The 56,983-nt window shown below is 64.1% G+C and carries 54 protein-coding genes, 1 tRNA gene and 1 pseudogene (1 of these 56 cut by a window edge); 40 read left to right on the top strand and 16 right to left on the bottom strand.

Features of this window, described 5'->3' with window-relative positions; all coding sequences use genetic code 11:
* The 3 genes from uvrY to ACNFBT_RS19960 all read right to left on the bottom strand — a co-directional run.
* Nucleotides 1–607, bottom strand: partial view of a UvrY/SirA/GacA family response regulator transcription factor gene (gene uvrY / locus ACNFBT_RS19970; protein WP_152222817.1) — the 5' portion only. The gene continues 38 nt to the left of window position 1, outside the view; only the first 607 of its 645 coding nucleotides appear in the window; the start codon lies at nt 605–607; its stop codon lies beyond the left edge, outside the window.
* Nucleotides 608–900: 293 nt separating this feature from the next.
* Nucleotides 901–1,200, bottom strand: a complete 300-nt coding sequence (locus ACNFBT_RS19965) for a hypothetical protein (protein WP_416752290.1) — start codon at nt 1,198–1,200, stop codon at nt 901–903.
* Between the two features lie 182 nt (nt 1,201–1,382).
* Nucleotides 1,383–1,982: a TetR/AcrR family transcriptional regulator gene (locus tag ACNFBT_RS19960; RefSeq protein ID WP_416752288.1), complete on the bottom strand. Its 600-nt coding sequence runs from the start codon at nt 1,980–1,982 to the stop codon at nt 1,383–1,385.
* A 229-nt stretch (nt 1,983–2,211) separates the two neighbouring features.
* Between ACNFBT_RS19960 and ACNFBT_RS19955 the strand changes: the two genes are divergently transcribed.
* Complete coding sequence (locus ACNFBT_RS19955) at nt 2,212–3,972, top strand: FAD-dependent oxidoreductase (RefSeq protein WP_416752286.1); 1,761 nt, start codon at nt 2,212–2,214, stop codon at nt 3,970–3,972.
* A gap of 61 nt (nt 3,973–4,033) precedes the next feature.
* Nucleotides 4,034–4,771: an SDR family NAD(P)-dependent oxidoreductase gene (locus tag ACNFBT_RS19950; RefSeq protein ID WP_416752284.1), complete on the top strand. Its 738-nt coding sequence runs from the start codon at nt 4,034–4,036 to the stop codon at nt 4,769–4,771.
* A 198-nt stretch (nt 4,772–4,969) separates the two neighbouring features.
* Here the strand turns inward: ACNFBT_RS19950 and ACNFBT_RS19945 are convergent, their stop codons facing one another.
* From ACNFBT_RS19945 to ACNFBT_RS19935, 3 genes are all read right to left on the bottom strand, one after another.
* The gene (locus ACNFBT_RS19945) at nt 4,970–5,767 is read right to left on the bottom strand and encodes an SDR family NAD(P)-dependent oxidoreductase (RefSeq protein ID WP_416752282.1); all 798 of its coding nucleotides are present in this window, start codon (nt 5,765–5,767) and stop codon (nt 4,970–4,972) included.
* Nucleotides 5,768–5,776: 9 nt separating this feature from the next.
* Nucleotides 5,777–6,304, bottom strand: a complete 528-nt coding sequence (locus tag ACNFBT_RS19940; protein ID WP_416752280.1) for a VOC family protein — start codon at nt 6,302–6,304, stop codon at nt 5,777–5,779.
* 300 nt (nt 6,305–6,604) lie between these two features.
* Nucleotides 6,605–7,270, bottom strand: coding sequence for a Bax inhibitor-1/YccA family protein (locus ACNFBT_RS19935; RefSeq protein WP_416752278.1), 666 nt, complete (start codon nt 7,268–7,270; stop codon nt 6,605–6,607).
* Nucleotides 7,271–7,406: 136 nt separating this feature from the next.
* Here ACNFBT_RS19935 and ACNFBT_RS19930 point away from each other — a divergent pair.
* The 7 genes from ACNFBT_RS19930 to ACNFBT_RS19900 all read left to right on the top strand — a co-directional run bounded on the left by ACNFBT_RS19930 (nt 7,407) and on the right by ACNFBT_RS19900 (nt 11,079).
* Nucleotides 7,407–7,494, top strand: a tRNA-Ser gene (locus ACNFBT_RS19930).
* Nucleotides 7,495–7,607: 113 nt separating this feature from the next.
* Entirely contained in the window at nt 7,608–8,000 is a 393-nt protein-coding gene (gene tusD / locus ACNFBT_RS19925) for a sulfurtransferase complex subunit TusD (protein WP_416752276.1), read from the top strand.
* On the top strand, nt 8,000–8,359 hold the full coding sequence (tusC, locus tag ACNFBT_RS19920; protein WP_416752274.1) for a sulfurtransferase complex subunit TusC: 360 nt from the start codon (nt 8,000–8,002) through the stop codon (nt 8,357–8,359). Before tusD ends, tusC begins: the two co-directional genes overlap by 1 nt.
* Nucleotides 8,356–8,661 carry a sulfurtransferase complex subunit TusB gene (gene tusB, locus ACNFBT_RS19915; protein WP_207883429.1) on the top strand — a complete coding sequence of 102 codons (306 nt, stop codon included), beginning with the start codon at nt 8,356–8,358 and terminating at the stop codon, nt 8,659–8,661. The genes tusC and tusB overlap by 4 nt, the downstream gene beginning before the upstream one ends.
* Nucleotides 8,658–8,993, top strand: coding sequence for a TusE/DsrC/DsvC family sulfur relay protein (locus ACNFBT_RS19910; RefSeq protein ID WP_275611451.1), 336 nt, complete (start codon nt 8,658–8,660; stop codon nt 8,991–8,993). The genes tusB and ACNFBT_RS19910 overlap by 4 nt, the downstream gene beginning before the upstream one ends.
* Nucleotides 8,990–9,988 (top strand): glycosyl transferase family protein, encoded by a 999-nt coding sequence (locus tag ACNFBT_RS19905; protein WP_416752272.1) that lies wholly within the window; start codon nt 8,990–8,992, stop codon nt 9,986–9,988. Before ACNFBT_RS19910 ends, ACNFBT_RS19905 begins: the two co-directional genes overlap by 4 nt.
* Before the next feature lie 89 nt (nt 9,989–10,077).
* Nucleotides 10,078–11,079: a glutathione S-transferase family protein gene (locus ACNFBT_RS19900; RefSeq protein ID WP_416752270.1), complete on the top strand. Its 1,002-nt coding sequence runs from the start codon at nt 10,078–10,080 to the stop codon at nt 11,077–11,079.
* A gap of 141 nt (nt 11,080–11,220) precedes the next feature.
* Here ACNFBT_RS19900 and cysG read toward each other — a convergent pair whose 3' ends face one another.
* The 5 genes from cysG to ftsK are packed head-to-tail and all read right to left on the bottom strand — an operon-like array spanning nt 11,221 to nt 18,402.
* Nucleotides 11,221–12,606, bottom strand: coding sequence for a siroheme synthase CysG (cysG, locus tag ACNFBT_RS19895; RefSeq protein ID WP_416752269.1), 1,386 nt, complete (start codon nt 12,604–12,606; stop codon nt 11,221–11,223).
* A gap of 1 nt (nt 12,607) precedes the next feature.
* Nucleotides 12,608–13,888: a serine--tRNA ligase gene (gene serS / locus ACNFBT_RS19890; RefSeq protein ID WP_416752267.1), complete on the bottom strand. Its 1,281-nt coding sequence runs from the start codon at nt 13,886–13,888 to the stop codon at nt 12,608–12,610.
* Nucleotides 13,889–13,934: 46 nt separating this feature from the next.
* Nucleotides 13,935–15,260, bottom strand: coding sequence for a replication-associated recombination protein A (locus ACNFBT_RS19885; RefSeq protein ID WP_416752265.1), 1,326 nt, complete (start codon nt 15,258–15,260; stop codon nt 13,935–13,937).
* A gap of 36 nt (nt 15,261–15,296) precedes the next feature.
* Complete coding sequence (gene lolA / locus ACNFBT_RS19880; RefSeq protein WP_416752263.1) at nt 15,297–15,920, bottom strand: outer membrane lipoprotein chaperone LolA; 624 nt, start codon at nt 15,918–15,920, stop codon at nt 15,297–15,299.
* 19 nt (nt 15,921–15,939) lie between these two features.
* Nucleotides 15,940–18,402 carry a DNA translocase FtsK gene (gene ftsK / locus ACNFBT_RS19875; protein WP_416752261.1) on the bottom strand — a complete coding sequence of 821 codons (2,463 nt, stop codon included), beginning with the start codon at nt 18,400–18,402 and terminating at the stop codon, nt 15,940–15,942.
* 170 nt (nt 18,403–18,572) lie between these two features.
* Between ftsK and trxB the strand changes: the two genes are divergently transcribed.
* From trxB to infA, 4 genes are all read left to right on the top strand, one after another.
* Nucleotides 18,573–19,523, top strand: a complete 951-nt coding sequence (gene trxB / locus ACNFBT_RS19870; RefSeq protein WP_416752259.1) for a thioredoxin-disulfide reductase — start codon at nt 18,573–18,575, stop codon at nt 19,521–19,523.
* Nucleotides 19,524–19,561: 38 nt separating this feature from the next.
* Complete coding sequence (aat, locus tag ACNFBT_RS19865; RefSeq protein WP_416752257.1) at nt 19,562–20,266, top strand: leucyl/phenylalanyl-tRNA--protein transferase; 705 nt, start codon at nt 19,562–19,564, stop codon at nt 20,264–20,266.
* Nucleotides 20,267–20,297: 31 nt separating this feature from the next.
* Nucleotides 20,298–21,005 (top strand): arginyltransferase, encoded by a 708-nt coding sequence (locus ACNFBT_RS19860; protein WP_416752255.1) that lies wholly within the window; start codon nt 20,298–20,300, stop codon nt 21,003–21,005.
* Between the two features lie 105 nt (nt 21,006–21,110).
* Nucleotides 21,111–21,329, top strand: coding sequence for a translation initiation factor IF-1 (gene infA, locus ACNFBT_RS19855; protein ID WP_002553999.1), 219 nt, complete (start codon nt 21,111–21,113; stop codon nt 21,327–21,329).
* An 83-nt stretch (nt 21,330–21,412) separates the two neighbouring features.
* Here infA and clpA read toward each other — a convergent pair whose 3' ends face one another.
* Nucleotides 21,413–23,686 carry an ATP-dependent Clp protease ATP-binding subunit ClpA gene (gene clpA / locus ACNFBT_RS19850; RefSeq protein ID WP_416752253.1) on the bottom strand — a complete coding sequence of 758 codons (2,274 nt, stop codon included), beginning with the start codon at nt 23,684–23,686 and terminating at the stop codon, nt 21,413–21,415.
* Between the two features lie 28 nt (nt 23,687–23,714).
* Complete coding sequence (clpS, locus tag ACNFBT_RS19845) at nt 23,715–24,077, bottom strand: ATP-dependent Clp protease adapter ClpS (RefSeq protein ID WP_416752251.1); 363 nt, start codon at nt 24,075–24,077, stop codon at nt 23,715–23,717.
* Nucleotides 24,078–24,305: 228 nt separating this feature from the next.
* Between clpS and cspD the strand changes: the two genes are divergently transcribed.
* Entirely contained in the window at nt 24,306–24,581 is a 276-nt protein-coding gene (gene cspD, locus ACNFBT_RS19840) for a cold shock domain-containing protein CspD (RefSeq protein ID WP_416752249.1), read from the top strand.
* 68 nt (nt 24,582–24,649) lie between these two features.
* Here cspD and icd read toward each other — a convergent pair whose 3' ends face one another.
* Entirely contained in the window at nt 24,650–25,903 is a 1,254-nt protein-coding gene (gene icd / locus ACNFBT_RS19835; RefSeq protein WP_152224071.1) for an NADP-dependent isocitrate dehydrogenase, read from the bottom strand.
* A 356-nt stretch (nt 25,904–26,259) separates the two neighbouring features.
* On the opposite strand from icd, the gene ACNFBT_RS19830 reads away from it, so the two are divergent.
* The 25 genes from ACNFBT_RS19830 to nuoN all read left to right on the top strand — a co-directional run bounded on the left by ACNFBT_RS19830 (nt 26,260) and on the right by nuoN (nt 53,499).
* A complete protein-coding gene (locus tag ACNFBT_RS19830; protein ID WP_416752247.1) occupies nt 26,260–28,482 on the top strand; it encodes an NADP-dependent isocitrate dehydrogenase in 2,223 nt (740 codons plus the stop codon).
* A gap of 103 nt (nt 28,483–28,585) precedes the next feature.
* On the top strand, nt 28,586–29,029 hold the full coding sequence (locus tag ACNFBT_RS19825; RefSeq protein ID WP_416752245.1) for an NUDIX hydrolase: 444 nt from the start codon (nt 28,586–28,588) through the stop codon (nt 29,027–29,029).
* 72 nt (nt 29,030–29,101) lie between these two features.
* Nucleotides 29,102–30,229: a tRNA 2-thiouridine(34) synthase MnmA gene (mnmA, locus tag ACNFBT_RS19820; protein WP_416752243.1), complete on the top strand. Its 1,128-nt coding sequence runs from the start codon at nt 29,102–29,104 to the stop codon at nt 30,227–30,229.
* Nucleotides 30,226–30,846 (top strand): high frequency lysogenization protein HflD, encoded by a 621-nt coding sequence (gene hflD, locus ACNFBT_RS19815; RefSeq protein ID WP_416752241.1) that lies wholly within the window; start codon nt 30,226–30,228, stop codon nt 30,844–30,846. The genes mnmA and hflD overlap by 4 nt, the downstream gene beginning before the upstream one ends.
* A gap of 95 nt (nt 30,847–30,941) precedes the next feature.
* Nucleotides 30,942–32,312: an adenylosuccinate lyase gene (gene purB / locus ACNFBT_RS19810; protein WP_416752239.1), complete on the top strand. Its 1,371-nt coding sequence runs from the start codon at nt 30,942–30,944 to the stop codon at nt 32,310–32,312.
* A 60-nt stretch (nt 32,313–32,372) separates the two neighbouring features.
* Nucleotides 32,373–33,548, top strand: a complete 1,176-nt coding sequence (locus ACNFBT_RS19805) for a JmjC domain-containing protein (RefSeq protein WP_416752237.1) — start codon at nt 32,373–32,375, stop codon at nt 33,546–33,548.
* The gene (locus ACNFBT_RS19800; RefSeq protein ID WP_416752234.1) at nt 33,541–33,969 is read left to right on the top strand and encodes a GNAT family N-acetyltransferase; all 429 of its coding nucleotides are present in this window, start codon (nt 33,541–33,543) and stop codon (nt 33,967–33,969) included. The genes ACNFBT_RS19805 and ACNFBT_RS19800 overlap by 8 nt, the downstream gene beginning before the upstream one ends.
* A gap of 9 nt (nt 33,970–33,978) precedes the next feature.
* Nucleotides 33,979–34,605, top strand: coding sequence for a histone acetyltransferase HPA2 (locus ACNFBT_RS19795; RefSeq protein ID WP_416752232.1), 627 nt, complete (start codon nt 33,979–33,981; stop codon nt 34,603–34,605).
* Nucleotides 34,602–35,417 (top strand): secretin N-terminal domain-containing protein, encoded by an 816-nt coding sequence (locus tag ACNFBT_RS19790; protein ID WP_416752230.1) that lies wholly within the window; start codon nt 34,602–34,604, stop codon nt 35,415–35,417. Before ACNFBT_RS19795 ends, ACNFBT_RS19790 begins: the two co-directional genes overlap by 4 nt.
* A gap of 510 nt (nt 35,418–35,927) precedes the next feature.
* A complete protein-coding gene (locus tag ACNFBT_RS19785) occupies nt 35,928–37,523 on the top strand; it encodes an isocitrate lyase (protein ID WP_207883123.1) in 1,596 nt (531 codons plus the stop codon).
* Nucleotides 37,524–37,593: 70 nt separating this feature from the next.
* Nucleotides 37,594–38,187, top strand: a complete 594-nt coding sequence (locus ACNFBT_RS19780; RefSeq protein ID WP_416752228.1) for a DUF4442 domain-containing protein — start codon at nt 37,594–37,596, stop codon at nt 38,185–38,187.
* A 45-nt stretch (nt 38,188–38,232) separates the two neighbouring features.
* Nucleotides 38,233–38,532 carry a hypothetical protein gene (locus ACNFBT_RS19775; RefSeq protein ID WP_416752226.1) on the top strand — a complete coding sequence of 100 codons (300 nt, stop codon included), beginning with the start codon at nt 38,233–38,235 and terminating at the stop codon, nt 38,530–38,532.
* A gap of 98 nt (nt 38,533–38,630) precedes the next feature.
* Nucleotides 38,631–39,044, top strand: a complete 414-nt coding sequence (gene ndhC / locus ACNFBT_RS19770) for an NADH-quinone oxidoreductase subunit A (RefSeq protein ID WP_015477476.1) — start codon at nt 38,631–38,633, stop codon at nt 39,042–39,044.
* 10 nt (nt 39,045–39,054) lie between these two features.
* Entirely contained in the window at nt 39,055–39,732 is a 678-nt protein-coding gene (locus tag ACNFBT_RS19765; protein ID WP_017517109.1) for a NuoB/complex I 20 kDa subunit family protein, read from the top strand.
* Between the two features lie 59 nt (nt 39,733–39,791).
* A complete protein-coding gene (nuoC, locus tag ACNFBT_RS19760) occupies nt 39,792–41,573 on the top strand; it encodes an NADH-quinone oxidoreductase subunit C/D (protein ID WP_416752223.1) in 1,782 nt (593 codons plus the stop codon).
* Nucleotides 41,570–42,070 carry an NADH-quinone oxidoreductase subunit NuoE gene (nuoE, locus tag ACNFBT_RS19755; protein WP_169887231.1) on the top strand — a complete coding sequence of 167 codons (501 nt, stop codon included), beginning with the start codon at nt 41,570–41,572 and terminating at the stop codon, nt 42,068–42,070. The genes nuoC and nuoE overlap by 4 nt, the downstream gene beginning before the upstream one ends.
* Complete coding sequence (nuoF, locus tag ACNFBT_RS19750; RefSeq protein ID WP_416752221.1) at nt 42,067–43,416, top strand: NADH-quinone oxidoreductase subunit NuoF; 1,350 nt, start codon at nt 42,067–42,069, stop codon at nt 43,414–43,416. The genes nuoE and nuoF overlap by 4 nt, the downstream gene beginning before the upstream one ends.
* 128 nt (nt 43,417–43,544) lie before the next feature.
* Nucleotides 43,545–46,259, top strand: coding sequence for an NADH-quinone oxidoreductase subunit NuoG (gene nuoG, locus ACNFBT_RS19745; RefSeq protein ID WP_416752219.1), 2,715 nt, complete (start codon nt 43,545–43,547; stop codon nt 46,257–46,259).
* Complete coding sequence (gene nuoH, locus ACNFBT_RS19740) at nt 46,256–47,245, top strand: NADH-quinone oxidoreductase subunit NuoH (protein WP_371228512.1); 990 nt, start codon at nt 46,256–46,258, stop codon at nt 47,243–47,245. The genes nuoG and nuoH overlap by 4 nt, the downstream gene beginning before the upstream one ends.
* Before the next feature lie 11 nt (nt 47,246–47,256).
* Nucleotides 47,257–47,805, top strand: coding sequence for an NADH-quinone oxidoreductase subunit NuoI (nuoI, locus tag ACNFBT_RS19735; protein ID WP_015477483.1), 549 nt, complete (start codon nt 47,257–47,259; stop codon nt 47,803–47,805).
* An 11-nt stretch (nt 47,806–47,816) separates the two neighbouring features.
* Complete coding sequence (gene nuoJ / locus ACNFBT_RS19730; protein ID WP_416752216.1) at nt 47,817–48,317, top strand: NADH-quinone oxidoreductase subunit J; 501 nt, start codon at nt 47,817–47,819, stop codon at nt 48,315–48,317.
* Nucleotides 48,318–48,321: 4 nt separating this feature from the next.
* Entirely contained in the window at nt 48,322–48,630 is a 309-nt protein-coding gene (nuoK, locus tag ACNFBT_RS19725) for an NADH-quinone oxidoreductase subunit NuoK (RefSeq protein ID WP_416752214.1), read from the top strand.
* The gene (gene nuoL / locus ACNFBT_RS19720; protein WP_416752212.1) at nt 48,627–50,474 is read left to right on the top strand and encodes an NADH-quinone oxidoreductase subunit L; all 1,848 of its coding nucleotides are present in this window, start codon (nt 48,627–48,629) and stop codon (nt 50,472–50,474) included. Before nuoK ends, nuoL begins: the two co-directional genes overlap by 4 nt.
* 27 nt (nt 50,475–50,501) lie before the next feature.
* Nucleotides 50,502–52,031, top strand: a complete 1,530-nt coding sequence (gene nuoM, locus ACNFBT_RS19715) for an NADH-quinone oxidoreductase subunit M (RefSeq protein WP_416752210.1) — start codon at nt 50,502–50,504, stop codon at nt 52,029–52,031.
* Nucleotides 52,032–52,038: 7 nt separating this feature from the next.
* Nucleotides 52,039–53,499, top strand: a complete 1,461-nt coding sequence (gene nuoN, locus ACNFBT_RS19710) for an NADH-quinone oxidoreductase subunit NuoN (protein ID WP_416752208.1) — start codon at nt 52,039–52,041, stop codon at nt 53,497–53,499.
* A 221-nt stretch (nt 53,500–53,720) separates the two neighbouring features.
* On the opposite strand, the pseudogene ACNFBT_RS19705 reads toward nuoN, so the two are convergent.
* A pseudogene (locus tag ACNFBT_RS19705) lies at nt 53,721–53,902 on the bottom strand (AI-2E family transporter); the annotation flags it as partial.
* Nucleotides 53,903–53,945: 43 nt separating this feature from the next.
* A complete protein-coding gene (locus ACNFBT_RS19700; RefSeq protein ID WP_416752206.1) occupies nt 53,946–55,265 on the bottom strand; it encodes a Na+/H+ antiporter family protein in 1,320 nt (439 codons plus the stop codon).
* Between the two features lie 302 nt (nt 55,266–55,567).
* Between ACNFBT_RS19700 and ACNFBT_RS19695 the strand changes: the two genes are divergently transcribed.
* Nucleotides 55,568–56,983, top strand: a 1,416-nt coding sequence (locus ACNFBT_RS19695) for a HAMP domain-containing protein (protein ID WP_416752204.1), incomplete at its 3' end; no start/stop codon positions are given.

Raw genomic sequence — 56,983 nt, 5'->3', positions numbered from 1 at the left:
GCAACGCCAATTCCACGTCGCTGGTGATCGAGAGCTTCTCGAAGATGCGGTAACGGTAGGTGTTGACGGTTTTGGGCGACAGGCAGAGCTTGTCCGAGATGCTCTGCACCTTGTGGCAGTTGGCGATCATCAGGGCGATCTGGATTTCCCGCTCGGACAGGGTGTCGAAGGGGGACGCATTCTTCTCGGGCTCGAAGGACTTCAGCGCCAGACTCTGGGCGATCTGCGGGCTGATGTAGCGCTGGCCGGCAAATACCTGGCGGATCGCCTGGACCATTTCTTCAAGCGCCGCGCCCTTGGTGAGGTAGCCGGCAGCGCCGGCCTGCATCAACCGGGTCGGGAAGGGATCTTCCTCGCACACGGTCACCACCACCACGCGCACATCGGGCTGGCTGCGCAGCAGCTTGCGAGTCGCCTCCAGTCCGCCGATGCCGGGCATCTTCACGTCCATCAGGACGACATCGGGCTTGAGCTCCCTGGCCAGTTGCAGTCCGCGCTCGCCAGAGTCGGCCTGACCGACGACCTGCAGGCCGTCGATATCGGCCAGCATGCGGGTAATTCCGGTGCGCACCAGATCGTGGTCATCGACCACCAGCACCTTGATCACGCAGCACCCCTTTGCACAGAAATGGAATTGTGAAGATCCAGCGAGAGCTTCGTGGAATTCGCGAACCTTAACAGAAAGCACCGTCTCGACCTAGCTTGGTGCAGGCTCGTCAAAATGCAAACGCCAGAGAATCGCCCCGACGCCCAGCAAATGCTGACAGACCTGCGTCGGAACGTCTAGGACGGGCCTTTCAAGAAACCAGACACCTGAGGAAAGAGATGTCCCAACCCAGGGTCTGAACCATCCCTCCGGGCCGGCCGCGTCCAGCATCAATGCCCGAGACTCCTCCCGCCCTAGAGCGCCACCGCCCTCAACATTCGAATCATCCAGAGCAGCGCCAGCAGCGCCGGATAGTAGAGCAGCATGCCGGCAAGGCAGATCAGGGCCAGCGAGAGCCGGGGCCAGGAAGCCGCGTAGGAGTCCTGAATCCAGAAGTCCGTCGTGAGGTAGAGCGGAAAGATGACGGGAAACACCACCAGACCCAGCGTCCAGTAGGGGCCCGAGGCCGACGTGATGTAGTGAGTAAGGACCCAGCTACTGGCATACCAGAAGCCGATCCACGCCGCGGCGAATATCAGTGCCCTGACAAACAAGGGGCGTCCTCCTCGTCCATGTGATGAGTCCGTGCAGTATGGCAGCGAATGAGCGGCGCAACGGAACCCCGCTCTATCGCCCCCGCCACAGCACCGCGAAGCGTTGCAGGAAACAGCGCCCGGAGAGAAAGCAGCCAGTCTCCCATCTCGCGGGGGGACTGCCTGCCGAGCGGGCGCCGACCCTACGAGCGCCGCCGAACCGGCTGGAGAATCGCCATCTGCGCGCGGATCGCAGCCTCATCGGCAGGCACCAGGCAGTACGCGAGCCCGACCCGGCTGATCAACGCGATGACATCGTCCAGTGCGACCACTGCCGGGCCATGGCGCTCGGCATAGCGCCGATACGGCTCCTCCAGCACGCCATGCCACATCGGCGCGATGTTTTCGAGGATGTAGCCGAAGACATCCGAGGTCGAACTCTTCGCCAGATAACTGTGGTGGAAGCCCCCGTTGTGCCGATCCAGGTAGCGCACGGAGAAGCACACGCACTCTTCGAGATAACGCTCGAAGTCATCCTCGAACTCCTGCACTCCGCGCTGCATTTCCTCGAAGAACGCGCCGTTCTCCGCACTGATGACCGCCTGAATCAGCTCCTTCTTGTTGCTGAAATATCGGTACAGGGTGCGTCGCGAGATATTCGCCCGCTGGGCGACATCATCGATCGAAAAGCTCTCGGCGCCCTCCTCGATCATCACTTCCAGCGCCGCCCGCAGGATCAGCGAGCGGCCATCACTGGCATTTCCCATCCGGCTGGCGTCACCCCAGCGTAGCTGTCGACTCATGTGCACCTTCGTTCGCTCGGGGGCCCACCTTCTTGGTCGGGCCCGGGTACATCCGCGACCCATTCTCTCATGCAATGGCACAAAAAAATAATTTGCGCCGCAGATGTCACAACTTGTAATTTGTGTGACATTGCTCGACAAACCCAAGCCATTGACCCCGAGGTGACGCACTCGGGCATTTCCACGCAGCGCAAGCCGCCGGACACCTTTTCCAAGGAGAGATGCAGCCATGACCAGCCGTCAGCACGACGCGAAGTGGGACCATGAGTACGACGTGGTGGTGGTCGGATCCGGCGCTGGCGCGCTGACGGCGGCTTTGCGCGCCTACGACAACGGCCTGTCGGTGCTGGTGATCGAGAAGAGCGACGTCTACGGTGGCACGACCGCCGTCTCCGGTGGCGGTGTATGGATTCCCTGCAACAGCCAGATCGCCTCGCTTGGCGGCAGTGACTCCTACGAAGAGGCGATCACCTACCTTCGCGACGTGGTCGGCGAGGAATTCGATCAGGACCGCATCGACGCCTACCTCGCCAACGGTCCCGAGATGATCGAGTACCTGGCCCGACACGCACGGACGCACTTCCAGGCGATCCCGCGCTACCCCGACTACTACCCGGACCGCAAGGGCGGCAAGCCGGGCTATCGCACCATGGAGCCCGCCCCCTTCGATGCGGCGCGCCTGGGCGAATCCTTCGAACAACTGCGCCCGGCGTCGCCGGCCACCCTCATCGGCGGGCGCATCGCCATGACCCAGGTGGAGGCGCACACCATCCTCGCCAAGGAACCCGGCTGGCTGCTGCTCACCGCCCGTCTGGCATTGCGCTACCTGGGCGATATCCGCTGGCGCCGACACAGCCGTCGCGATCGCCGCCTGACCCTCGGCAACGCGCTGGTCGCAAGCCTGCGCGCAGCCCTGGCCCAGCGCGGTATCCCGCTATGGCTGGAAACGTCCATGCAGTCGCTGCGACAGGAGGACGGCCGGGTGGTGGGCGTCGACGTGCTTCGGCAGGGCCGCACCCACTGCCTGCACGCGCGCCGCGGCGTCGTGCTTGCCTGCGGCGGTTTCGAGTCGAACCAGTCCATGCGCGAACTGTACCTGCCCAAGCCCACCCGCGCCGAATGGACCGCCGCACCTCCGATCAATACCGGCGACGGTATTCGTGCCGGCATGGAAGCAGGAGGTGCCGTGGCGCTGATGGAGCACACTTGGGGAGCACCGACTGTAAGAGTGCCGGGCGAGGCGAGCCAACGTGCCCTCTTTGTCGAACGCGCCTTCCCCCGCTGCGTCATGGTCAACCGGCTGGGGCAGCGCTTCGTCAATGAGGCCGCGCCCTACACCGACATCATCTACGCCATGTACGCGGACCACCAACGCACCCAGGCCAACGCACCGGCCTGGCTGGTGTTCGACGCCGAGTACCGCAAGCGCTACCCGTGCGGCGTGCTGCTGCCGGGCAGCGTGCAGCCAGACGCCAAGATTCCCGATGGCTGGCTGGACAAGGTGATCTACCGCGCCGAGACACTCTCCGCGCTCGCGCAAAAGATCGGCGTGGACGCCGCCGGACTGGCCGCCACCGTCGAGCAGATGAACCAGTTCGCCGCCGATGGGATCGACCCCCAGTTCGGCAAGGGCGGCAACCTGTTCGACCGCTACTACGGCGACTCCAACTGCAAGCCGAATCCCTGCCTCGGCCCCCTCGATCGAGCGCCCTTCTACGCCCTGCGCATCGATCCGGGCGAACTTGGCACCAAGGGTGGCTTGCGTACCGACGCCTTCGCCAGGGTGCTGCGCGCCGACGGATCGGTGGTGGCCGGCTGCTATGCGGTGGGCAACACCTCGGCCGCGCTCATGGGCAAGACCTATCCAGGCCCCGGCTCGACCATCGGCCCGGCAATGACCTTCGCCTACATCGCCGCCAACCAACTGGCGGACGCCGTGCCGGCGCAGGAGGCCGGCTCGACCCAGAGCGCCACCGGCCATCCGGCATGAGGCGCCAGCGCCCACACAGAAGATTTTGGCCATGCGCCATTGCAACCGAACGAGGATATCGATGAGCAGTTCAGACCTTGCCGGAAAAGTCGGCGTTGTAACGGGTGGCCGCCAGGGGATAGGCCGGGCCTGCGTAGACGCCCTTGTCGAAGCGGGCGCCACCGTAGTGGTGCTGGATCGAGGGACCGGAGAACCGGTGCCGGGAGCCGCGTTGACCCTGGCGGTCGACGTGACCGATGCGGGCGCCATCGAGGCCGCATTCGAGCGCATCGATTCGGCTTTCGGCCGCCTGGATTTCGCCGTCAACAACGCCGGCATCGATATCGAAACGGAGCCCACGGCGCAATGGCGCGCCGAGCCGCTTGACCTGACCATCGACGTCAACCTGAAGGGCGTTTACCACTGCATGAGGCAGGAACTGTCCCTCATGCGCCGCCAGGGCGGCGGCTCGATCGTGAATATCGGCTCGGTGGCCGCGATTGTCGGGACGCCCACCCGGGCAGCCTACGCGGCAAGCAAGCACGGCGTCGTCGGGCTCACGCGCAGCGCAGCGCTGGAGTTCGGCAAGGACAACGTCCGCACCAACATCGTCTGCCCGGGCGGCACCCGCACCCCGCTTCTGGAAAAGGTCATGACAGACAACCCCGTGCTGCGCGAGCACATCGCCGCGACCTGCCCGCTGGGCCGCCTGGCCGAGCCCTCGGAGATCGCCGAAGCGGTGCTCTGGCTGGCCTCGCCGAAATCGAGCTACGTCAATGGCGCCGTGCTCCCCGTCGATGGTGGATACACCGCCGGCTGACCTTCCCGCTCGCGGCCCCCAGGTGCTCCACCCCATGCCTGGGGGCCTTCCGCCCAAAACAGATGGACTGATGCGCCGCCCGGCTCCTGGGCGTGCCCTTCCCTGAAGTACCCCACCCACCGCCAATCGCCGACAAAGCGCTGCCCCCTGGAAACGCCAGCGGCCGGCAAGGCCGGCCGCTGGTTTCAGGCTGTCGCCTCAGTGAGATCCGGCAGTCCCAGTGGCAGCGGCATAGACCTCGGCGAGCGACGGGTTGCGCCGCAACGTCTGGCCACCGCTGACATGAATGACCTGGCCGGTGACGAAGCTGGACTCGTCGCTCCCCAGCCACAAGGCAGCGTCGGCGACTTCCGCCGCAACACCGCTGCGCCCCAGCGGAATCTCGCGGTGATAAAGCGCGGCGATGCCAGGGTGCATCAATCCACCTCCCGACATCGGCGCATCCGCCACGCCCCCCGGAGCGATGGAGTTGGCGCGGATGCCCTGGTGTCCGAATTCATGGGCAATGCAGCGGATGACATGGTCGATGCCGGCCTTGGTCCCCATGTAGGCGGCATGGTTGTCGAACATGATGCTGGCGGTCACCGATGAAACCTGGATGATCGAGCCACCCTTCGGCATGTGCCGCAATAACGCCTGGAAGTACTGGAAAGGCCCAGTGAACTGGACCGCATTCATGGTATCCAGGTCCTCCTGGCTGTGCTCCAGGAATGGCTTCAGGAGCCCCCAGCCCGTCGCATTGACGCCGATATCGAGGCCGCCAAGACGCTCCACACTGTGGGCAACGAGATCCGCAACCGCGGTCTGCGACGTGATATCGCAAGCCAGCCAAGGCACACCCAGGGCATTGGCAACAGCGGCAAGCGCCTCGGGGCGGCGCCCGGCCACCAGCACGCGCGCACCCTGCTCGACATAACGCCGGGCGATGGCTTCGCCAATATTCCCAGGCGTGACGCCGAGCACCAGTGCCGCTTTATCCTTCAATCGATTCGACATGCCGAAACCTCACGCAGAGACGTCAATGACGTGGATGGAAGCGGAGCCGTCCCAGCCCCGGGCGGCCTCGATGCCCTGGGCGATCATCTCGCGCATGCCAAGGCCGTGGATGACCTCGTAGAACACTCCGGGCTCCGCCTCGCTCTCGAAATAGGCCACGCGGCTCGTGGGGTTGCTCGCCTCGAAAACGACCCGCAATCCCGTGGACGTCAGGCGCGCAATCGCCTGATCGATGTCATCGACCACCCAGGCGATATGGTGCATCCCCTGGAGGGCACGCCCCTGCCCGTCCCGATAGGGCGATTTCGCGGAGTTGGTCGCCTGGATCAACTCAATCTGCATCCCGCCCTGATAGCCGAGCCCGACATCCATGGTGACGGTCACGGATTCGCCGCGATATTTCCCCTCCAGGGACACGTTCCGAAAGACCGTCCATGGCCCCACACCGAAATGCTGTTGCCAGCGCCCGATGCTCTGTTCCAGGTCATCAACGAGATAGCCGATCTGGTCCATGGGACCGAGCCAAGCAGTGCTCATGACAATTCCTTGCGAATGATCTCAGTGGGAAAAGGATCGCCGGCAGTGCGGTGCCTGATATTCCAGCCCTTCCTGCACAGCGAACTCTATGGCACAAATATTGTTATTTGCGACGACGATATTGGCACATAAATTATATTTTGTGCCAATTCGATTAGAGAGATTCAGGGCCGCGCCTGGAAATGAAGGAGGCAGCCCGAAAGAGGCGGAAACCGCTGCTCGCCCGAGGGGCCGGAAAAAGCTGCGCCCAGAAATGAAAAAAGCCCGTCGAAACGGGCTTTTTCCGGGGTTGCGTGACGATCAGTCGTCGCTGCCCATGATGCCGAAGATCTGCAACAGGCTGATGAACAGGTTGTAGATCGAGACGTACAGACTGATGGTGGCCATGATGTAGTTGCGCTCGCCACCCTGGATGATCGCGCTGGTCTGGAACAGGATCATCGCCGAGGAGAACAGCACGAAGCCGGCGCTGATGGCCAGTTGCAGGCCGCTGATCTGGAAGAACAGCGAGACCAGTACGGCGCCCAGCAGCACGAAGAAGCCCGCGGTGATGAAGCCCGACAGGAAGCTCATGTCCTTACGGGTGGTCAGCACGTAGGCGGACAGGCCGAAGAACACCAGGGCGGTCATGAAGAAGGCCGACGAGATCACACTCGCGCCATTGGCCATGCCCAGGTACATGTTCAGGATCGGACCAAGGGTGTAGCCCATGAATCCGGTGAGGGCGAAGGTGCTGACCAGGCCCCAGGCGCTGTTGCGCAGCTTCACAGTGAGGAAGAACAGACCGTAGAAGCCCAGCAGCACCACGAAGAAGCTCGGGTACGGCAGACGCATCTGCTGCGAGGCGAAGGCCACCAGGCCGCTGAAGGCCAGCGTCAGCGCGAGCAGCCCATAGGTGTTGCGCAGGACACCGCTGACCTCTTTCTGCTCCACGGCTGTGGAGTCGAGATATTGCCGTTCTTGCATGTCGAGACACTCCTGTTTTAAGCGGGATACGGGTCCATGACCGTAGTGCCATTCATCATAACAGAGGCAAATAGGCCTCGAAGCACCAGAGTTTGACAGTGTGTTGCGATCCGGTACTATGGCGCCCCGCTCATGCGGAAGTGTGGCCGAGTGGTTTAAGGCAGCGGTCTTGAAAACCGCCGGGTGTAACAGCCCCCAGAGTTCGAATCTCTGCGCTTCCGCCATTATTCTCCACGTCAAAAGCCCCGCCCAGCGGGGCTTTTGCGTTTCCGGTGCACGGCAAAAATCGACACAGTGCCGTATCATCCTGCGAATATTCGTCGCGAAGGCCCGCTCCATGAAGTTCGTCATCGCCCTCTTCTCCCCGCCGCATTCGCCGGCAGCCCGCCGCGCCCTGCGCTTCGCTGAGGCAGTGCTGGCCGGCGGGCATGAAATCACCCGGTTGTTCTTCTATCAGGACGGCGTGTACAGCGCCTCGGCCAATGCCGTGGCCAGCCAGGACGAACTGGACGTCGCCGCCGCCTGGGCCCGCTTCCTCGCCGACAACCAGCTGGACGGCGTAGTCTGCATCGCCGCCGCGCTGCGCCGTGGCGTGCTGAACAGCGAAGAAGCCAACCGCTATTCCCGCCCCGCGGCCAACCTGCAGGCACCCTGGGACCTTTCCGGCCTCGGCCAGCTGCATGAAGCGACGCAACTGTCGGACCGCCTGGTCTGCTTCGGAGGCGATTGATGGCCAAGTCCCTGCTGATCATCAGCCGTCAGGCGCCCTGGGCCGGCCCCGCCGCCCGCGAGGCACTGGATATCGCCCTGGCCGGCGGCGCCTTCGACCTGCCGATCTCGATGCTCTTCCTCGACGATGGCGTCTTCCAGCTCGCTCCCGGCCAGCGCCCGGCCAACCTCGAACAGAAGGACCTGCAGGCCAACCTGCAGGCCCTGCCGCTGTTCGGCGTGGAAGCGCTCTACGTCAGCCAGCGCAGCCTCGGTGAACGCGGCCTGGATGCCGCCAGCCTGACGTTGCCCGTACAGGCGTTGGACGCCGCCGCGCTGCGCGACCTGCTGCAAACCCACGACCAGGTGATCACGATCTGATGGCTACCCTCCACCTGCTCTCGCACTCCCCCTTCGACGACGGCCGGCTCGCCAGCTGCCTGCACCTGCTCGGCCCGGACGACGGCCTGCTGCTGACCGGCGACGCCGTCTACGCCCTGCGCGACGGCACCGCCCCCTGCCAGGCGCTGGAGCTGATGCCCGCCGCCAATGGGCTCTTCGCCCTGCTGGAGGACCTGCAGGCGCGTGGCATGGACGATGTCCCCGCCCGCGTCATCGCGGTCGACTACCCCGGCTTCGTCGAGCTCTGCACCCGCTTCGACAAGGTGAACGCCTGGCTATGAGCACCCTACTGGTCAACGGACAAGCCCTGCCGCTGGACAAGGACGGCTACCTGGCGCACCTGGACGACTGGAGCGACGCGGCCGCCGAGGCCCTGGCGCACAACGAAGGTATTCACCTGACGCCCGAGCATTGGGAAATCCTCCTGCTGCTGCGCGAGTTCTACGGCGAGTTCCAGCTCTCCCCGGCGAACCGGCCTCTGATCAAGTACGTCGCTCAGCGCCTGGGCACGGAAAAGGGCAGCAGCCTGCACCTCAACCTCCTGTTCAAGGGCACCCCGGCCAAGCTTGCCGCCAAGCTCGCCGGCCTGCCGAAGCCGACCAACTGCCTATGACCCCCGCCCCGCTCGTCCTGCAGACACCTGAAGAACATCCGTTCGCCCAGTTCGTACGCATCCTCGGCAAGGGCAAGCGCGGCGCGCGCGGCCTGACCCGCGAGGAAGCCCGCGAAGCGCTGGGCATGATCCTCGACGACAAGGTCGAGGAGGCCCAGCTGGGCGCCTTCCTGATGCTGCTGCGGCACAAGGAGGAAAGCGCCGAGGAACTGGCCGGCTTCACCGAGGCGGTGCGCGAACGCCTGCAGGTGCCGAAGATTGCCGTGGACCTGGACTGGCCCAGCTACGCCGGCAAGAAGCGTCACCTGCCCTGGTACCTGCTGGCCGCAAAATGCCTGGCCGGCAGCGGCACCCGCATCCTGCTGCACGGCGGCGGCGCCCATACCGCCGGCCGGCTCTACACCGAACAAGTGCTGGAGCAGCTCGGCCTGCCGCTGTGCCGCGACTGGGACTCGGTCGGCAGCGCGCTGGACGACAAAGGCATCGCCTTCGCCCCGCTGGTGGACTGGATGCCGCGCCTGCAGCGGATGATCGACCTGCGCAACACCCTCGGCCTGCGCTCGCCGATGCACTCCGCCGTACGCCTGCTCAACCCGCTGGGCGCGACCTGCGTGCTGCAGAGCATCTTCCATCCCGGCTACCAGGCGGTACACCGCGAAGGCAGCCGCCTGCTCGGCGACTACGCCATCGTCATCAAGGGTGAAGGCGGCGAGATCGAAGTGAACCCGGACGCCACCTCGCACCTCTACGGCTGCCGCGATGGCGAAGCCTGGGACGAAGAGTGGCCCGCGCTGTCGCCACTGCGCCACGTCAAGCCGGACACGCTGGACCCTGCCCATCTGGTCGCCTTCTGGCGCGGCGAGAGCCAGGACGACTACGGCGACCTGGCGGTACGGGCAACGATGGCACTGGCCCTGCGCGCACTGGGATTGTCGCGAGACGAAGCTTTCGCGGAAGCCGATAAACGCTGGGGCGCACGTAATAGATCGATCTGATCGATATCTGAAATCCTGTTTTTGCGCTAATCAATCGAGTCTTTATCGATAGACTGGTCCCATCTCCCCTGCTTTCTGGAGCACACAAGATGGGACAGTTGATCGATGGCCGCTGGCATGACCAGTGGTACGACACCAGCACCGACGGCCGCTTCCAGCGTGAAAACGCGCAGCGCCGCAACTGGATCACCGCCGACGGCCGCCCCGGCCCAACCGGCGAAGGCGGCTTCCGCGCAGAAGCCGGCCGCTATCACCTCTATGTTTCCCTGGCCTGCCCCTGGGCCCACCGCACGCTGATCTATCGCCAGCTGAAGGGCCTGGAATCGCTGATCGACGTCTCGGTGGTCAGTTGGCTGATGCTGGAAAACGGCTGGACCTTCGACAAGGCGCTGGGTTCGACCGGCGACAAGCTCGACGGCCTGGACTTCCTCCACCAGCGCTACACCCGGGACGATCCGCACTACACCGGCCGCGTCACCGTACCGGTGCTGTGGGACAAGCACGAGCAGCGCATCGTCAGCAACGAGTCGGCGGAAATCATCCGCATGTTCAACACGGCATTCGACGACCTCACCGGCAACCGCCTGGACCTCTATCCGGAACCGCTGCGGGCGCAGGTCGATGAGTTGAACGAGCGCATCTACCCGGCGGTGAACAATGGCGTGTACCGCGCCGGCTTCGCCACCACCCAGGAGGCCTACGAAGAGGCTTTCGGGACCCTGTTCGACGAGCTGGACTGGCTGGACGAGCGGCTGGGCAAGCAGCGCTACCTGGCAGGCGAATACCTGACCGAAGCCGATGTGCGCCTATTCACTACGCTGATCCGCTTCGACGCGGTCTACCACGGCCACTTCAAGTGCAATCTGCGGCGCCTGGCGGACTATCCGAACCTGTCCGGCTGGCTGCGCGAGCTGTACCAGTGGCAAGGCGTCGCCGGCACGGTCGACTTCCAGCACATCAAGCACCACTACTACGCCAGCCATCGCACCATCAACCCGACCGGCGTCGTGCCGCTGGGGCCGCAGCAGGACTTCACCGCGCCGCATGGGCGGGACCATCTGCCGGGCAAAGGCATCGCGCAGAAAGGGTGAGGCTGGCGTAGGGCGTATAACCGTTCGCGGTTATACGCCAGAGCATTGCGGAGGGAGTCCGCTCCTACGGGAGCAGGTCAGTGCGGTAGCGGCCCGGCAACACAGCGCAATCAACGCCCAGTGTCGCGCCGCGCACGACCTTCATTGCTGCCCTTCGAACCAGGCGAGCTTCTCCCGCAACTGTACGACCTCGCCTACGATCACCAGCGTCGGCGCATGCACCTCATGCTCGGCCACCAATTCGGGGAGATTGGCCAACGTGCCGGTGAACACCCGCTGGTGCACGGTGGTGCCTTGCTGCACCAATGCGGCCGGAGTGTCGGGGGAACGGCCATGGCGCACCAGCTGCTCGCAGATCACCGGCAAGCCGACCAGGCCCATGTAGAACACCAGGGTCTGCCCCGGCGCCACCAGATCGCCCCAGGGCAGGTCGGTGGTGCCATCCTTCAGGTGCCCGGTGACGAAGCGCACCGACTGCGCATAGTCGCGATGGGTCAGCGGAATGCCGGCATAGGCCGCGCAGCCGCTGGCCGCGGTGATGCCGGGGACGACCTGGAACGGGATGCCATTGGCCGCCAGTTCGTCGATCTCTTCGCCGCCGCGGCCGAAGATGAACGGGTCACCGCCCTTCAGGCGCAGCACCCGCTTGCCCTGCTGGGCAAGCTCGACCAGTTGGCGATTGATCTCGTCCTGCGGCACGGCGTGGTCCGAACGGCGCTTGCCGACGTACAGGCGATCGGCGTCGCGGCGGCACAATTCGAGAATGGCCGGCGCGACGAGGCGGTCGTAGAGCACCACGTCCGCCTGCTGCATCAGGCGCAGGGCGCGGAAGGTCAGCAGATCGGGATCACCCGGACCCGCGCCCACCAGATAGACCTCGCCACGGGATTCAGGCTGCGGCGCTTCGAGCTTGTCCGCCAGCAGGCGCTCAGCCTCGTTCGGCTGACCGGCAAGCATGCGCTCGGCGACCGGCCCCTGGAACACGTCTTCCCAGAACTTGCGACGCTGCTGCAGATCCGGCAGGCGCTGCTTCACGCGCTCGCGGAAGCGGCTGGCGAGGCCCGCCAATTGGCCGTAGGTCGCGGGAATCCAGGTTTCCAGCTTGGCCCGCAGCAGACGCGCCAGCACCGGCGCGTCGCCACCGCTGGAGACCGCCACCACCAGCGGCGATCGATCGACGATGGCCGGGAAGATCACGCTGCACAGGGCCGGCGCGTCCACCACGTTGACCGGCACGCCACGCGCGTTGGCGTCCCGGGAAACCTGCGCATTGAGCGGCTCGTCGTCCGTGGCGGCGATGACCAGCACGCAATCCTGCAGGTCGCCCTGGGCGTAGGGGCGCAGGAGCAATTCACCCGCGCCCTCCTCGACCAGTTCGCGCAGCTCGGAATGCACTTCGGGCGCCACAACGCGCAGCACCGCGCCGGCGTCGCTCAGCAGACGCGCCTTGCGCAGTGCGACATCACCGCCGCCGACCAGCAGCGCGCGACGTCCGCGCAGGATGTGGAACAGCGGCAGGAAGTCCATCTCAGCCGATGACCTCGATGCCGGCCATGTACGGCTTGAGCACTTCCGGTACGCGGATCGAGCCGTCGGCCTGCTGGTAGTTCTCCAGCACGGCGACCAGGGTGCGGCCTACAGCCAGGCCCGAGCCGTTGAGGGTGTGGACCAGCTCCGGCTTGCCGGTTTCCGGGTTGCGGTAGCGTGCCTGCATGCGGCGGGCCTGGAAGTCGCCGCAGTTGGAGCAGGAGGAAATCTCGCGATACTTGTCCTGGCTCGGCACCCAGACTTCCAGGTCGTAGGTCTTGGCGGCGCCGAAGCCCATGTCGCCGGTGCACAGCGCCAGCGCGCGATACGGCAGCTCCAGGGCCTGCAGGACCTTCTCGGCGTTGCCGACCAGGCTTTCCAGGGCTTCCCAGGACTTCGAAGGCTCGACGATCTGCACCATCTCGACCTTGTCGAACTGGTGCTGGCGGATCATGCCGCGGGTGTCACGGCCCGATGCGCCGGCTTCGCTGCGGAAGCACGGGGTGTGGGCAACGAACTTCAGCGGCAGCTCCTTCGCATCGAGGATCTGGCCGGCAACGATGTTGGTCAGCGAGACTTCGGCGGTCGGGATCAGGTACAGGTCGGCTTCGTCTTCGCGCTGGATCTTGAACAGGTCTTCCTCGAACTTCGGCAGCTGGCCGGTGCCCTGCAGGGCCGGAGCCTGCACCAGGTACGGGGTGTAGGCCTCTTCGTAGCCATGCTCGCGGGTGTGCAGATCGATCATGAACTGCGCCAGGGCGCGGTGCAGACGAGCGATCGGACCGCGCATCAGGGCGAAGCGGGCGCCGGACAGGCGGGCTGCGGTCTCGAAGTCCAACCAGCCGTGTTTCTCACCCAGGGCAACGTGGTCCTTGATCTCGAAATCGAAGGTGCGCGGGGTGCCCCAGCGGCGGACTTCGACGTTATGGTCTTCGTCGGCACCCACCGGAACCGACTCGTGCGGCAGGTTCGGGATGTTCAGCAGCAGGTTGTCCAGCTCGGCCTGGATGGCGTCCAGCTCTCGCTTGCCGGATTCCAGCTCCTCGGCCATGCGGTTGACCTCGGCCTTCAGTGGCGCGACGTCCTCGCCATTCTTCATGGCCAGGCCGATCGCCTTGGAACGCGAGTTGCGCTCGGCCTGCAGGGTCTCAGTGCGGGTCTGCACGGACTTGCGCTGGCTCTCCAGCGCTTCGATGCGCGCCACGTCCAGGGTGAAGCCACGGGTGGCCAGGCGTTCCGCAACTTCCTGCGGCTGGGTACGAACCAGTTTGGAATCGAGCATGCTGTGTTCTCGTGTCTAGTGTCAGGTGGCGCTCGCGGGCGCCACTTCAGGATTTTCTACGCTTGCGCGGACTGCTCTGGTCAAGATTCGCCAGGTGGCGCAACTTCTCGCCGATCTTCAGCTCCAGCCCGCGCGGCACGGGTTGGTAATACTGGCGCGGTTCCATGGACTCGGGGAAGTAGTCCTCCCCGGCCGCGTAGGCGTCCGGCTCATCATGGGCGTAACGATACTCGTCGCCATAGCCCAGGTTCTTCATCAATTTGGTCGGTGCGTTGCGCAAGTGCAGCGGCACTTCCAGCGAGCCGCTCTCCGCCACATCACGGCGCGCCGTGTTATAGGCGTTGTAGACGGCATTGCTCTTCGGTGCACAGGCCAGGTAGACGATAGCCTGCGCAATGGCCAATTCACCTTCCGGACTGCCCAGGCGCTCCTGCACATCCCAGGCGTTGAGGCACAGGGTCAGCGCACGTGGATCGGCATTGCCGATGTCTTCGCTGGCCATGCGCACCACCCGGCGGGCGATGTACAGCGGATCGCAGCCGCCGTCGAGCATGCGCGAATACCAGTACAGCGCGCCATCGGGGCTGGAACCACGCACCGACTTGTGCAGTGCGCTGATCTGGTCGTAGAAGGCCTCGCCACCTTTGTCGAAACGGCGACGCGAGTCACCCAGCAGGTTCTGCAGCAGCTCGGCGCTGATCTCGCCGTTGTCTTCGGCGAGGTCCGAGGCGTTCTCCAGCAGGTTGAGCAGGCGCCGGCCATCGCCGTCGGCGGCGGCCATGAGGATCGCGAAGCTTTCGTCGGGCAGGCTCAGGTTCCGCTTGCCCAGCCCCTTCTCTTCGGTCAGCGCGCGTTGCACAAGCCGACGCAGGGCTTCTTCGTCCAGGCTTTTCAGCACGTAGACACGGGCCCGGGACAGCAGCGCGTTGTTCAGCTCGAAGGACGGGTTCTCGGTGGTCGCCCCGATAAAGATCAGGGTGCCGTCTTCCACATAGGGCAGGAATGCGTCCTGCTGGCTCTTGTTGAAGCGGTGCACCTCGTCGACGAAGAGGATGGTGCGGCGGCCGTACTGCGCGGCGTGCTGCTTGGCCACTTCCACCGACTGGCGGATTTCCTTCACACCCGAGAGCACCGCCGAGATGGTCTCGAAGTGTGCATCGGTGACCTGCGCCAGCAGCTTCGCCAGGGTGGTCTTGCCGACACCGGGCGGGCCCCAGAAGATCATCGAGTGCAGCGCACCCTGCTCCAGCGCCTCGCGCAGCGGCTTGCCGCGGGCGAGCAGGTGCTCCTGGCCGACGTACTCGTCCAGGCTGGTCGCGCGCAGGCGCGCGGCCAGGGGCTGGGAAACGGGGGCGGAGCGGAACAGGTCCACGGTATTACCTATCGATCAGTCCGGCGCGGGGCCGGTTTATTCCTGGATGACGTCGACGCCCTTGGGCACCTCGAAGACGAACTGCTTGGCGTCCATCGCCTCGTTCATCTTCACGTCGAAGAACAGGATGTTGGTGCGCTGGCCGACGCTGTCGATCAGCTGCATGTCGTTCACTACGCCGCTGCGGAAGGAGATCCGCAGGCTGTCGAACAGGGTGTCCTTGGCCTTGGGCTTGAGGATGAAGTCCACCACGTTGCCGCCATCCTTCGCGGTGATGTCGAAGCTCTGGCCGATCTTCGAGACATCGCCAGAGAGCAGCAGCGCCGGGGTCTGGGTCAGGCGCTGGTCGAGCTTCTGGATCGTCACCTGCTCCAGATCCGGGTCGTACAGCCAGATTTTCTCGCCATTGGAGATGAGCAGCTGCTCGTTGGGCGCATCGGTGTGCCAGCGGAACAGCCCCGGGCGCTTGAGGCCCAGGGTACCGGCGGTTTCCTGCAGGCGGGTGCCGCTGCCGTCCAGGGTCAGCTGGGAGAAGCGCGCGGTCATGGTCTGGGCTTTGCTGAGCATACCGCTCAGGCGCTGGGCGGCGGCATCGTCGGCGTGGGCCTGTACGCCGGCAAAAGCCAGCGCAGCAACGAACAACATGCGAATCAGACGCATGGATATCCTCGAAGTCGAATCAATCACGGATCGGGGCCGGCGCGATGACCTCGCGCGAGCCATTGGTATTCATCGGGGTGACCACGCCGGCCATTTCCATCGCCTCGATCATCCGCGCAGCGCGGTTGTAGCCGATCTTCAGCTTGCGCTGCACGGCGGAAATGGATGCGCGGCGACTTTCGGTGACGAAACGTACGGCTTCGTCATAGAGCGGATCGTCCTCGCTGCCCTCGCCGCCTTCGCCGCCACCGCCACCTTCGAACGAGCCGCCACCGCCTTCCTCGGCACCGGCGAGGATGTCCTCGATGTAGTTCGGCGCTCCGCGCAGCTTCCACGCCTCGACGACGCGGTGCACTTCGTCGTCGGAGACGAAGGCGCCATGGACGCGGATCGGCAGGCCGGTGCCCGGCGGCAGGTAGAGCATGTCGCCGTGGCCCAGCAACTGCTCGGCGCCACCCTGGTCGAGGATGGTGCGCGAGTCGATCTTGCTGGAAACCTGGAAGGCGATACGGGTCGGAATGTTCGCCTTGATCAGGCCGGTGATCACGTCCACCGACGGACGCTGGGTCGCCAGGATCAGGTGGATGCCCGCCGCACGCGCCTTCTGGGCGATACGAGCGATCAGCTCTTCCACCTTCTTGCCGACGATCATCATCATGTCGGCGAACTCGTCGACGACGACCACGATGGTCGGCAGGGTCTGCAGCAGCGGCGCTTCGTCTTCCATGCTCTCGCGGCGGTACAGTGGGTCGGTCAGCGGTGTGCCGGCCTCCTCCGCGTCCTTCACCTTGCGGTTGAAGCCGGCGAGGTTACGCACGCCCATGGCCGCCATCAGCTTATAGCGGCGCTCCATTTCGGCGACGCTCCAGCGCAGGGCGTTGGCGGCCTCCTTCATGTCGGTGACCACTGGGCAGAGCAGGTGCGGAATGCCTTCGTAGATCGACAGTTCCAGCATCTTCGGGTCGATCATGATCAGCCGCGCTTCTTCCGGCGTGGACTTGAACAGGATCGACAGGAGCATGGCGTTCACACCCACCGACTTACCGGAACCGGTGGTACCCGCCACCAGCAGGTGCGGCATCTTCGCCAGGTCGGTGATGATCGGGTTGCCGCCGATGTCGTGGCCCAGGGCCAGCGGCACGGTGGACTTGTGTTCGTCGTACTCTGGCGTCATCAGCACTTCGGAGAAGCGCACCATCTGCCGGTCTTCGTTGGGAATCTCGATACCCACGGTGGTCTTGCCGGGAATCACTTCGACCACGCGCACGCTGATCACGGCCAGCGAACGCGCCAGATCCTTGGCCAGGTTGGAGATGCGGCTGACCTTCACGCCGGCGGCCGGCTGGATCTCGAAACGGGTGATCACCGGCCCCGGATGCACGGACTCGACGATGACTTCGACGCCGAACTCCTTGAGTTTGATTTCCAGCAGGCGCGACATGGCCTCCAGGGATTCGGGCGAGTAGCTCTGCTTCTTCTCGGAGGCCGGGTCGAGGATCGACAGCGGCGGCAGCGTGCCTTCCACGGCGGTATCGACGAACAGCGGTGCCTGCTTTTCCTTCTGCACGCGCTTGCTCGGCTCGACCGGTTTGGCGGGCGGCGGCGGTACATCGATCTTCGGCGCCACGCGCTTCTCGCGCTCCTGCACGCTCTTGACCAGTGCTTCCTCGCGCTCGATCAGGCGCTCCTTGACCTTGGCCTGTTCGCGGCGGTCGGCGACGATGGGCGCGGCGACTTCGGCCACGCGCTCATCCACCTCGCGCAGCTGGGCAACCAGCTGCTTGTGCTCGCTGCGTGCGCTCCACCAGCGATTGGCGGCATTGTGGATCAGCTCGAAGAGATCGAGGGTGATCTTGCCGGTAACGTCCATGACCTTGAACCAGGACAGGTCGGCGAAGACCGTCATGCCGAACAGGAACAGGGCCAGGAACAACAGGGTGCTGCCCTGCACGTTCAGCGCATTGACGCCCAGTTGCCCCAGGCTCTCGCCCAGGGCTCCGCCAGCGCTGGCCGGCATGTGGCTGCCACTGGCATGGAAATGGATGTAGGCCAGCGCGGAACCGGCAAGAACCAGGAATACCAGGCCAATCAGGCGCCAGGAGAACAGCCAGCCGCTCCACTCCCAGGGCAGGTGGCGCTTGCGGAAGACCTGATAGGTCTTCACCGCCAGCAGCAGCGGGAACAGGTAGGCGAAGTAGCCCAGCACCATGAACAGGATGTCGGCGCTCAGCGCCCCCAGACGGCCGGCGGCGTTCTGCACCTGGTCGACGTGGCTGGAGTGACTCCAGCCCGGATCGGACGGATCATAGGTGAGCAGCGCCATCCACAGGTAAAGGCAGAGCGCGCCCAGCGCGATCAACGCCCCTTCCTTCAGGCGATAGTGCAGTTGCTGACGCCAGGCGGCGGCGTGGCTTGCTGTGGTGTCCTTCAAAACGCGTCTATTCCTGCGCTCTTCGCGCGTCCGAGAGTCGTTGAGCCTCAAAACGGGCCTATTGTACGGCTTTGGCCAGCCGATGCCAGCAAGCCCGGAAGCGTCCGACGGCGCTTTTGCCGGCTTTCCGAGGTTCGGTGTAGCATAGCCCATCACCGCTTTTCGGCTGCTCAATTGGAGCATGCATTCTCTTACGTGACAAAGGCTTATGGAGTCTTTTTATGAGTGAAGTCAAGCATTCGCGCCTGATCATCCTGGGCTCCGGCCCCGCCGGCTACACCGCAGCCGTGTACGCCGCTCGCGCCAACCTCAAGCCTGTTGTCATCACCGGCATCCAGCCCGGCGGCCAACTCACCACCACCACCGAGGTCGACAACTGGCCGGGCGACGTCGAAGGCCTGACCGGTCCCGCCCTGATGGAGCGCATGCAGAAGCACGCCCAGCGTTTCGATACCGAGATCGTCTACGACCACATCCACACCGCCGAGTTGCAGCAGAAGCCCTTCACCCTCAAGGGTGACAGCGGCACCTACACCTGCGACGCACTGATCATCGCCACCGGCGCCTCGGCCCAGTACCTGGGCATGTCCTCCGAGGAGGCCTTCATGGGCCGCGGCGTTTCCGCCTGCGCCACCTGCGATGGTTTCTTCTACCGTAACCAGGTGGTCTGCGTGGTCGGCGGCGGCAACACCGCCGTGGAAGAGGCACTCTACCTGTCCAACATTGCCAAGGAAGTCCACCTGATCCACCGCCGCGACAAGCTGCGCTCGGAGAAGATCCTGCAGGACAAGCTGTTCGAGAAAGCCCAGAACGGCAACGTGCGCCTGCACTGGAACACCACCCTGGACGAAGTCCTGGGCGACGACATGGGCGTGATCGGCGTGCGCCTGAAGGACACCGAAAGCGGCGCGACCCGCCAGCTGGACCTCTCCGGCGTGTTCATCGCCATCGGCCACAAGCCCAACACCGACCTGTTCACCGGCCAACTGGCCATGCATGACGGCTACCTGAAGATCAAGGGCGGCGCCGAAGGCAACGCCACCCAGACCAGCATCGAAGGCGTGTTCGCCGCCGGCGACGTGGCCGACCACGTCTACCGCCAGGCGATCACCTCCGCCGGCGCCGGCTGCATGGCCGCGCTGGACGCCGAGAAGTTCCTCGACGACAACTGATCGGCCAAAGGGGAGGCTCGCCCTCCCCTCCTCCGCCCATGCTGAACTGGCTATCGCGCGACAATTTCGACTTTCCCCCCCTGGACAAGGCCCTGCACGAGCCCAACGGCCTGCTCGCGGCCGGCGGCGACCTCGACCCGCGCCGCCTGATCCAGGCGTACCGTCACGGCTGCTTCCCCTGGTACCAGGACGGCCAGCCGATCCTCTGGTGGTCGCCCGATCCACGCACCGTGCTGTTCCCCGACGAACTGCACGTTTCCCGCAGCCTGGCCAAGTGCCTGCGCCAGCAGCGCTACCGGATCAGCATCGACCAGGCCTTCGAACAGGTCATCCACGGTTGCGCCGGACCGCGCGACTACGCCGACGGCACCTGGATCACCACGCCGATGCAGAAGGCCTACTGTGAACTGCACCGCATGGGCGTCGCACACTCGGTGGAAGCCTGGGACGGTAACGAGCTGGTCGGCGGCCTTTACGGACTCGCCATCGGTCGGCTGTTCTTCGGCGAATCCATGTTCAGCCGCGCGGACAATGCCTCCAAGGTGGCGTTCGTCACCCTGGTGCAACGCCTCAAGACCGCCGGCTTCGAGCTGATCGACTGCCAGATGCCGACCCAGCACCTGCACAGCTTTGGCGCACGGGCCATTTCCCGGCGCGAATTCGCTGCCTATCTGCGCCGCCATCTCGACCAAACGCCATTGCAGGACTGGACTTCGCAAGCGGACCAGCCCAGCCTGGCATAAACTTGCCAGAGGGTCCTCGCAGGGGTTGAAGATGACCGAGCTCGCCCGCCTGAAGTTTTACGCCACACAGCCGCACCCATGCAGCTATCTGCCCGAGGAACAGGCCACCACCCTGTTCCTCGACCCCAGCCAGCCCATGGACGCGCAGCTGTATGCCTCGCTTTCGGAGGTCGGCTTCCGGCGCAGCGGCGAACACCTGTACCGCCCCCACTGCCAGCACTGCACCGCCTGCATACCGGCGCGCATCCCCGCCGCCGGCTTCCAGCCCAGCCGTCAGCAGAAACGCATCCTCAAGCGCAACCTCGACCTCGAGGTCATCCGCAAGCGGCCGACCTTCACCGAGGAGTACTACGCGCTCTACATGCGCTACATCGAGCAGCGCCACGCCGACGGGGACATGTATCCGCCCAGCCGCGACCAGTTCGCCACCTTCCTGGTCCGCGACCTGCCGTTCAGCTGCTTCTTCGAGTTCCGCCTGCAGGGCCGCCTGCTGGCTGTCGCGGTCACCGACGTTCTGCCCAACGGGCTCTCGGCGGTCTACACCTTCTACGACCCTGACGAAGAGCGCCGCAGCCTGGGCCGCTATGCCATCCTCTGGCAGATCGCCGAGACCCACCGCCTGGGCCTGCACGCGGTCTATCTCGGCTACTGGATCAAGAACTGCCGGAAGATGAACTACAAGACCCAGTACCGGCCGATCGAGCTGTTCGTGAACCAGCGCTGGGTCGTGCTGAACTGACCCATTACACGCCAGTTGGCGTTGTGGCGCATTTTCAGGCACAATGTGTGCCTTTTTTAATGGCCTGAAACTTCAGGCAACCATAGATACCGAGGGCTCTACTGCATGTCGAAAGAAGACAGCTTCGAAATGGAAGGCACTGTCGTCGACACCCTGCCCAACACCATGTTCCGCGTGGAGTTGGAGAATGGGCACGTCGTTACCGCGCACATCTCCGGCAAGATGCGCAAGAACTACATCCGCATCCTGACCGGCGACAAGGTTCGCGTAGAACTGACGCCCTACGACCTGTCCAAGGGTCGTATCACCTACCGCGCCCGCTGACGGCCGGTAGCGCCGGAAGTCAAATCCGGCACACAGAAAAACGCCCGGCATTGCCGGGCGTTTTCGTTTCCGTCTGACGTTCGTCAGGCCGGTTCTACGGCGATCACCTCGAACTCGAAGGCCAGCTCGCCATCCTTCAGGTCCACATGGGCCACCCCACCGTGCTCGGCCAGCTCGCCGAACAGGATCTCCTCGGCCAGCGGCCGCTTGATCTTGTCCTGGATCAGCCGCGCCATCGGACGCGCGCCCATCTGCGGGTCGTAGCCCTTCTCCGCCAGCCAATTGCGCGCCGCGTCGCTGACCTCGATCTGCACATGCTTGTCCTCGAGCTGCGCCTGCAACTCGGTGAGGAACTTGTCGACGATGCTCTTGATGGTCTCGAGACTGAGACGGCCGAACTGGATGATGGTGTCCAGGCGGTTGCGGAACTCCGGGGTGAAGCTCTTCTTGATCACTTCCATGGCGTCGCTCGAGTGATCCTGCAGCGTGAAGCCAATGGAGGCCCGCGCCGCGGTTTCCGCGCCAGCGTTGGTGGTCATGATCAGGATGACGTTGCGGAAGTCCGCCTTGCGCCCGTTGTTATCGGTCAGGGTGCCGTGGTCCATCACCTGCAACAGCAGGTTGAAGACTTCCGGGTGCGCCTTCTCGATCTCATCCAGCAGCAGCACGCAGTGCGGCGTCTTGGTGATCGCTTCGGTGAGCAAGCCACCCTGATCGAAACCGACGTAGCCCGGAGGCGCGCCGATCAGACGGGACACGGTGTGCCGCTCCATGTACTCGGACATGTCGAAGCGCACCAGCTCCACGCCCAGCGCCTTGGCCAACTGACGCGCCACCTCGGTCTTGCCCACCCCGGTCGGGCCGGAGAACAGGAAGGAACCGACCGGCTTGTCCGGCGACTTCAGGCCCGCACGGGACAGCTTGATCGCCGTGGACAGCGACTCGATGGCCGCCGCCTGGCCGAACACGGTCAGCTTCAGGTCGCGCTCGAGGTTGCGCAGCAACTCTTTATCGGAGCTGGAGACATGCTTGGGCGGAATACGCGCGATCTTCGCGACGATGTCCTCGACCTGCGGCACTTCGATGCGCTTCACGCGCTTCTCTTCCGGCTGCAGGCGCTGATAGGCACCCGCCTCGTCGATCACGTCGATGGCCTTGTCCGGCATGTGCCGGTCATTGATGTAGCGCGCTGCCAACTCGGCAGCGGCACGCAGCGCCTCGTCGCTGTACTCGACGTGGTGGTGCTGTTCGAAACGCGGCTTCAAGCCCTTCAGGATGCCGTAGGTATCCTCGACGGACGGCTCGGTGACATCGACCTTCTGGAAGCGGCGGGCCAGTGCCCGGTCCTTCTCGAAGATGCCACGGAATTCCTGGAAGGTAGTGGAGCCGATGCAGCGGATCTCGCCGGAGGACAGCAGCGGCTTGAGCAGGTTGGACGCATCCATCACGCCACCCGATGCCGCACCGGCGCCAATGATGGTGTGGATCTCGTCGATGAACAGCACGGCATGCGGACGCTTGCGCAACTCGTTGAGCAGCGCCTTGAAGCGCTTCTCGAAATCACCGCGGTACTTGGTGCCCGCCAGCAGCGCACCCAGGTCCAGGGAATAGACGACGCTGTCGGACAACAGGTCCGGCACCTGGCCGTCGACGATGCGCTTGGCCAGCCCCTCGGCGATGGCGGTCTTGCCGACGCCAGCCTCGCCGACCAGCAGCGGATTGTTCTTGCGGCGGCGCGCGAGAATCTGCGCGACACGCTCGACTTCGGTTTCACGGCCGACCAGCGGATCGATGCGCCCCTGGCGCGCCAGATCGTTCAGGTTGCTGGCATAGGCATCCAACGGATGGCTGGAAGTGGAAGACTCGCCGCCCTCCTCGTCCTGCATGTCCTGCTCGTTTTCCTGATGCTCGGCATGGCCCGGCACCTTGGAAATGCCGTGGGCGATGTAGTTGACCACATCGATACGCGCGACGCTCTGCTGCTTGAGCAGGAACACCGCCTGACTTTCCTGTTCGCTGAAGATGGCCACCAGCACATTGGCGCCAGTCACCTCGCGCTTGCCGGAGCTCTGCACATGGAACACCGCGCGCTGCAATACGCGCTGGAAGCCCAGGGTCGGCTGGGTCTCGCGATCCTCATCATGCTGAGGGATCAGTGGCGTGGTGGAGTCGATGAACTCCTGCAGGTCCCGCCGCAGCTTGTCCAGATTGGCTCCACACGCTCTCAGGACCGTTGCGGCAGCCTCATTATCCAGAAGCGCCAACAGCAAGTGCTCAACGGTCATGAACTCATGCCGCTTCGCCCGCGCCTCCTTGAAGGCGAGATTGAGGGTGACTTCGAGCTCTCGATTCAACATGACTTCACCTCGCTCCCAAACATCCGCATCAACCTTCTTTCTCTATTTCGCACAACAGTGGATGTTGGCTCTCCCTCGCATATTGATTGACCTGCATGGCTTTGGTTTCAGCGACATCACGGGTAAAGGTCCCGCAGTTCGCCTTGCCTTGAGTATGCACGGTCAACATGACCTTGGTTGCCTGCTCTCGGTTCATGTTGAAGTACAACTCGAGCACCTCAACCACGAAATCCATCGGGGTGTAATCATCGTTGAACATGATGACCCGATACATGGACGGTGCCTTCAGCGCGGGCTTGGATTCCTCGACCGCGAGCCCCGTCCCTTCGTCTTCCAATGGATCCGGGCGGTCCTGATTGAATGTTAGTCGAATCTGGCTACTTGCATGCATGCTGGAATAAAAGCTTTGCGAGTGGGTGAATGAGGGGGCCAACCGGAGTTTGAAGCGTCTCTCAGGCCCAGACGACGCCGCCTTGACTAACGGCAAAAGGGTGTTACAACCAAAGGATACCCCCCGGAGGGTATCAGGAGTTCCGGACGCCAGCCCCTGATAAAGGCTGTAGCGGAATCGTAGTGGATGATACTCCAGCGATGGAGTCCTTTGCAGAGGGATATCAGCATGCTCAGCGGTAAGGTCAAGTGGTTCAACAACGCCAAGGGCTATGGATTCATCCTGGCTGAAGGCCGAGATGAGGACCTGTTCGCTCATTACTCGGCGATCCAGATGGATGGCTACAAGACACTCAAGGCCGGCCAACCCGTAAGCTTCGAGATCCTGCAAGGTCCGAAGGGGTTGCATGCGGTTAACATTCAACCCGTCAACGCCAACGCATCCACCTCCTCCGCCCAGACTGCCCCAAGCAGCGAGATGCAGAACATCACGGCAGAGGCCTGATCCTCCCGGATCGGCAGAATGAAAAAGGCCGGCATCTGCCGGCCTTTTTTATGGGCGCTTCACCCGGATTACATCTTGGCGATGATCGCGTCGCCGAACTCCGAGCAGGACAGCAGCTTGGCGCCGTCCATCAGACGCTCGAAATCATAGGTAACAGTTCTGGCCGCGATGGCGCCGTTCACACCCTTGATGATCAGGTCGGCCGCTTCCGGCCAGCCCATATGACGCAGCATCATCTCGGCGGAAAGGATCACCGAACCCGGGTTCACCTTGTCCAGCCCCGCATACTTGGGCGCGGTGCCGTGGGTCGCCTCGAACATGGCCACCGAGTCGGACAGGTTGGCCCCCGGCGCGATGCCGATGCCGCCCACCTCCGCCGCCAGGGCGTCGGACAGGTAGTCGCCATTCAGGTTCAAGGTCGCGATCACGTCGTACTCGGCCGGGCGCAGCAGGATCTGCTGCAGCATGGCATCGGCGATCACGTCCTTCACCACGATGTTCTTGCCGGTGTTGGGGTTCTTGAACTGCATCCACGGGCCGCCGTCGAGCAGCTGGGCGCCGAACTCATCACGGGCGAGCTCGTAGCCCCAATCCTTGAAGGCACCCTCGGTGAATTTCATGATGTTGCCTTTATGGACGATGGTCACGGAGCTGCGATCATTGTCCACGGCGTATTGCAGGGCCTTGCGCACCAGGCGCCTGGTGCCCTCCAGGGAAACCGGCTTGATGCCGATACCGCAGTTTTCGGTGAAGCGGATCTTCTTGACGCCCATTTCCTCGGTGAGGAACTTGATGACCTTCTGGGCCTCGGGAGTGCCGGCTTTCCATTCGACGCCGGCGTAGATGTCTTCGGAGTTCTCGCGGAAGATCACCATATCCACGTCGCCGGGTTTCTTCACCGGACTGGGCACGCCTTCGAACCAGCGTACCGGGCGCAGGCAGACGTAGAGGTCGAGCTGCTGACGCAGGGCCACGTTCAGCGAGCGGATGCCGCCACCGACCGGGGTGGTCAGCGGCCCCTTGATGGAGACGACGTAATCGCGGACGGCGTCCAGGGTTTCCTGGGGCAGCCAGGTGTCCTGGTCGTAGACCTGGGTGGCCTTCTCGCCGGCGTAGACTTCCATCCACGCGATCTTGCGGTCGCCCTTGTAGGCTTTCTCGACGGCTGCGTCGACGACCTTGATCATGACCGGGCTGATGTCGACGCCAATGCCATCACCCTCGATGAACGGGATGATCGGGTTCTTCGGTACATTCAAGGACATATCGGCGTTGACGGTGATTTTGTCACCGGCCGGCACCTGGATCTTTTGGTATCCCATGCTGAACTCCGCTTTGTGGTTGAAACCCTCTTGCAGCCACTGAGGGTAGCTCACAAGTCGGTCATCGAACTACATCATTCCTTAGTCTAAAAAAGGGACGCGCATCACCCTGCCTTTAGGGTGGTATACTGGCCGGCATGACTTAATGGTCATCGAGGTCCGAGCAGTCTGGGACCAGACTCTCTCCTCGTAACGGCGGGGTCCACACCAGGAACCCGTCGTACAACGCTCTACTGGCGCCCCAATATCCCCGCGGCAATTCTCGAAGGTCGATCAACCACTTCGTTGAACGCAAGCGTGTACCAACGCGATTCGAGACTCTGTGCGCGCCCAGCAAAGAAGAGAGTTAGAACGAGATGTCCATCCGCTCGAAGATTACTTACACCTTCACCGACGAAGCACCCGCCCTTGCCACCTACTCGCTGCTTCCCATCGTAAAAGCCTTCGCCGCCTCCGCCGGCATCGACGTAGAAACCCGCGACATCTCTCTTGCAGGCCGTATCCTGGCCTCCTTCGCCGACAAGCTCGGCGACAAGGCCATCGAAGACGACCTGGCCTACCTGGCCCAACTGGCCACCGCCCCCGAAGCCAACATCATCAAGCTGCCGAACATTTCCGCTTCGGTACCGCAGCTCAAGGGCGCCATCGCCGAGCTGCAGAAGCTGGGCTTCGCCGTTCCGGACTTCCCGGAAGACCCGCAGACCGCCGAAGAGAACGACACCCGCGCGCGTTACGCCAAGGTCCTGGGCAGCGCCGTGAACCCGGTCCTGCGCGAAGGCAACTCCGACCGCCGCGCCCCGGCCGCCGTAAAGGCCTACGCCCGCAAGCACCCGCACAGCATGGGCAAGTGGAGCATGGCTTCGCGCTCCCACGCCGACTACATGCGTGGCGGCGACTTCTTCTCCAGCGAGCAGTCGGTCACCATCCCGAAGGCCGGTGAAGTCCGTATCGAGTTCGTCGGCAAGGACGGCAAGGTCGAGACCAAGAAGACCCTGAAGATGCAGGAAGGCGAAGTCCTCGACAGCATGTTCATGAGCTGCAGCAAGCTGCGCGCCTTCTTCGAGAAGACCCTGCAGGACTGCAAGGAAACCGGCGTCATGTGGTCCCTGCACGTCAAGGCCACCATGATGAAGATCTCCCACCCGATCGTCTTCGGCCACGCCGTCACCGTCTACTACAAGGACGTGTTCGAGAAGTACGGCCAGCTGTTCGAAGAGCTGGGCGTGAATCCGAACAACGGCATCTCCAGCGTCTACGACAAGATCAAGTCGCTGCCAGCCTCGCAGCAGGAAGAAATCCTGCACGACATCCACGAGGTGTACAGCCACCGCCCGGAAATGGCGATGGTCGACTCGGTCAAGGGCATCACCAACCTGCACATCCCCAGCGACGTGATCGTCGACGCCTCCATGCCGGCCATGATCCGCAACTCGGGTCAGATGTGGGGCAAGGACGGCAAGCAGAAAGACACCAAAGCGGTAATGCCGGAAAGCACCTACGCCCGCATCTACCAGGAAATGATCAACTTCTGCAAAACCAACGGCGCGTTCGACCCGACCACCATGGGCAGCGTACCGAACGTCGGCCTGATGGCGCAGAAGGCCGAGGAATACGGCTCCCACGACAAGACCTTCGAAATGGAAGCCGACGGCACCATGCGCGTGGTCGATGCCGATGGCAAGGTCCTGATGCAGCACGAAGTGCAGTCCGGTGACATCTGGCGCGCCTGCCAGACCAAGGACGCCCCGATCCGCGACTGGGTCAAGCTGGCCGTTACCCGCGCCCGCCAGTCCAACACCCCGGCCATCTTCTGGCTGGACCCGGAGCGCGCCCACGACAACCAACTGCGCAAGAAGGTCGAACTGTACCTGAAGGACCACGACCTGACCGGTCTGGACATCAGCATCAAGGGCTACAACGAAGCCATCCGCACCAGCATGGAGCGCCAGCTGCGCGGCCTGGACACCATCTCGGTGACCGGCAACGTCCTGCGCGACTACCTGACCGACCTGTTCCCGATCATGGAACTGGGCACCTCGGCCAAGATGCTGTCCATCGTTCCGCTGATGGCGGGCGGCGGCATGTACGAAACCGGCGCCGGCGGCTCCGCTCCCAAGCACGTACAGCAGCTGGTGGAAGAGAACTACCTGCGCTGGGACTCCCTGGGCGAGTTCCTGGCTCTTGCCGTCTCCTTCGAAGAAGAAGGCATCAAGACCAGCAACGCCAAGGCCAAGGTACTGGGCAAGACCCTGGACATCGCCACCGGCAAGCTGCTCGACAACAACAAGTCGCCGTCGCGCAAGATCGGTGAGATCGACAACCGCGGCAGCCACTTCTACCTGGCCATGTACTGGGCCCAGGCCCTGGCCGAGCAGAACGACGACGCCGAGCTGAAGGCTCACTTCAGCGCACTGGCCAAGACCCTGACCGAGAAGGAAGCGGCCATCGTCGCCGAACTGAACGGCGTCCAGGGCAAGCCGGCCGACATCGGCGGTTACTACCGCTCCAACCCGGAGCTGACCTCCCAGGTCATGCGCCCGAGCGCGACCTTCAACGCCGCAATCGACGCACTGGCGTAAGGTACTTCGCGTAACACAGAACCCCCGGGCCTTCCCGGGGGTTCTGCTTTCTGCGCCCGGCAACGTTAAACTCGCGCCTTTTCCAACTCACGAGACCGCACCCATGCGCTGGCTAGCACACATCACCGTCGCCACCATCGTCGAAGATCAGGGCCGCTTCCTGCTGGTGGAAGAAATGTCCGCTGACAAAAAGCAGGTCTTCAACCAGCCCGCCGGCCATCTTGAGGCCAACGAGAGCCTTCTCGAAGCCGCCGTTCGCGAAACCCTGGAAGAGACCGGCTGGGACGTCGAGCTGACCGCCGTCACCGGCATCTACCTCTACACCGCGCCCAGCAACGGCGTGACCTACCAGCGCGTCTGCTTCGCCGCCCGCCCCCTGTGCCATCACCCCGAGCGCGCACTGGACGACGGCATCCTCGGCGCCCGCTGGATGAGCCGCGACGAACTGGCCGCCCAGCCCGAGCGCTGGCGCAGCCACCTGGTACTGCGCTGCATCGACGACTACCTGGAAGGCGAGCGCTTCCCGCTCAGCCTGATCCGCGCCTGAACCGCCAGCCGAGCCTCAGCCGCTCGGCTCTGGTAGAATCCTCGCCTTTACCTGCACCTGTGATGCGCCACCATGTCTGATTTCCCCAAAGCTCCCCAGAACACCCGCGTCATCGTCGGCATGTCCGGCGGCGTGGACTCCTCCGTCTCCGCCCTCCTCCTCAAGGAACAGGGCTACCAGGTGGAAGGTCTGTTCATGAAGAACTGGGAAGAAGACGACGGCACCGAGTACTGCACCGCCATGACCGACCTGGCCGACGCCCAGGCCGTCTGCGACCGCATCGGCATCAAGTTGCACACCGCCAACTTCGCGGCGGAATACTGGGACAACGTCTTCGAGCACTTCCTCGAGGAATACAAGGCCGGCCGCACGCCGAACCCGGACATCCTCTGCAACCGCGAGATCAAGTTCAAAGCCTTCCTCGACTATGCCGTCGCCCTGGGCGCCGACCTGATCGCCACCGGCCACTATGTGCGCCGCCGCGACATCGACGGTCGCAGCGAATTGCTCAAGGGCCTGGACCCGAACAAGGACCAGAGCTACTTCCTCCACGCCGTGGGCGGCGAGCAGATCGGCAAGACCCTGTTCCCGGTCGGCGAACTGGAGAAGCCCGAAGTGCGCGCCATCGCCGAGAAATATGGCCTGGCCACTGCGAAGAAAAAGGACTCCACCGGCATCTGCTTCATCGGCGAGCGCCGCTTCAGCGACTTCCTCAAGCAGTACCTTCCGGCCCAGCCGGGCGACATCGAGACCACCGACGGCACGGTCATCGGCAAGCATGTCGGCCTGATGTATCACACCATCGGCCAGCGCCAGGGCCTGGGCATCGGCGGCCTGAAGAACGCCGACGACAGCCCCTGGTACGTGCTGGAGAAGGACCTGGTGCGCAACGTCCTGGTCGTCGGTCAGGGCAACGACCACCCATGGCTGTTCTCCCGTGCCCTCCACGCCTCGCACATCTATTGGGTAAACCCCATCGACCTGGACCAGCCCAAGGCCCTGCGCGCCAAGGTGCGCTACCGCCAGGCCGACCAGAACTGCGTACTGGAACGCACCGAGAACGGCTACCGCGCCGTCTTCGACGAGCCGCAGCGCGCCGTCACCCCCGGCCAGTCCGTGGTCTTCTATGACGGCGAAGTCTGCCTCGGCGGCGGCGTCATCGAATCCGCAGAACCCGCGTTCGCTAAGGACCGTACATGAGCGATCTGCACGACCAGATCATCGCACTCTCCGGCGTCTTCGAAGCCGCCGCCCTGGTAGACCGCCTCGCCCGCACCGGGCAGATCCCCGAGGCACCGCTGAGCTGCATGCTCGGCAGCCTGCTGGTACGCGACCCGAAGACCACCCTGGATGTCTACGGCGGCGACACCGCCAACCTGCGCGAAGGCTTCCGCGCCCTGGTCAGCGCGCTCGAGCGCGACCCCAACAGCCTGCAACGCGAGCCGCTGCGCTACGCGCTCTCACTGATCGGCCTGGAGCGCCAGCTGAACAAGCGCGACGACATGCTCGACCTGATGGGCAGCCGCCTGGACCAGATCCAGCAGCAGGTGCAGCACTTCGGCCTGGTCCACGAGAACGTCATCGCCTCCTGCGCCGGCCTTTACCAGGACACCCTGAGCACCTTCCGCCAGCGCATCCAGGTGCACGGTGACATGCGCCACCTGCAGATCAACGCCAATGCCGCGCGCATCCGCGCCCTACTGCTGGCCGGCATCCGCTCCGCGCGCCTGTGGCGACAGCTCGGCGGCAACCGCTGGCAGATGCTGTTCGCCCGGAAGAAAATGCTGGGTGAACTGCGCCCCCTGATGCGCGGCTGAAACACCTCCTTCTGGTCGCCGCAAGGGCGACCAGAACGCCGCATTCGTGTATGATGTGCGCCCTTTTCGTTGACCTCCAGCCACGAGAACGCCCCATGCAGCTTTCCTCCCTTACCGCGGTTTCCCCCGTTGACGGCCGTTACGGCAGCAAAACCAGCGCCCTGCGTCCGATCTTCAGCGAATACGGCCTGATCCGTTTCCGCGTCCTGGTGGAGGTTCGCTGGCTGCAGCGTCTCGCCGCCCACGCCGGCATCCCTGAAGTGGCGCCCTTCTCCGCCGAAGCCAATGCCCTGCTGAATCAGCTGGCCGATGACTTCCAGCTGGAGCACGCGCAGCGCATCAAGGACATCGAGCGCACCACCAACCACGACGTCAAGGCCGTGGAATACCTGCTCAAGGAACAAGCCGCCAAGCTGCCGGAACTGGCCAAGGTCAGCGAGTTCATCCACTTCGCCTGCACCTCCGAGGACATCAACAACCTGTCCCACGCCCTGATGCTGCGCGAAGGCCGCGACACCGTGCTGCTGCCGCTGATGCGCCAGATCGCCGACGCCATCCGCGAGCTGGCGGTGAAGTTCGCCGACGTGCCGATGCTCTCGCGCACCCACGGCCAGCCGGCCTCCCCGACCACCCTGGGCAAGGAACTGGCCAACGTCGTCTACCGCCTGGAGCGCCAGATCAAGCAGGTCGCTTCGGTCGAGCTGCTCGGCAAGATCAACGGCGCCGTGGGCAACTACAACGCCCACCTGTCGGCCTATCCGCAAGTGGATTGGGAAGCCAACGCCCGCGAATTCATCGAAGGCGACCTCGGCCTGAACTGGAACCCCTACACCACCCAGATCGAGCCGCACGACTACATCGCCGAGCTGTTCGACGCCATCGCGCGCTTCAACACCATCCTCATCGACTTCGACCGCGACGTCTGGGGCTACATCTCCCTGGGCTACTTCAAGCAGAAGACCGTCGCCGGCGAGATCGGCTCCTCGACCATGCCGCACAAGGTCAACCCGATCGACTTCGAGAACTCCGAAGGCAACCTGGGTATCGCCAACGCTCTGTTCCAGCACCTGGCCAGCAAGCTGCCGATCTCCCGCTGGCAGCGCGACCTGACCGACTCCACCGTGCTGCGCAACCTGGGCGTCGGTTTTGCCCACAGCGTCATCGCCTACGAAGCCAGCCTCAAGGGCATCGGCAAGCTGGAGCTGAACGCCGCGCGCATCGCCGAAGACCTGGACGCCTGCTGGGAAGTCCTGGCCGAGCCGGTTCAAACCGTCATGCGCCGCTACGGCATCGAGAACCCCTACGAGAAGCTCAAGGAGCTGACTCGCGGTAAAGGCATCAGCGCCGAAGCCCTGCAGGTGTTCATCGACGGTCTCGACATGCCCGCCGAAGCCAAGGCCGAGCTGAAGAAACTGACTCCCGCGAACTACATCGGTAACGCCGCCACCCAGGCCAAGCGCATCTGAGATTCGCCCTGACTTTGCACGCCCGGCTGTGCCGGGCGTTTTTGTTTCAAGGACTTAACCATGAATCCTGCTATTCCTCTTCAGCTTTTGGGCGGCATCAGCGCCGAAGAATTCCTCCGCGATTACTGGCAGAAAAAGCCCCTGCTGGTGCGCCAGGCCATCCCCGACTTCAAGAGCCCGCTCGACCCTGATGAGCTGGCCGGCCTCGCCCTGGAAGAGATGATTGAATCGCGCATCGTTGTCGAGCATGGCGACAGCCCCTGGGAGCTGCGCCGCGGCCCGTTCAAGGAAGAGGCCTTCAAGGACCTGCCCGAGCGCGACTGGACCCTGCTGGTGCAGGCCGTCGACCAGTTCATCCCGGAAGTTGCCGAACTGCTGGAACACTTCAAGTTCCTGCCCAGCTGGCGCATTGATGACGTGATGATCAGCTATGCCGCGCCGGGCGGTGGTGTCGGTCCGCACTTCGACAACTACGACGTGTTCCTCCTGCAGGGCCACGGCCATCGCCGCTGGAAGATCGGCCAGACCTGCGACGCCAGCAGCCCCCTGCTGCCGCACCCGGACCTGCGCATCCTCGCCGAATTCGAAGAGAGCGCCGAATGGGTACTGGAACCCGGCGACATGCTCTACCTGCCGCCGCGCGTGGCCCACTACGGCATCGCCGAAGACGATTGCATGACCTACTCGGTCGGCTTCCGCGCCCCCAGCGCCGCCGAAGTGCTGACCCACTTCACCGACTTCCTCGCCCAGTTCCTCTCCGATGAGGAGCGCTACAGCGACGCCGGAATGGCGGCGGTGAAAGGCGACGAAGACCAGCACAAGATCCAGCGTGACGCCCTCGACCGCCTGAAGAACCTGCTGCAGGAGCACATGAGCGACGAACGCCTGCTGCTCACCTGGTTCGGCCAGTTCATGACCGAGCCGCGCTACCCAGAACTGGTCGCCGGCGAGGACATCGAGGAAGACGAACTCACCAGCGCGATCACCGATGGCGCCGTGCTGATCCGCAATCCCAGCGCACGCATGGCCTGGAGCGAAGTGGACGTCGGCCTGCTGCTGTTCGCCAGCGGCCAGACCGTGGTCCTGCCGGAAAAACTGCGCGAACTGCTCAAGCTGGTGTGCTCGGCGGAATCGCTGCACCAGGGCAATCTCGGCCAATGGCTGGCCGATGAGGATGGGCGTAAGCTCGTGGGAGAACTGATCAAACAGGGCAGTCTGGAGTTCGCCGATGAGTAGCAAGATCAGGGTTCGCGTGGCGGACTGGCAAAAGGATAATGCCGATCTGCGGCGCATTCGCGAGGCGGTATTCATCGCCGAGCAATCGGTTCCGCCGGAACTCGAATGGGACGCCGAGGATGTCGAAGCCGTGCATTTCCTGGCCTTCGAAGGCGACTACGCCATCGGCACCGCCCGCCTCCTGCCGGACGGGCACATCGGCCGGGTTTCCGTCCTCAAGGACTGGCGCGGCCTCAAGGTCGGCGACCTGCTCATGCGCGCCGCCATCGAGCAGGCCGAAAACCAGGGCCTGAAACGCCAGCTGCTGACCGCCCAGGTCTACGCCATTCCCTTCTACGAACGGCTAGGCTTCAAGGTAGCCAGCGGCGAATTCCTCGACGCCGGCCTCCCCCACGTGGACATGGTGCGCGAGAGCGACTGAGGCATTGAAATGGACAACGTCCCGGAACAAGACGACCTGCCGGTAGAACTGCCGGACATAGAGTTTCAGTCACCGGGACGTTTCACCGTCCACAACCCGCCCAGCGAAGCGCTACCGCCCGAGACACTGGAGCCCGCACCCTTCCGCCTCGGCGAGAGCGACCAACTGCACCGCTTCAACAAGCCTGAAGAGGCCCGCGCCCATGCCCTGGCACTGATGCAGCAGGCGCAGCGCACGCTCTACCTCTACACCCCCGACCTGGAGCCCTGGCTGTACCACCACAGCAGCATCCAGGAGGCCTGCACCCAGCTACTGCTGGGCAACCCGCGCAATCGCCTGATGATCCTGGTGCGCGACAGCACCCGCGCCGTGAAGGAAGGCCATCGCCTGCTGAATCTCAGCCGACGCCTGTCCAGCTACTGCCAGATCCGCCGGATCAACCCGGACTACCCGAGCGAGGAGCACGCCTTCCTGCTGGCCGACGACTGCGGCCTGCTGCTGCGACCGGAGCCGGGCGACTACGCAGGCTACGTGTACTACAACAACCCCGGCCGCACCCGCCAGTTGCTGGAACAGTTCGAACAGACCTGGAACACCAGCCTCCTCGACTCGAACCTGCGGAGCTTCCTGCTTTGATCCGACGCCCTCTTGCCCTGATCCTCGCCTGCGGCTTCAGCCTGGCCGCCATCGCCGCGCCCCGCACCGAGGTCATTCCGCTCAACTACCGTACTGCCGAAGACGTTCTGCCGGTGGCACAGTCGGTACTGGGTAACGAAGGCCGGGTCACCGCCTATGGCAACCAGCTGATCGTGAACGCCGAACTGGCGAAGATCCGCGAGCTGCAACAGGTGCTCAGCCAACTGGATACCCGCCCCCACCAACTGCTGATCAGCGTCGACACCAGCGACGGCAGCCAGAGCGACCAGAGCGGCTACTCGGTGAATGGCTCGGTCAGCGCCGGCAACGTGGAAATCCAGACTGGCCGCGGCGAAGTGAATGGCCGCGACCAGGTGCGCATCATCAACCGCTCCACCAACAGCCGCGGCGGCGGCACCCAGCAGGTGCGCGCCACCGAAGGCTCGCCCGCGCTCATCCAGGTCGGCCAGAGCCAACCGGTGACCAACGCCGGCATCGGCCCCTACGGCCAGGTTTACAGCCAGACCGAATACCGCGACGCCAACCAGGGCATGTACGTGACCGCCAGCCTCACCGGCAACCTTGTGCACATCACCCTGAGCACCCGCAACGACCGCTTCAACGGCAACTACCAGGGCTCGATGAACACCAGCTCGACCGAAACCAGCATCAGCGGCCCGCTCGGCCAGTGGATCGAGGTGGGCGGCGTCAGCGAAAGCAACCAGAGCACCCAGAACGGCTTCGCCCGCCACTACAGCACCCAGGGTCGCAACGACAGCAGCCTGCGGGTGAAGGTCGAAGTGCTCGACTAGTCCTTCCGGAGGTGACTTCACAGTCCTCCTTAGACCTTCGTGTAGTAGTCCAAAAAAAACACTACAAAACGTTTGACGAACGATCGTTTGAAAGTGCATGATGGCCTCGCTCCCGCTAACCAGAGGGCTTCAAAGCCCTCCGGATCGCGCCAGTGGCCCACCCGCCGCCCGATCCGTGTTGTTAAGCCCACAAGGCGGATCGACGAGGTTGCGACTGGCAAGAGGTTGTCCTGAGGGACGGGGAAGCAAGCCTTAGTAACAGCACGAAGTGACGGATTCAGCCGTCCACCATCGCCCAACGGCTGCCACGAGCCGGCAAGCGATTCTGGATGTCACCGCTGCAGTCACCCGTCTGTACGCCGCGCCACCCCCACTCCCCCAGCGTCACTCCTTCTTTTCCGTCGCCCCTTCGCCATCCCGCGGCGAGCAACCCGCAGTCATTACCGTTCAGGTGCGGTTTTATGTGGGTAGTCGGTGCTCAACCAAACACATTCTTTTGAAGGATTGGCCATGTCCGCATATCAGAACGAGATCAAAGCAGTCGCCGCGCTCAAAGAGAAGAACGGCAACAGCTGGAGCGCGATCAACCCCGAATACGCTGCCCGCATGCGCGTCCAGAACCGCTTCAAGACCGGTCTGGAAATCGCCAAGTACACCGCAGCCATCATGCGCAAGGACATGGCTGAGTACGATGCGGACGCTTCCGTCTACACCCAGTCCCTGGGCTGCTGGCACGGCTTCATCGGTCAGCAGAAGCTGATCTCCATCAAGAAGCACCTGAAGACCACCAACAAGCGCTACCTCTACCTGTCCGGCTGGATGGTTGCCGCCCTGCGCTCCGACTTCGGCCCGCTGCCGGACCAGTCGATGCACGAGAAGACCGCTGTTGCCGGCCTGATCGAAGAGCTCTACACCTTCCTGCGCCAGGCTGACGCCCGCGAACTGGACCTGCTGTTCACCGCCCTGGACTCCGCCCGCGCTGCCGGCGACAAGGCCAAGGAAGCCGAAGTACAGGCTCAGATCGACAACTTCGAAACCCACGTGGTACCGATCATCGCCGACATCGACGCCGGTTTCGGTAACGCCGAGGCGACCTACCTGCTGGCCAAGAAGATGATCGAAGCCGGTGCCTGCTGCATCCAGATCGAGAACCAGGTTTCCGACGAGAAGCAGTGCGGCCACCAGGACGGCAAAGTGACCGTTCCGCACGAAGACTTCCTCGCCAAGATCAACGCCGTTCGCTACGCGTTCCTCGAGCTGGGCATCGACGACGGCGTGATCGTCGCTCGTACCGACTCCCTGGGCGCCGGCCTGACCAAGCAGATCGCCGTTACCCGCGAGCCGGGCGACCTGGGCGACCAGTACAATGCCTTCCTGGATTGCGAAGAAATCTCCGCTTCCGACCTGCAGAACGGCGACGTGGTGATCAACCGTGGCGGCAAGCTGCTGCGTCCCAAGCGCCTGGCTTCCAACCTGTTCCAGTTCCGCAAGGGCACCGGCGAAGACCGTTGCGTCCTGGACTGCATCACCTCGCTGCAGAACGGCGCCGACCTGCTGTGGATCGAAACCGAGAAGCCGCACGTTGGCCAGATCAAGGGCATGGTTGACCGCATCCGTCAGGTCATCCCGAACGCCAAGCTGGTGTACAACAACAGCCCGTCGTTCAACTGGACCCTGAACTTCCGCCAGCAGGTGTTCGATGCATTCGTCGCCGAAGGCAAGGACGTTTCCGCCTACGACCGCGCCAAGCTGATGAGCGTCGAGTACGACGAGACCGAACTGGCTCAGATCGCTGACGAGAAGATCCGTACCTTCCAGCGTGACGGCTCCGCCCACGCCGGCATCTTCCACCACCTGATCACCCTGCCGACCTACCACACCGCCGCGCTGTCCACCGACAACCTGGCCAAGGGCTACTTCGCCGACCAGGGCATGCTGGCCTACGTGAAGGGCGTTCAGCGTCAGGAACTGCGTCAGGGCATCGCCTGCGTCAAGCACCAGAACATGGCTGGCTCGGACATCGGCGACAACCACAAAGAGTACTTCGCTGGCGAAGCCGCTCTGAAAGCCTCGGGTAAAGACAACACCATGAACCAGTTCCACTAAGAACTGGCTCACCGGCCCTTCGGGGCCGGCAGGCACCGCAGAACCCCGGCCTCGGCCGGGGTTCTGCTTTTTGCGCTTGGCCCAGTTGCCAGCAGCCCTCCTCCTGCCCGCCAAGGGCATATCCGCGACGACATGCCAGCCTCGGGCTTCCTTTCACAAGAACTGGAAAGCCCATGCCCACGCGCAATCGCCTTGCCCTCGCCGCCACCTCATCCAGCGCCTGCCGCGCCAGTTTCACGAACCACTACTGAGTCGCCTGTTCTGCTCCCAGGTGCGCTTCGCCGGCACTGCCAACGTACGCATCCAGAAGCTCTCCAGCGATGAAGTGCGGATGAGCCTTGCCAACCGGCGCCGCGTGCGCAACCACATTGGCGGCGTGCATGCGGCCGCCATGGCACTGCTTGCCGAATCCGCCAGCGGCTGCATGGTCGGCATGAACCTGCCCGATCACAAGCTGCCGCTGATCAAGCACCTCAAGGTCGACTACCTGCGCCGCACCAGCGGCGGGCTGCGCGCCATCGCCACGCTGACGGAAGCGCAGCGTCGCGCGATGGTAGAGGATGACAAGGGAGAAGCCCTGATTCAGGTGACCGTGCTCGACGACGCTGGCGGCGAGCCGATCCGCTGCGAAATGCACTGGGCGTGGGTCACAAAAAAGAAATGAATCACCCCAAAACGAGGGGCGACAGACAAAACCGCGAGGAGATAATTGAATGCTGCTGAAGTGGCGGAAGAAAAGACTCGCCGCTTATATGTAGTAAAGTTACGGATATACGACACTGCAAATGATAATATTTATCATTTATTAGATGGCGATTTATTGCGGTCATATACCTCCAAAGTACCATTCGACCAAAGCCCAAGTACCGGCACACTAGGCGCGCAGGACCGCACGAGCAAAGGGCTCACGGAAATGCAAAAGCCTTTTGCCCGTTTTAGAAGCGTCTGTTTGTGTTGGAAAAATTTACTTGCAGAAGGCTTTGGGCATAAAATTGGAAAGATGACCTGAACCCTTAGCTCACTATCCTTGAGTTGTCGGGTTCGCGCAGTCGGGCCATTGCAGCCCGGAACCCAAGACAATCGTTTTTTGTAGGAAGGAGTATCGGCATGCCCAATCCAGCTGAACTTGCAGCTCAACACTGGGGACTCGCCGCCTTCCTTTTAGGAGTGCTGGGCCTGCTCGGCTTCATGCTAGGGGTTTCCAGCCTGCTTGGCAGTAAGGCATTTGGTCGCAGCAAGAACGAACCCTTCGAATCCGGGATCGTTCCTACCGGCAGCGCACGCCTGCGTCTGTCGGCAAAATTCTATCTGGTCGCGATGCTCTTCGTGATCTTCGACGTCGAAGCCCTCTTCCTCTTCGCCTGGTCCGTGTCCGTCCGTGAAAGCGGTTGGGCCGGTCTGATCGAGGCAACCATTTTCATAGCAATTCTGTTGGCAGGTCTTGTCTACCTGTGGCGTATCGGCGCGCTCGATTGGGCACCGGCGGCACGTCGCGCACGGCAGGCGAAGCTAAAACAATGAGGCTTTGGCGATGCAATACAAACTTACCCGGATCGACCCGGATGCGCCCAATGATCAATACCCGATCGGACAGCGCGAAACGGTAGAAGACCCGCTCATTGAAGGGCAGGTCCACAAGAACATCTTCATGGGCAAGCTGGAAGATGTTCTCAACGGTGCGGTCAACTGGGGTCGCAAGAACTCCCTGTGGCCGTACAACTTCGGTCTGTCCTGCTGCTACGTGGAGATGACCACGGCGTTCACCGCGCCGCACGACATCGCCCGTTTCGGCGCCGAAGTGATCCGTGCATCGCCGCGCCAGGCTGACTTCATGGTCATCGCCGGCACCTGCTTCATCAAGATGGCTCCGGTCATCCAGCGCCTGTACGAGCAGATGCTGGAACCCAAGTGGGTGATCTCGATGGGGTCGTGCGCCAACTCCGGCGGCATGTACGACATCTACTCGGTCGTTCAGGGGGTCGACAAGTTCCTCCCCGTGGACGTGTACATCCCCGGCTGCCCGCCCCGTCCGGAGGCGTTCCTGCAAGGCCTGATGCTGCTGCAGGAATCCATCGGCCAGGAGCGTCGTCCGTTGTCCTGGGTCGTAGGCGATCAAGGCGTCTATCGCGCCGACATGCCTGCCCAGAAGGATCTCAAGCGCGAACAGCGCATTGCGGTCACCAACCTGCGCAGCCCCGACGAAGTGTGATCCGGCCCTCCACGAGAGGCCCGTTTTCACTCCACCGTTGACCGAGTGACTTAAAGACTATGAATGCAGACGCCGCTCTGTACATCCCGCCTTACAAGGCAGACGACCAAGACATCGTCGTCGAACTGAATTCCCGCTTTGGCGCCGAGACCTTCACCGTCCAGGCCACCCGCACCGGCATGCCGGTGCTCTGGGTTGCCCGTGAGCGCCTGATCGACGTCCTCACCTTCCTGCGCAATGTGCCCAAGCCGTACGTCATGCTCTATGACCTGCACGGTGTCGACGAGCGCCTGCGCACTCACCGTCGCGGCCTGCCGGGCGCCGACTTCAGCGTGTTCTACCACCTGATGTCGCTCGAGCGTAATAGTGACGTGATGATCAAGGTGGCCTTGTCCGAGGGCGACCTCAACCTGCCCACCGCCACCCGTATCTGGCCGAACGCCAACTGGTACGAGCGTGAGGTCTGGGACATGTACGGGATCACCTTCAATGGTCACCCGCACCTGACCCGCATGCTGATGCCGCCGACCTGGGAAGGTCACCCGCTGCGCAAGGACTACCCGGCGCGCGCCACCGAGTTCGATCCCTACGCGCTGTCCGCCGCCAAGCAGGACCTCGAGCAGGAAGCCCTGCGCTTCAAGCCCGAAGACTGGGGTATGAAGCGCCACGGCGAGAACGAGGACTTCATGTTCCTCAACCTCGGCCCGAACCACCCGTCCGCCCACGGTGCGTTCCGTATCATCCTGCAGCTGGATGGCGAAGAGATCCTCGATTGCGTTCCGGAGATCGGCTACCACCACCGTGGCGCCGAGAAGATGGCCGAGCGTCAGTCCTGGCACAGCTTCATCCCCTACACCGACCGCATCGACTACCTCGGCGGCGTGATGAACAACCTGCCGTACGTGCTCTCGGTCGAGAAGCTCGCCGGCATCAAGGTGCCGCAGCGCGTCGACGTCATCCGCATCATGATGTCGGAGTTCTTCCGCATCCTGAACCACCTCCTCTACCTGGGTACCTACATCCAGGACGTGGGCGCGATGACCCCGGTGTTCTTCACCTTCACCGACCGCCAGCGCGCCTACAAGGTCGTCGAAGCCATCACCGGCTTCCGCCTGCACCCGGCCTGGTACCGCATCGGAGGCGTCGCCCACGACCTGCCGCGCGGCTGGGACAAGCTGGTCCGCGAATTCCTCGACTGGATGCCCAAGCGCCTGGACGAGTATGAAACCGCCGCCCTGAAGAACAGCATCCTGCGTGGCCGTACCATCGGCGTTGCCCAGTACAACACCAAGGAAGCGCTGGAATGGGGCACCACCGGCGCCGGCCTGCGCGCCACCGGTTGCGACTTCGACCTGCGTAAGGCCCGCCCCTACTCCGGCTACGAGAACTTCGAGTTCGAAGTCCCGCTGGCCCACAACGGCGACGCCTACGACCGCTGCATGGTCAAGATGGGCGAAATGCGCCAGAGCCTGCGCATCATCGAGCAGTGCCTGAAGAACATGCCGGAAGGCCCGTACAAGGCCGACCACCCGCTGACCACGCCGCCGCCCAAAGAGCGCACGCTGCAGCACATCGAAACCCTGATCACCCACTTCCTGCAGGTTTCCTGGGGCCCGGTCATGCCGGCCAACGAAGCCTTCCAGATGGTGGAAGCGACCAAGGGCATCAACAGCTACTACCTGACGAGCGATGGCAGCACCATGAGCTACCGGACCCGTATCCGGACGCCCAGCTTCGCGCACCTGCAGCAGATTCCGTCGGTGATCAACGGCAGCATGATCGCTGACCTGATCGCCTATCTGGGCAGTATCGACTTCGTTATGGCCGACGTGGACCGCTGATCATGAGTACCCTTATCCAGACTGATCGTTTCGAACTCAGCGAAACCGAACGCTCGGCCATCGAGCACGAGATGCATCACTACGAGGACTCCCGCGCGGCGTCCATCGAAGCCCTGAAGATCGTCCAGAAGCAGCGCGGCTGGGTACCGGACGGCGCCATCCCCGCCATCGCCGACATCCTCGGCATTCCGGACAGCGACGTCGAAGGTGTGGCTACCTTCTATAGCCAGATCTTCCGCCAGCCGGTCGGCCGCCACATCATCCGCGTCTGCGACAGCATGGTCTGCTACATCGGCGGCCACGAGTCCGTGGTCGGCGAGATCCAGAAGCAGCTGGGCATCGGCCTCGGCCAGACCACCGCCGACGGCCGCTTCACCCTGCTGCCGGTGTGCTGCCTGGGCAACTGCGACAAGGCCCCGGCGATGATGATCGACGACGACACCTTCGGCGACCTGCGTCCCGACGGCGTCGCCAAACTGCTGGAGGCCTACGCATGAGTCGCCTCACCTCCTACGGCACGCCCAACCGCACCGCGCGCGCGGCCGAAACCCATCCGCTGACCTGGCGCCTGCGCGACGACGGCGCCCCGGTCTGGCTGGAGGAGTACCAGTCGAAGAACGGCTACGCCGCCGCGCGCAAGGCGCTGGCGCAGATGGCCGCCGACGACATCGTCCAGACCGTGAAGGACTCCGGCCTCAAGGGCCGCGGCGGTGCGGGCTTCCCCACCGGCGTGAAGTGGGGTCTGATGCCCAAGGACGAATCCCTCAACATCCGCTACCTGCTGTGCAACGCGGACGAGATGGAGCCCAACACCTGGAAGGACCGCATGCTCATGGAACAGCTGCCGCACCTGCTGGTGGAAGGCATGCTGATCTCCGCGCGCGCTCTCAAGGCCTACCGCGGCTACATCTTCCTGCGCGGCGAGTACGTGGACGCCGCCCGCAACCTGAACCGCGCCATCGAGGAAGCCAAGGCCGCCGGCCTTCTGGGCAAGAACATCCTCGGCAGCGGTTTTGATTTCGAGCTGTTCGTTCACACCGGCGCCGGCCGCTACATCTGTGGTGAAGAAACCGCGCTGATCAACTCGCTGGAAGGCCGTCGCGCCAACCCGCGTTCCAAGCCGCCCTTCCCCGCCGCCGTCGGCGTCTGGGGCAAGCCCACCTGCGTGAACAACGTCGAGACCCTGTGCAACGTGCCGGCGATCGTCGAGCACGGCGTGGACTGGTACAAGGGCCTCGCCCGCCCGGGCAGCGAAGACATGGGCACCAAGCTCATGGGCTTCTCCGGCAAGGTGAAGAACCCCGGTATCTGGGAACTGCCCTTCGGCCTGCCGGCCCGCGAGCTGTTCGAGGACTACGCCGGCGGCATGCGCGACGGCTACAAGCTCAAGGCCTGGCAGCCGGGCGGCGCCGGTACCGGTTTCCTCCTGCCGGAGCACCTGGACGCCCTCTTCTATGCTGGCGGCGTCGCCAAGGTCGGCACCCGTATGGGTACCGGTCTGGCCATGGCGGTGGACGACAGCGTCAACATGGTCTCGCTGCTGCGCAACATGGAAGAGTTCTTCGCCCGCGAATCGTGCGGCTGGTGCACTCCATGCCGTGACGGCCTGCCGTGGAGCGTGAAGGTCCTGCGCGCGCTGGAGAAAGGCGAAGGCGCCCAGGGCGACCTGGAAACCCTCGAGCAGCTCGTCAACTTCCTCGGCCCAGGCAAGACCTTCTGTGCCCACGCACCGGGTGCCGTCGAGCCGCTGGGCAGCGCACTGAAGTATTTCCGTCCCGAGTTCGAAGCGGGCATTTCCCGTCAGGCTCAGGCCGTACAAGCACCGCAGACCGTCGGCGCTTGATGCTTTGTTCGCCGGGCAATGCGCCCGGCGTTGTTTCGTTGTAGTGCCGCGGCGTGCCGCCGGCCCGATGAAACCGTGATTTCTATTAGCCACGCCCGCTGACAACGGGCCAACGAAGACTTAGACCCATGGCCACGATCCACGTAGACGGCAAGACGTTAGAAGTCGACGGAGCGGACAACCTGTTGCAGGCCTGCCTCTCCCTCGGTCTCGACATCCCCTACTTCTGCTGGCACCCGGCGCTCGGAAGCGTCGGCGCATGCCGCCAGTGCGCGGTCAAGCAGTACACCGACGAGAACGACAAACGCGGTCGTCTCGTCATGTCCTGCATGACTCCCGCCACCGACAACACCTGGATTTCCATCGAAGACGAAGAGGCCAAGCAGTTCCGCGCCAGCGTCGTCGAATGGCTGATGACCAACCACCCGCACGACTGCCCGGTCTGCGAGGAAGGCGGTCACTGCCATCTGCAGGACATGACGGTGATGACCGGCCACAACCAGCGCCGGTACCGCTTCACCAAGCGCACCCACCAGAACCAGGAACTCGGCCCGTTCATCGCCCACGAGATGAACCGCTGCATCGCCTGCTACCGCTGCGTCCGTTACTACAAGGACTACGCCGGCGGCACCGACCTGGGCGTTTACGGCGCGCACGACAACGTCTACTTCGGCCGCATCGAGGACGGTGTACTGGAGAGCGAATTCTCCGGCAACCTGACCGAGGTCTGCCCGACCGGCGTGTTCACCGACAAGACCCACTCCGAGCGCTACAACCGCAAGTGGGACATGCAGTTCGCCCCGAGCATCTGCCATGGCTGCTCCAGCGGTTGCAACATCAGCCCCGGTGAGCGTTATGGTGAAATCCGCCGCATCGAGAACCGCTACAACGGCTCGGTGAACCACTACTTCCTCTGCGACCGCGGCCGCTTCGGCTACGGCTACATCAACCGCGAAGACCGTCCGCGCCAGCCGCAGCTGATGCTGAGCAAGCAGAAGCTCTCGCTGGACGGCGCCCTGGACCAGACCGCTGCCCTGCTCAAAGGCCGCAAGGTCATCGGCATTGGCTCGCCGCGCGCCAGCCTGGAAAGCAACTACGCCCTGGCCGAACTGGTCGGTGTGCAGAACTTCTATAGCGGCATCTCCGCTGACGAACTGCAGCGTCTGCAGCTCGTATTGAAGGTCATGCAGGACGGCCCGCTGCCGGCGCCGACCATCCGTGACATCGAAGACCACGATGCTGTGTTCGTGCTCGGCGAAGACCTGACCCAGACCGCCGCCCGTATCGCCCTGGCCCTGCGCCAGTCGGTGAAAGGCAAGGGCGAGGACATGGCCGCCGCGATGAAGATCCAGCCGTGGCTCGACGCCGCGGTGAAGACCATTGCCCAGCACGAGATGAACCCGCTGTTCATCGCCAGCCTCGACGAAACCCGCCTGGACGACGTCGCCGCCGAGTGCGTGCACGCCGCTACCGAAGACCTGGCTCGCCTGGGCTTCGCCGTGGCCCACGCCATCGACCCGAGCGCCCCGGCCGTCGCCGGCCTCGACGCCGAAGCCGCCGCCCTGGCCCAGCGCATTGCCGATGCCCTGGTCGCTGCCAAGCGTCCGTTGGTCATCTCCGGCACCTCGCTGGGCAGCAACGCCCTGATCGAAGCCGCGGCGAACATCGCCAGCGCGCTGAAGAATCGCGAGAAGAACGGCTCCCTGAGCCTGGTGGTTCCGGAAGCCAACAGCCTGGGCCTGGCCCTCTTCGGCGGCGAGTCCGTCGAAAGCGCCCTGCAGCAGCTGACCTCCGGCGCCGCCGATGCCGTGGTGATCCTGGAGAACGACCTGTACCGCCGCGCCGACGCCGCTGTTGTCGACGCAGCCCTGGCCGCCGCGAAGATCGTCGTCGTCGCCGATCACCAGCAGACCGCCACCAGCGCCAAGGCCACCGTCCTGCTGCCGGCCGCCAGCTTCGCCGAAGGCGATGGCACCCTGGTCAGCCAGGAAGGCCGCGCCCAGCGCTTCTTCCAGGTCTTCGATCCGACCTACTACAACGCCGACAACCTGGTCCGCGAAGGCTGGCGCTGGCTGCACGCCCTGCACAGCACCCTCGAAGGCAAGCGTGTCGACTGGACCCAACTGGACCACGTGATCGACGCCGTCGTCGCCGCCAAGCCGCAACTGGCCGGCATCCGCGAAGCCGCGCCGAACGCCGCGTTCCGCATCAAGGGCCTGAAGCTGGCGCGCGAGCCGCACCGCTACTCCGGCCGTACCGCCATGCGCGCCAACATCAATGTCAGCGAGCCGCGTGCTTCGCAGGACATCGACTCGCCGTTCGCCTTCTCCATGGAAGGTTATGCCGGCAGCGCCGAACCGCGTCAGCAGATTCCGTTCGCCTGGTCCCCGGGCTGGAACTCCCCGCAGGCCTGGAACAAGTTCCAGGACGAAGTCGGCGGCCACCTGCGCGCCGGCGATCCGGGCGTGCGCCTGATCGAAGCCAAGGGCCAGGCGCTGTGGTTCAGCGAGATTCCCGCGCCGTTCCACACCGCCGCCAGCCAGTTCAAGGTGGTGCCCTTCTACCACCTGTTCGGCAGCGAGGAGAATTCCGCCAAGGCCGCACCGGTGCAGGAGCGCATCCCGCAGACCTACGTCACCCTGGCCAAGTCCGAGGCTGACCGTCTGGGCGTCAACGAAGGCGCGATCATCCGCCTGACCGTCAAGGGCCAGGAACTGCGCCTGCCGCTGCGTGTGAGCGAAGAGCTCGGCGCCGGCCTGGTTGCCCTGCCGATCGGTCTGCAAGGCATTCCCGCCGGTGTCATCGGCGCTGTCGCTGAAGGTCTGCAGGAGGCTGCGCAATGAGCTGGCTGACACCCGCCATCGTCGACATCCTGATCGAGGTCATCAAGGCCATCGTCATCCTGCTCGCCGTGGTCGTCTGCGGTGCACTGCTGAGCTGGGTCGAGCGTCGTCTGCTCGGCCTCTGGCAGGACCGCTACGGTCCGAACCGGGTCGGCCCCTTCGGTGCCTTCCAGCTCGGCGCCGACATGATCAAGATGTTCTTCAAGGAAGACTGGACGCCGCCGTTCGCCGACAAGATGATCTTCACCCTCGCCCCTATGATCGCCATGGGTGCGCTGCTGGTGGCGTTCGCAATCATCCCGATCACCCCGACCTGGGGCGTGGCGGACCTGAACATCGGCATCCTGTTCTTCTTCGCCATGGCTGGCCTGACCGTGTACGCGGTGCTGTTCGCCGGCTGGTCGAGCAACAACAAGTTCGCCCTCCTCGGCAGCCTGCGCGCCTCGGCCCAGACCATCTCCTACGAGGTGTTCCTGGCCCTTTCGCTGATGGGCATCGTGGCTCAGGTCGGTTCGTTCAGCCTGCGCGACATCGTCGATTACCAGGCCGAACACATGTGGTTCATCATTCCGCAGTTCTTTGGCTTCATGACCTTCTTCGTTGCCGGCGTCGCCGTGACTCACCGTCACCCGTTCGACCAGCCCGAAGCCGAGCAGGAACTGGCCGACGGTTACCACATCGAGTACGCCGGCATGAAATGGGGCATGTTCTTCGTCGGCGAGTACATCGGCATCGTGCTGGTGTCCGCGCTGCTGGCGACCCTGTTCTTCGGCGGCTGGCACGGTCCCTTCGGCATCCTGCCGCAGATCCCGTTCATCTGGTTCGCCCTGAAAACCGGCTTCTTCATCATGATGTTCATTTTGCTGCGGGCCTCGATTCCACGCCCGCGCTATGACCAGGTGATGGCCTTCAGCTGGAAGTTCTGCCTCCCGCTGACCCTGATCAACCTGCTGGTGACCGGCGCTGTCGTGCTGGCCAGCCAGTAAGGAGTAGGACCATGATCAAGTACATTTTCGACGTGGTGCACGGCACCTACACCCAGCTGCGCAGCCTGGTGATGATCTTCGGTCACGCCTTCCGCAAGCGTGACACCCTGCAATACCCGGAAGAACCCGTGTACCTGCCGCCGCGCTACCGTGGCCGCATCGTGCTCACCCGCGACCCCGACGGCGAGGAGCGCTGCGTTGCGTGCAACCTGTGCGCCGTGGCCTGCCCGGTCGGCTGCATCTCCCTGCAGAAGGCCGAGACCGACGACGGTCGCTGGTACCCCGAGTTCTTCCGCATCAACTTCTCCCGCTGCATCTTCTGCGGCCTGTGCGAAGAAGCCTGCCCGACCACCGCGATCCAGCTGACCCCGGATTTCGAGATGGGCGAGTTCAAGCGCCAGGACCTGGTCTACGAGAAGGAAGACCTGCTGATCTCCGGCCCCGGCAAGAACCCGGACTACAACTTCTACCGCGTTGCCGGCATGGCCATCGCCGGCAAGCCGAAAGGCGCCGCGCAGAACGAAGCCGAACCGATCAACGTCAAGAGCCTGCTGCCGTAAGGAGACGTCGCGTGGAATTCGCTTTCTACTTCGCCGCCGGCGTCGCCGTGCTGGCAACCTTCCGGGTCATCACCAACAGCAATCCGGTGCATGCCCTGCTCTACCTCATCGTTTCGCTGCTTGCCGTTTCGATGACCTTCTTCAGCCTCGGCGCCCCGTTCGCCGGCGCCCTGGAGATCATCGTCTACGCCGGCGCGATCATGGTGCTGTTCGTCTTCGTGGTGATGATGCTCAACCTCGGCCCGGCCATCGCCGAACAGGAACGCAAGTGGCTCAAGCCCGGCGTCTGGATCGGCCCCGGCGCGCTGTCCCTGGTGCTGATGGTCGAGCTGCTGTGGATGCTGTCGCGCAACCCGAGCGGTGCCGGCATCGGCCACACCACCGTGGACGCCAAGGCCGTGGGCATCAGCCTGTTCGGCCCCTACCTGCTGGTCGTCGAACTGGCCTCGATGCTGCTGCTGGCGGCACTGGTCGCCGCCTACCACCTCGGCCGCCACGAAGCGAAGGAATAACACCATGAACGCAATCCCTCTCGAACACGGACTGGCGCTCGCCGGTGTACTGTTCTGCTTCGGCCTGGCAGGCCTGATGGTACGACGCAACATCCTGTTCGTACTGATGAGCCTGGAAGTGATGATGAACGCCGCCGCGCTGGCCTTCGTGACCGCCGGTAGCCGCTGGGCCCAGCCCGACGGCCAGGTGATGTTCATCCTGGTGCTCAGCCTGGCCGCGGCCGAGGCGAGCATCGGTCTGGCGATCCTGCTCCAGCTGTATCGCCGCTTCCATACCCTCGATATCGACGCTGCAAGCGAGATGCGCGGATGAACCTGCTGCCCCTTACATTCCTGTTCCCCCTGGTCGGCTTCCTGCTGCTGTCTTTCTCCCGCGGCAAGTGGTCGGAAAACTTCTCGGCACTGGTGGGTGTCGGCTCCGTGGGCCTGGCCGCCCTCTCCGCCTTCTGGGCGATCTGGAGCTTCCATAGCAACCCGCCCGAAGGTGGCGCCTACAGCCTGGTGCTGTGGCAGTGGATGAACGTTGGTGACTTCAAGACCAACTTCACCCTGTACCTGGACGGCCTGTCGGTCACCATGCTCGGCGTGGTCACCGGCGTCGGCTTCCTGATCCACCTGTTCGCCTCCTGGTACATGCGTGGCGAGGCCGGCTATTCGCGCTTCTTCGCCTACACCAACCTGTTCATCGCCAGCATGCTGTTCCTGGTGCTCGGCGATAACCTGCTGTTCGTGTACTTCGGCTGGGAAGGCGTGGGCCTGTGCTCCTACCTGCTGATCGGCTTCTACTTCAGCCACGTGCCGAACGGCAACGCGGCGCTGAAGGCCTTCATCGTGACCCGCGTGGGTGACGTGTTCTTCGCCATCGGCATGTTCATCCTGTTCCAGCACCTGGGCACGCTGAACATCCAGGAACTGCTGGTCCTGGCTCCGCAGCACTTCGCCAAGGGCGACCTGTGGGTCAACCTGGCGGCCCTGATGCTGCTCGGCGGCGCCGTCGGCAAGTCCGCCCAGCTGCCGCTGCAGACCTGGCTGGCCGACGCGATGGCCGGCCCGACCCCGGTCTCTGCGCTGATCCACGCCGCTACCATGGTGACCGCGGGCGTCTACCTGATCGCCCGCTGCCACGGCCTGTTCGAGCTGGCTCCGAACGTCCTGGAGCTGGTCGGCATCGTCGGCGCCGTGACCCTGGTGCTGGCCGGCTTCGCCGCCCTGGTGCAGACCGACATCAAGCGCATCCTCGCCTACTCGACCATGAGCCAGATCGGCTACATGTTCCTGGCCCTGGGCGTCGGTGCCTGGGGTGGCGCGATCTTCCACCTGATGACCCACGCCTTCTTCAAGGCCCTGCTGTTCCTTGCTTCGGGTGCGGTGATCGTCGCCTGCCACCATGAGCAGAACATCTTCAAGATGGGTGGCCTGTGGAAGAAGCTGCCGCTGGCCTATGCGAGCTTCGTGGTCGGTGGCGCCGCCCTGGCCGCCCTCCCCTTCCTGACCGCCGGCTTCTACTCCAAGGACGAAATCCTCTGGGAAGCCTTCGCCAGCGGTCACCAGAACCTGCTGATCGCAGGCCTGGTGGGTGCCTTCCTGACTTCGATCTACACCTTCCGCCTGATCTTCATCGCCTTCCACGGCGAAGCGAAGACCGAAGCGCACGCTGGCCACGGCATCAGCCACTGGCTGCCGCTGGGCGTCCTGATCGTGCTGTCGACCTTCATCGGCGCGCTGATCACCCCGCCGCTGGCCGGCGTGCTGCCGGAAAGCGCCGGTCACGCCGGTGGCGAAGCCAAGCACAGCCTGGAACTCGCCTCGGGTGCCATCGCCATCGCCGGCATCCTGCTGGCCGGCCTGCTGTTCCTCGGCAAGCGCCGCTTCGTCAGCGCCGTCGCTCAGAGCGCACCGGGCCGCTTCTTCGGCACCTGGTGGTTCCATGCCTGGGGCTTCGACTGGGTGTACGACAAGCTGTTCGTGAAACCCTATCTGCTGATCTGCCGCCTGCTGGCCGCGGACCCGATCGACAAGTCGCTTGTCCTGGTCCCGCTCACCGCCCGCGGTGGTCACAAACTCCTCAGCCTCACCGAGAACGGCCGCCTGCGTTGGTACGCCGCTTCCCTGGTGGGCGGCGCCGCGCTGCTCCTCGGCGCGCTGCTGCTGGCTTAAAACTTCACGAATGAGATTGAGCCCGACATGATTCTGCCCTGGCTAATCCTGATCCCCTTCATCGGCGGCTTCCTTTGCTGGATCGCCGAGTACACCAGCAAGACCCTGCCCCGCTGGGTCGCGCTGGGGTCGATGACCCTGACCCTCGCCCTCAGCCTGTGGGTGTGGCACACCGGTGACTTCCAGCTGGCGCCCGCGCCGGGTGGCGAGCCGCAATGGACCCTCGAGTTCAAGCTGGCCTGGATCGAGCGCTTCGGTATCAGCGTGCACCTGGCGATGGACGGCCTGTCCCTGCTGATGGTCGCCCTGACCGGTCTGCTCGGCGTGCTGTCCGTCCTCTGCTCCTGGAACGAGATCCAGCGCCGCATCGGCTTCTTCCACCTGAACCTGCTGTGGATCCTGGGCGGTGTGATCGGCGTGTTCCTCGCCGTCGACCTGTTCCTGTTCTTCTTCTTCTGGGAAATGATGCTGGTGCCGATGTACTTCCTCATCGCGCTCTGGGGTCATAGCTCGGACGATGGCAAGAAGACCCGCATCTACGCCGCCACCAAGTTCTTCATCTTCACCCAGGCCAGCGGCCTGGTGATGCTGGTGGCGATCCTGGGCCTGGTGTTCGTGCACTACAACAGCACCGGCGTGCTGACCTTCAACTACGCCGACCTGCTGAAGACCCAGATGCCGGCGCATACCGAGTGGCTGCTGATGCTCGGCTTCTTCGCTGCCTTCGCGGTGAAGATGCCGGTGGTGCCGGTGCACTCCTGGCTGCCGGACGCCCACGCCCAGGCACCGACCGCAGGTTCCGTGGACCTGGCCGGCATTCTGCTGAAGACCGCCGCCTACGGCCTGATCCGCTTCGGCCTGCCGCTGTTCCCCAACGCCTCGGCGGAGTTCGCCCCGGTCGCCATGACCCTCGGCCTGATCGGCATCTTCTACGGCGCCTTCCTGTCGTTCGCGCAGACCGACATCAAGCGCCTGGTGGCCTACTCCTCCGTGTCGCACATGGGCTTCGTCATCATCGGCATCTACTCTGGCAGCCCGCAGGCGATGCAGGGCGTGGTGATCCAGATGATCGCCCACGGCCTCTCCGCCGCCGCGCTCTTCATCCTGTGCGGCCAGCTCTACGAGCGCCTGCACACCCGTGACATGCGCAAGATGGGTGGCCTGTGGTCGCGCATCCCGTACCTGCCGGCCGTGGCCCTGTTCTTCGCCACCGCTTCGCTGGGTCTGCCGGGCACCGGCAACTTCGTCGGCGAATTCCTGATCCTGCTGGGCAGCTTCAAGGTCGTTCCGGTGATCACCGTGATTGCCACCTTCGGCCTGGTGTTCGGTTCGGTCTACTCGCTGATCATGATCCATCGCGCCTACTTCGGCCCGTCCAAGTCCGACGGCGCGATCGCCGGCCTGAACTTCCGCGAACTCTTCATGGTGCTGGGCATCGCGGTACTGCTGGTCCTGCTCGGCATCTACCCGCAGCCGGTCCTCGACACCTCCGCGGCAACCATGCACGGGGTCCAGCAGTGGCTGGACGCCGCCCTCTCCACCCTGGCAGCACGGTAAGCGCGACATGACCTTCACGATCCAACACTTCATCGCGCTCCTGCCGCTGCTCATCACCAGCGCCACCCTGGTGGTGGTGATGCTCGCCGTGGCCTGGAAGCGTAACCACTCGATGACCGCCACCCTCTCGGTGATCGGTCTTAACCTGGCGTTGCTGTCGATCTTCCCGGTGCTGAAAGTCACCCCGATCGAAGTCACCCCGCTGATGCTGGTGGACAACTTCGCCTGCTTCTACATGGCCCTGATCCTGATTGGCGCCCTGGCCTGCACCACGCTCGCCCATGCCTACATGGAGAGCTACCCGGGCAACCGCGAAGAGCTCTACCTGCTCCTGCTGCTGGCCACCGCCGGCGGCCTGGTGCTGGTCAGCGCGCAGAACCTCGCCGGCCTGTTCATCGGCCTGGAACTGCTCTCGGTGCCGGTCTACGGCATGGTGGCCTACGCCTTCTTCAACAAGCGCACCCTGGAAGCGGGCATCAAGTACATCGTACTGTCCGCCGCCGGCTCCGCCTTCCTGCTGTTCGGCATGGCCCTGCTCTACGCCGAGTCCGGCAGCCTGGGCTTCTCGGCCATTGGCGCGTCACTGGCCGAAGGCACCAGCCATGGTCCGCTGCTGTCCATCGGCGTCGGCATGATGGTCGTCGGCCTGGGCTTCAAGCTGTCGCTGGCGCCCTTCCACCTGTGGACCCCGGACGTCTACGAAGGCGCCCCGGCCCCGGTGGCCGCGTTCCTCGCCACCGCCAGCAAGGTCGCCGTGTTCGCCGTACTGCTGCGCCTGTTCCAGATCGCTCCGGCGGCCCTGAACAACGGCCTGCTGCATGACGCCATCGCGGTCATCGCCATCGCCTCGATCCTGATCGGTAACCTGCTGGCGCTGACCCAGAGCAACATCAAGCGTCTGCTCGGCTACTCCTCCATCGCCCACTTCGGCTACCTGCTGATCGCCCTGGTGGCGAGCAAGGGCCTGGCCGTGGAAACCGTCGGCGTGTACCTGACCACCTACGTGGTCACCACCCTCGGCGCCTTCGGCGTGGTCACCCTGATGTCCACTCCGTACAGCGGCCGCGACGCCGACGCGCTGTTCGAGTACCGCGGCCTGTTCTGGCGCCGTCCGGTGCTGACCGCGGTGATGACCGTGATGATGCTGTCCCTGGCCGGCATCCCGCTGACCGCCGGCTTCATCGGCAAGTTCTACGTAGTCGCCACCGGCGTCGAAGCCCACCTGTGGTGGCTGGTCGGCGCCCTGGTACTGGGCAGCGCCATCGGCCTGTACTACTACCTGCGCGTCATGGTGACCATGTTCCTGGTCGAGCCGAACATGAAGCGTCACGACGCTCCCCTGGACTGGGCCCAGCGCGCCGGCGGCATCATGCTGGTGGCCATCGCCCTGCTGGCCTTCTTCCTCGGCGTGTACCCGCAGCCGCTGCTGGACATCCTGCAGCACACAGGTCTGGCCATCGCCGGCTGAGATCGACAGGCATGAAAAACCCCGCTTCGGCGGGGTTTTTTATTGGGCTCCCACAAGGGAATCTGGAGCGTAGGGCGTATAACGCTCCGCGTTATACGCCGCCTGACCTTGGCCTCAAGGCGCTTCGGACTCGCCCACGAAGTTGACGATGGCGCGAGGTGAATCGGCGTATAACCGCGAACGGTTATACGCCCTACCCCGTCTCCAATTCGCACCCGGTGGACAGGTCCCACGAGTCGATGAAGAAAAGCGTTCAGCCCGAACAGCGTCATACCACCAAGGGTGGAGATCAGCACCACGTAGTCCGGCATCTTGGTGTCCTTGCCGACCGGGATCGGGCGCAGGATGTTGTCCACCAGGCCGCCACCGGCCCCCAGATCAGCCCGGCGCCGATGGCCGGCAGCGGCAGGGCTGCCGAGTGCAGTGTTCGCGATGTGCTCGCCGCCTTACAACACCATCGCCGCCGCCCAGCCGAAGGCCAGCAGCGGCAGGTTGTAGTGCAGGAAGGTCGGCACTACGGTGTCCCAGATGTGGTTGTGCTGGCCATCCACATTGAGACCCGAGGTCGGGCCCAGGGTCGAATCCGACGCAGGGGAACCCGCGTCCCCCAGTGCACCAGCGGTGCCAACGATGCTGACGATGGCCAACGGGCTGAAACCCAGTTGCACCGCCAGCGGGACGAAGATCGCCGCGATGATCGGCACGGTGGAGAAGGACGAACCGATGCCCATGGTCACCAGCAGCCCCACCAGCAGCATGAGGAACGCACCCCAGGCCTTGCTGTGGCCGATCCAGGCGGCGGCCGCCTCGACCAGGGTGGCGACTTGCCCGGTCGCCTTCATCACCTCGGCGAAACCGGCGGCGGCGATCATGATGAAGCCGATCATCGCCATCATCTTCATGCCTTCGGTGAACAGGTCGTCGGCCTCCTTCCAGCGCACCACGCCAGACAGGGAGAACACCAGGAAGCCCACCAGCGCGCCGAGGATCATGGAGTCCAGCCACAGCTGCACGACGAATGCTGCCACCACCGCCACCCCGGCCACCGCCAGGCTCATCGGGCTGTAGGGCGTGCTCACCCGCTCGGCCTGCTCGATGCGCTCCAGGTCATAGCTGCGCTTGCGCCGGTAGCTGAACAGCACCGCGATCAGCAGGCCGCAGACCATGCCCAGCGCCGGGATCAGCATGGCCCGGCTGACGTCCACACCGCTGACATCCACGCCACTGCGCGCGACGTTGGCCAGCAGGATTTCATTGAGGAAGATGTTGCCGAAGCCTACCGGCAGGAACATGTAGGGCGTGATCAGGCCGAAGGTGATCACGCAGGCGATCAGCCGGCGGTCGATCTGCAGCCGGGTCAGTACATAGAGCAGCGGCGGCACCAGCAGCGGGATGAAGGCAATGTGGATCGGCAACAGGTTCTGCGAAGAGATCGCCACCAGCAGCAGAAGCCCGATCAGCAGCCATTTGAAGCCGGCCGGCGCTTCGTCCTGGTGCCGTCCGAGCATCGCCAGTGCACGGTCGGCCAGCGCATGGGCCATGCCGGAACGTGCGATGGCCACGGCAAAGGCGCCCAGCATCGCGTAGGACAGCGCCACCGTCGCGCCGCCACCCAGGCCGGCGTTGAACGCCTTGAGCGTCCCCTCCATGCCCAGGCCGCCGAGCAGCCCACCTGTCACCGCGCCGGCGATCAGCGCCACCACCACATGTACACGACACAGGCTCAGCACCAGCATCAGGCCAACGGCGATCAGCACCGCATTCATCTCGTCACTCCTTCACAACCGGGCCCGCCTGGTCTTGGGGCAGGCAAAAGGCGCGTACTCTGCCGAACCCCACCCGGCCTGTCAAAAAGCCTGTTGAATCAAGGTCTTTCGGGTAACAGACGACGCATCTTCGACAGGACTTTCGCCTTGGCGAGCACACTTTTTGCTGAGAAAACGCTGCCCTTGGAACAGGCACACCAGAATCGCCTGTTTTTTGGCGTTTCCTCCTGCCATCGATCAAGAAGGGGCAAAAAAGGCCGATAACCCGGCAGCCCCGAGTTTTCCTGCTCAAGGACATGACCATGCTTTTCCGCCGCCTTTCCATCCAATGGAAGATCACGCTGCTCGCCGGGCTCTGCCTGCTGGGCGTGGTGTCGCTGTTGTCCGGCCTTTCCGTGTTCCGCACCCAGACCAGCACTGCGCTGGTCAAGGAGTCCAGCACCCGCATGCTCGACGAAGCCGCCCAGGCACGCCTGCGCTCGCGCGGCGAAGTCCAGGCGATGCGCATCCAGCGCTACATCATGGACGCTTACCAGTACGGCAAGGGCTTCTCGCGGCAGGTGATGTTCCTGCGCGACCAGGCGCAGAAGCGCTTCCTCGATGCCTACGACCTGCGCGAGGACCTCACCCGCCAGGTGAAGACCGCCCTGGAAGGCAACCCCGAACTGCTGGGCCTCTACGTGGCGTTCGAACCCAACGCCCTGGACGGCAAGGACCAGCTGTTCGCCGGCCAGGCCGAAATCGGCAGCAACGACGCCGGGCGCTTCTCGCTCTACTGGTCGCAGGCCACGCCGGGCCAGCTCGAATCCGAGGCGACGAACGAAGCCATGCTCGCCGACACCACCCCCGGCCCGAGCGGTGCGCCCTACAACGCCTGGTTCACCTGCCCCAAGACCACCGGCCAGCCCTGCGTGCTCGACCCCTACTTCGACGAGGCCGGCGGCCGCAAGCTACTGATGACCAGCATCGCGTTCCCCCTGGAACTGGACGGCAAGATCGTCGGCGTGATGGGCCTGGACATCAGCCTGGAAAAGCTCCAGGAGATAAGCCGCCAGGGCGCTCAGGAGCTGTATGACGGCCAGGGCAAGGTCAGCATCATCAGCGCCGCCGGCCTGCTCGCCGGGCACAGCGCCGACGCCAAACTGCTGGGCAAGAAGCTGCAGGAAGTCTATCCGCAGCAAGGTGCGCAGCTGTTGCAGTCCATCGCCAGCGACCGCGAGCAGGTGCTGCGCCAGGACGCTCACCTGCGGGTCATCGAACCGCTGCAACCGATCCCCGGCTCCAAGCCCTGGGCTGTCCTTCTCGAGGTGCCGGAGCAGACGCTGCTCGGCCCGGCCATCACCCTGCAGCAGCAGCTCGACGAGCAGCGCACCCAGGGCACACTCTCCCAGATCGGCTTCGGCCTGATCGCGGTGCTGATCGGCCTGTTTGCCATGTGGCTCACCGCCCGCGGCGTGACCCGGCCGATCCTCGGCGTCGCCGCCATGCTGCGCAATATCGCCAGCGGCGAAGGCGATCTGACCAAGCGCCTGGATTATGCCGGCAAGGACGAGCTCGGCGAGCTGGCCGGCTGGTTCAACCGCTTCCTCGACAAGCTGCAGCCGATCATCCGCGACGTGAAATCCTCGGTGCATGACGCCCGCGCCACCGCCGACCAGTCCTCGGAGATCGCCAGCCAGACCAGCGCCGGCATGCAGCAGCAGTTCCGTGAGGTCGAC

The sequence above is a fragment of the Pseudomonas sp. NY15181 genome (assembly GCF_048068055.1).
Taxonomy (GTDB): Bacteria; Pseudomonadota; Gammaproteobacteria; order Pseudomonadales; family Pseudomonadaceae; genus Pseudomonas.
The sequence above is the reverse complement of the archived record's forward strand: the minus strand, read 5'-3'. Positions and strand labels throughout refer to the sequence as shown.

Excerpts from the sequence above, each read along its gene's own strand:
- ACNFBT_RS19960 (WP_416752288.1), bottom strand. The coding sequence starts at position 1,982 with ATGAGTCGACAGCTACGCTGGGGTGACGCCAGCCGGATGGGAAATGCC.
- ACNFBT_RS19940 (WP_416752280.1), bottom strand. The coding sequence starts at position 6,304 with ATGAGCACTGCTTGGCTCGGTCCCATGGACCAGATCGGCTATCTCGTT.
- trxB (WP_416752259.1), top strand. The coding sequence starts at position 18,573 with ATGAGTGAAGTCAAGCATTCGCGCCTGATCATCCTGGGCTCCGGCCCC.
- ndhC (WP_015477476.1), top strand. The coding sequence starts at position 38,631 with ATGCCCAATCCAGCTGAACTTGCAGCTCAACACTGGGGACTCGCCGCC.
- nuoL (WP_416752212.1), top strand. The coding sequence starts at position 48,627 with ATGAACCTGCTGCCCCTTACATTCCTGTTCCCCCTGGTCGGCTTCCTG.
- nuoI (WP_015477483.1), top strand. The coding sequence starts at position 47,257 with ATGATCAAGTACATTTTCGACGTGGTGCACGGCACCTACACCCAGCTG.
- ACNFBT_RS19910 (WP_275611451.1), top strand. The coding sequence starts at position 8,658 with ATGAGCACCCTACTGGTCAACGGACAAGCCCTGCCGCTGGACAAGGAC.
- ACNFBT_RS19950 (WP_416752284.1), top strand. The coding sequence starts at position 4,034 with ATGAGCAGTTCAGACCTTGCCGGAAAAGTCGGCGTTGTAACGGGTGGC.
- lolA (WP_416752263.1), bottom strand. The coding sequence starts at position 15,920 with ATGCGTCTGATTCGCATGTTGTTCGTTGCTGCGCTGGCTTTTGCCGGC.
- ACNFBT_RS19765 (WP_017517109.1), top strand. The coding sequence starts at position 39,055 with ATGCAATACAAACTTACCCGGATCGACCCGGATGCGCCCAATGATCAA.
- ACNFBT_RS19795 (WP_416752232.1), top strand. The coding sequence starts at position 33,979 with ATGGACAACGTCCCGGAACAAGACGACCTGCCGGTAGAACTGCCGGAC.
- ACNFBT_RS19905 (WP_416752272.1), top strand. The coding sequence starts at position 8,990 with ATGACCCCCGCCCCGCTCGTCCTGCAGACACCTGAAGAACATCCGTTC.
- clpS (WP_416752251.1), bottom strand. The coding sequence starts at position 24,077 with ATGCATGCAAGTAGCCAGATTCGACTAACATTCAATCAGGACCGCCCG.
- mnmA (WP_416752243.1), top strand. The coding sequence starts at position 29,102 with ATGTCTGATTTCCCCAAAGCTCCCCAGAACACCCGCGTCATCGTCGGC.
- ACNFBT_RS19785 (WP_207883123.1), top strand. The coding sequence starts at position 35,928 with ATGTCCGCATATCAGAACGAGATCAAAGCAGTCGCCGCGCTCAAAGAG.
- ACNFBT_RS19935 (WP_416752278.1), bottom strand. The coding sequence starts at position 7,270 with ATGCAAGAACGGCAATATCTCGACTCCACAGCCGTGGAGCAGAAAGAG.
- infA (WP_002553999.1), top strand. The coding sequence starts at position 21,111 with ATGTCGAAAGAAGACAGCTTCGAAATGGAAGGCACTGTCGTCGACACC.
- tusC (WP_416752274.1), top strand. The coding sequence starts at position 8,000 with ATGGCCAAGTCCCTGCTGATCATCAGCCGTCAGGCGCCCTGGGCCGGC.
- nuoH (WP_371228512.1), top strand. The coding sequence starts at position 46,256 with ATGAGCTGGCTGACACCCGCCATCGTCGACATCCTGATCGAGGTCATC.
- ACNFBT_RS19800 (WP_416752234.1), top strand. The coding sequence starts at position 33,541 with ATGAGTAGCAAGATCAGGGTTCGCGTGGCGGACTGGCAAAAGGATAAT.
- ACNFBT_RS19825 (WP_416752245.1), top strand. The coding sequence starts at position 28,586 with ATGCGCTGGCTAGCACACATCACCGTCGCCACCATCGTCGAAGATCAG.
- cysG (WP_416752269.1), bottom strand. The coding sequence starts at position 12,606 with ATGGACTTCCTGCCGCTGTTCCACATCCTGCGCGGACGTCGCGCGCTG.
- icd (WP_152224071.1), bottom strand. The coding sequence starts at position 25,903 with ATGGGATACCAAAAGATCCAGGTGCCGGCCGGTGACAAAATCACCGTC.
- nuoF (WP_416752221.1), top strand. The coding sequence starts at position 42,067 with ATGAGTCGCCTCACCTCCTACGGCACGCCCAACCGCACCGCGCGCGCG.
- tusD (WP_416752276.1), top strand. The coding sequence starts at position 7,608 with ATGAAGTTCGTCATCGCCCTCTTCTCCCCGCCGCATTCGCCGGCAGCC.
- cspD (WP_416752249.1), top strand. The coding sequence starts at position 24,306 with ATGCTCAGCGGTAAGGTCAAGTGGTTCAACAACGCCAAGGGCTATGGA.
- aat (WP_416752257.1), top strand. The coding sequence starts at position 19,562 with ATGCTGAACTGGCTATCGCGCGACAATTTCGACTTTCCCCCCCTGGAC.
- hflD (WP_416752241.1), top strand. The coding sequence starts at position 30,226 with ATGAGCGATCTGCACGACCAGATCATCGCACTCTCCGGCGTCTTCGAA.
- ACNFBT_RS19860 (WP_416752255.1), top strand. The coding sequence starts at position 20,298 with ATGACCGAGCTCGCCCGCCTGAAGTTTTACGCCACACAGCCGCACCCA.
- nuoC (WP_416752223.1), top strand. The coding sequence starts at position 39,792 with ATGAATGCAGACGCCGCTCTGTACATCCCGCCTTACAAGGCAGACGAC.
- ACNFBT_RS19900 (WP_416752270.1), top strand. The coding sequence starts at position 10,078 with ATGGGACAGTTGATCGATGGCCGCTGGCATGACCAGTGGTACGACACC.
- nuoG (WP_416752219.1), top strand. The coding sequence starts at position 43,545 with ATGGCCACGATCCACGTAGACGGCAAGACGTTAGAAGTCGACGGAGCG.
- nuoM (WP_416752210.1), top strand. The coding sequence starts at position 50,502 with ATGATTCTGCCCTGGCTAATCCTGATCCCCTTCATCGGCGGCTTCCTT.
- nuoK (WP_416752214.1), top strand. The coding sequence starts at position 48,322 with ATGAACGCAATCCCTCTCGAACACGGACTGGCGCTCGCCGGTGTACTG.
- ACNFBT_RS19945 (WP_416752282.1), bottom strand. The coding sequence starts at position 5,767 with ATGTCGAATCGATTGAAGGATAAAGCGGCACTGGTGCTCGGCGTCACG.
- purB (WP_416752239.1), top strand. The coding sequence starts at position 30,942 with ATGCAGCTTTCCTCCCTTACCGCGGTTTCCCCCGTTGACGGCCGTTAC.
- ACNFBT_RS19805 (WP_416752237.1), top strand. The coding sequence starts at position 32,373 with ATGAATCCTGCTATTCCTCTTCAGCTTTTGGGCGGCATCAGCGCCGAA.
- ACNFBT_RS19700 (WP_416752206.1), bottom strand. The coding sequence starts at position 55,265 with ATGAATGCGGTGCTGATCGCCGTTGGCCTGATGCTGGTGCTGAGCCTG.
- ACNFBT_RS19830 (WP_416752247.1), top strand. The coding sequence starts at position 26,260 with ATGTCCATCCGCTCGAAGATTACTTACACCTTCACCGACGAAGCACCC.
- ACNFBT_RS19955 (WP_416752286.1), top strand. The coding sequence starts at position 2,212 with ATGACCAGCCGTCAGCACGACGCGAAGTGGGACCATGAGTACGACGTG.
- serS (WP_416752267.1), bottom strand. The coding sequence starts at position 13,888 with ATGCTCGATTCCAAACTGGTTCGTACCCAGCCGCAGGAAGTTGCGGAA.
- clpA (WP_416752253.1), bottom strand. The coding sequence starts at position 23,686 with ATGTTGAATCGAGAGCTCGAAGTCACCCTCAATCTCGCCTTCAAGGAG.
- nuoN (WP_416752208.1), top strand. The coding sequence starts at position 52,039 with ATGACCTTCACGATCCAACACTTCATCGCGCTCCTGCCGCTGCTCATC.